A 57671-nucleotide genomic window follows, 5' to 3' on the forward strand; every position below is an offset into this window, starting at 1 on the left:
AGCCAGACGGTGTCCGCCAATTTTTATAGTTTAAAAACCGTTGTTCAGGCAATCCCACCCAACAATCCAAAAGTTCTTGTCCGTTTTCCTTTGGCGCAATCAAAGCTTTTTCACGATTATCTGCAAGCCAACGAGAAATATTGGTGACTTCTGCTTCAGTCATCGGTACGAGTTGATAAGCTTTTCTTGCATCTGGGTAGGAGTGGCTCGCAGGACCGTATTCTATTGGTTGTTTGTTTTGATCTAGGATGACATAACTACCATCTTCAAAAATTAAAGCGTAACTCTTTTCTTCATCCTTCATCGCCAACTGTTCCACAGCGCTTAACCGTTTCTTGATACCATCTAGATTCCATTCGATTGATTGTTCAAATACAGTTTTCAAGAACGAATCACCTCCGTCTTTTTTATTATAAGTGAAATAAGGAGAAAAACAAATCAGATAGACTAGTTCTGCTGTGACTACGGCAAGACCCCAACAAGTGCTTCTTTCCTCTTTCTATTTGTTTATTCGCTGTTTTTATATGATAATAGGAACATTAGATAAAAAGGAGCGATAACCGAATGAACAAAGAACTTATAAAGCAAGACTTTTTTGAAGCTGTGAATGAAGAATGGCTAAAAACAGCCATGATCCCCGCTGATAAACCAGCCACTGGCGGTTTCCAGGACTTAGTTGACGGTATCGATGATCTTTTGATGACAGATGTTGATCATATGCTGGCTGAACCTGATAAAGTCCAATCAGATATGATGCGTCACTTTCTTCATTTTTATCAATTAGCTAATGATTATGATCGAAGAAACCAGTTAGCTGCTAAACCGTTGCTTCCTTTAATTGAACGAATTGAAAAAATCGAATCTTTTGAAGACTTGAACCAACAATTTCCTACTTGGACATTGGATAGTTTACCTTTACCATTTAGCTTAGATGTCGATGCGGATATGAAAAATGCACAAACAAACGCATTATTTGCTTATCCCCCTTCATTATTTTTACCTGACAAAACTTACTATACTGCAGAACATCCAAATGGTGCGCAACTATTAGGCGTTTTCTTTGATATGATGGTCCAACTCGTTGAATTAACCGGAAAAGAAAAAAGCCAAGCAGAGGCAATCGTTGAACAAGCTATCCAATTTGATCGATTGGTTGCGCCTCATGTTAAAAGTGCGGAAGAAAAAGCGGATTACAGCAAAATGTACAATCCCCGGTCATTTGACACCTTCATCCACTATACCGATAAACTGGATCTGGAAAAGTTGACAGTGGGATTGATTGGTACCACACCGGATAAAGTAATCGTGACGGATCCTGTTTATTTTGAACAGTTAGGCGAACTACTAACCACAGAACATTTTCAATTGATCAAAAGCTGGATGATCGTCCGAACGATTCGTTCGTTGAGTAGTTATCTATCAGAAGACTTTAGACAAATCAGCGGAATCTTCTCACGGACACTCTCAGGCACAGATGAAGCCATGCCGCAGAAAAAAGCTGCCTATTACTTAGCTTCAGGTCAATTTGACCAAGTCGTTGGCGATTATTATGGCAAAAAATACTTTGGTGAAGCGGCCAAAAAAGATGTTGAGCATATGATCGAAAAAATGATCTCTGTCTATAAAGATCGTTTAGAAAAAAACAACTGGTTAAGCGATACTACTCGAAAAAAAGCGATCATCAAATTAGATAAACTAGGAGTTCAGGTCGGCTATCCAGACCAAATCCCTGCGTTATATACGAAGTACCACACAGTGACACAAGAAGAAGGCGGAACCTTGCTTTCCAACGCTTTAGCCTTCAGCAAAATCGAATTGAAAGAACGTTTTGGTCGCTGGAATCAACCTGTTGATCGGACGGAATGGGAAATGAGTGCTGATACAGTCAACGCCTATTACCACCCTTTCAGAAATGTCATTGTTTTTCCAGCTGCTATTTTACAAGCACCATTTTATAGTTTAGAACAATCAAGTTCAGCAAACTACGGTGGGATCGGCGCTGTCATCGCCCATGAAATCTCTCATGCCTTCGATAATAATGGTGCCTTATTCGATGAATATGGTAATTTAAATAACTGGTGGACGGAAGAAGATCTAGCGCACTTCCAAGAAAAAGCCCAAGCAATGATCGAAGAATTTGATGGCTTATCATTTGCTGATGGTACTGTTAATGGTAAGCTTACTGTTTCAGAAAATATCGCAGATGCGGGCGGTCTAAGTTGTGCTTTAGAAGCAGCAAAAAACGAAGCAGATCACTCACTAGCAGACTTTTTCGTCAGCTGGGCGACGATTTGGCGGACAAAAGCAAAAAAAGAATACCAACAATTGTTGTTACAAATCGACGTTCATGCCCCTGCTAAATTACGTGCCAATATCCAACCCCAAAACTTGATGGAATTTTATGAAACATTTGCGATCACTGAAAAAGACGCGATGTATCTTCCACCTGAAAAACGAGTGCATATCTGGTAATACAGTTAAAAAACGCTCCAATGGCATAAGAAAATTTTTTGAAACAACCTCTCATATAAAAAAATTGACTTATTTCAAGGAGCGGTTGTTTGAACACTATTTTTCTCTTTACGAGGGACTGAGACAAAAGTTGTCTCAGTCTTTTCTAGTATCTCTAAAAACGGATAAACGGCGTTCAAGAAGCAACTCCTCAACAATAAGCGATGATTTTCTAAAATATGAGGAGCTATTTTAAAAAATCCTCTCTTATTCGCTCGGAGCTAAACGCTTCTTTCACAGCCTCTTGCTAAACGGTGTTCAAACATCAGCTCCTTGAAATAAGCCTGAATTTTTCAAAACATGAGGAGCTGTTTCAAAAAATTCTTTCTTATTGTCATCAGAGCTACCCGATGTTTTCACGACCTCTGATTCACGGTGTTCAAAGAGCTGACCTTCGGCGATAAGTCAAAAAATCTCAAAACATGGGAAGCTGTTTCGAGATTTCCATCCTTAATGCTCCTGCGATTACTCGTCGCAGTTTTTACTTGGTGAGCGCTCAGGTCAAAACACTCTTTTCACGACCTCTTGTTCACGGTGAGACAAAAGTAGCATCTACGGAAAATTTGCCGAAATTTACCAAAAATTTGAGAAGCACCAAGTAGGTAACAATCAACATCAAAAACTAGTTTTTGTGTTTCTTGTCAATTTTCGGAAATTCCTTCTTATTTCTTGATGCTGAACACTTTTGTCTCAACCTCTCTTAATATTATCATTTACTTTTCTACCAAGCTCATTTTGACTACCCACAAACCAACTCCACTTAATAAAGAAAAATAAATCCTTCCATCTTCCTTCACTGTTCTCTACTGTTATCTACCCTTTCCGACCATAAATAGTCATAAAACTGCATCATTTCATTTACCTCTTTATTTTCGTTAACCTTTGTAATAAAATTAGTTAACGAAAGTAAAGAGGTGTTTTTATGGAAAATCTATTCGAACCTTGTGTTCCGCTAACAAAAACAACATGTCTGGAGATACTAAAAGACAAAACTAATTTATGGGGGTATTATGCACAAGCCCTTCAGCTCAAAACAAACAAATCACAAAATATCATCCGTCTGAATACATTGCTGAATGCTAAGAGCGGCTTGTGTAGAGAAGATTGTGGTTATTGTGCGCAATCAAAAAAAAGTTCTGCAACGATTGAAACATATGGATTATTACCCAAAAAAGAAATCATTCGTAAAGCGTTGATTGCTAAAAAGAATCATTCCAGTGTGTTTTGCATTGCGTTAAGCGGAACACGCCCATCAAAAAAAGAAATCCACATTTTAGGTGAGGCAATTCAAACGATCAAAAGCATAATGTCGATTGAGATTTGTTTATCCATTGGCTTAGTTACTGAGGAACAAATTGATTATTTAAAATCGTGTGGAGTAGATCGGTTGAATCATAATCTTAATACTAGTCGAGATAATTACCCAAACATCACAACAACCCATTCCTATGATGATCGGTTAGAAACATTAAACAAACTTCGTCAGCACAAAATGAATATTTGCTCTGGTTTTATTTGTGGCATGGGAGAAACAGATGAACAATTAGTCGATCTGGCTTTTGACTTAAAAGATCAAGAGCCTTATTCCGTTCCAGTCAATTTTTTACTTCCAATTGCTGGAACAATGTTTGAGGAACACAATGAATTAACCCCTATGAAATGTTTAAAAATCTTAACCATGCTGAGGTTACTATTCCCTACTACAGAACTTAGGGTAAGTGCCGGAAGAGAGTTTCATTTAGGAGAACTCCAGCCATTTGCTTTATTGATCGTGGATTCTATTTTTTTAGGCAACTATTTGACAGAGAAAGGAGCACCTATTTCTGAAGATCAAAAAATGCTTGATCGTTTAGGTTTAGTTGTGGCTGGTGTCTGTGATGAAGAATAATTATATTATATGCGGGATTCATACCGATTGTGGAAAATCAGTGATCAGTGTCTTACTCTATGAATATTTACGTGATCTGACAAATCAGGAACCGTTACTCGTGAAACCGATCCAAACAGGACCGTTTCCTGATACAGATTTTTATCAAGCATGCCATATTGAGAAACAAAATATTGTTCATTTCTATTCAATGTCATTAGAAGCTTCTCCACATATCGCTAGCAGAAAAGAGCATCAATGGATCGATCTACTTGTCTTGAAGGAAAAAGCAAATGTTGTCTTGAAAAAAAATCGACCCACGATTTTTGAATTAGCAGGGGGTCTGCTTTCTCCCATTAATGACTCGCAAACCATGTTAGACATGATCAAACTTTTGCAATTACCGGTTATTCTCGTTTCGGATAATTATTTAGGTGCAATCAATCATACGTTGCTAACGACTAGTTTATTACAAAGCGAAAACATTCCAATAGCAGGTCTGGTTTTTAATTCAAGTAAAGCAAATGAAAAGAATGACATGGAAGATTTAAGCCAATGGATGACAGATAAGACAGGAATCACACAAATTGGCAAATTACCCTATTTAGAGGATTTAACTCATTGGTTAAAATCGAGAACAAAAAAAAGAGAACTTAGTAAGGAGTGGCATTTAAATGTATACAAATAGGCGAGATATCACCATGATGGCGATGATGATGGCATTATTGATCATCACAGCAAAACTAGTGATTCCGTTACCACTATTCGATTATTTATCTTTACAAATTATAACGATTTATCTGATTTATCCTTTATTAGGAACAAAATACGGGCTCATTGTCACATTCAGTTATTTGATCCTAGGGCTCATTGGATTACCGATTTTCGCTAGTGGCGGAGGTATTTTTTATATTTTTAAACCTAGTTTTGGCTTTCTACTATCTTTTGCAACTTTCCCACTGATTCAAGCTACACTGTCAAAATTGTTCTGGCGCAGAAAATGGCTCCCATTAAAAAAAATCCTGATCATTAACTATTCAGGATTACTTTATCTCTATTTAATCGGTCTGTTGTATAAATGCTTGATTTTATTCTTTTACCTTAAAGAAACGAATGTTCTTTACAGTGTGCTAGCAGTTTCCACATTGATTGATTTAAGTTGCGATATCTTACTTGTGTTCGTAGCTAGTTTGCTTACCTATAAGTTATTGCCACTCATTCATAAGCACAAACTAGCAAACCAACTCTTTATCTCCTAATAAAAGCCGCTATTTCAGCGATTGGAAAAGAATCGAACCATCGGCTTAAAATGGATACTGATTGATTGACTTAAAAAATCTTACAAAATTATGAAAGAAAATAAACCGAAGAAGAGGTTGAGACAACTTTGTCCCAGTCCCCCTTCGGTTTATTTTTCCGTATTGACTTACTCTATCATACGACAGAATGTACAACAGAACGATCTGGTTACTTCATGAACCAGTTAGGCCCACAAATCATTAACAAGCTTATTATATATTTACTTGATCAACGTTGCCCCGAGGACTGTTTCAAAATGACGTAGTGCCCAGTCATGACCGACTGGATCAAAGCTAGCTACAGCATCTTCAAAAATAAACAGTTGATAGCCTAAATTATATGCATCAACAGCTGTGTGCAACACACAAATGTCCGTACATACGCCAGTCAAATAGAGTTCAGTGATCCCCCGCTCACGGAGCCGAATATCTAGATCTGTTCCACTAAAAGCAGAGTAATGCCGCTTATCAATCCAATAGACATTGGCTTGTTCTTGGGCGTTTTCGTAAACAGCTTGTAGCGAACCATAAAGGGCACGACCATTGGTGCCAATCACGTTATGCGGAGGAAATAGTTTATTTTCAGGATGGAAGTTATCCGATGGGTCATGCGCATCAATCGCAAACACCACAAAGTCTCCCTCTTCGATAAACTTTTTCGTGTGAGTCGTCACTGCTTGTTCAATCACTTGCCCAGCTTTACCTGTCGTTAATTTCCCGGCATCTGCCACAAAATCATACGTGTAATCAATCGAGATCAATGCTTTCATTAATGGGCTCCTTATACAAGATGTTTGACAAATTCGATTACCATCTCAGCAGAACGTTTCCCTGCATCTTCAATAAACTCATCAAAGGTTTGTGTCGCTGCATGATCAGCAGTATCACTCATCGCACGAACGATCAAGAAAGGAATATTGAACTGACGAGCCGTTTGTCCAACAGCCGCTCCTTCCATTTCACAAGCCAACGCATCTGGAAAGTTTGTTAAAATCTCTTCTACTTTTTTGGAAGAATCAACAAACGTATCTCCAGTAACGATCAAGCCTTCTTTCACATTCAGATCTATCGCTTTGGCTGCTCTTGCCATCTCTGTGCGAAGATACGTACTTGCTTCATAATAAAGCGGCATCCCTGGTATTTGTCCTGGCTTATAGCCAAATCCGGTTGCATCTGCATCGAAATAAGCTACTTTATCAGAGATTACGATATCGCCTACTTGTAGCCCTTGTCCGATACCACCCGCTGAACCTGTATTGATGACCATATTTACACCATATTGTTGGATCAATAAACTAGTAGTGACTGATGCCAAAACTTTACCGATCCCTGAACGAACCACAATTACTTCATGTCTTCCTAAAGAGCCTGAAATGAACAATGCTCCTGCTCGTTCCCATGACAAGGGTTCACTTAGCTTTTCTCTTAAAATTTTGATTTCTTCTTCCATTGCACCGATAATACCGATTTTCATAGCTTTTTCCTTCTTTCTAAATAAATGCGACCGCAAAAAATACGACACACAATAATAGAATAACAATAATCAAGGATTTCATCAAAAATGAATTCCACTTCGTCGTTTTTTCACGTTCACCGATTCTTGTTTTTGTGATAGGTTTGTTCCGTTTTTGTTCCTTTCGATAAAAACTAGCAATTTTCTTTTCTTCTTGCTGATAAGCAGCCTCTTCTTTTCTTTGCCGTTTTAATGACTCTTGGGCTTGCGTCTGCTGTCGTTTACGTAATTCACTTCTCGTAATCAGCGGTCCTTTGGCCATCAGCCGATCCCTCTACTTTCCTTTAATCAATAGCTCCCAATATTGGATCGCATACATGGTTTTCGCATCACAGATAAGTTGATCATCTATTGCTTGTTTAGCTTCTGCGAAAGTCAGTGCATATAATTCAAGCACCTCATCTTCATCTTGAGCCAACGGATTCTCTACTTTCTGTAAATCAATCGCATGATAAATATGCATGATCTCATTTGCAAATCCTGGTGAAAGATACATAGATGAAACTTGTTTGAGCTTTCCTGCCCGATACCCAGTCTCTTCTTCCAGTTCTCTTGCAGCGGTACGTTCCGGTGTTTGGCTTTCTTCTGGATCGATTTTCCCAGCAGGGATCTCCAAAATCACTTTTTCTAATGGTTTCCGAAACTGTTTCACTAATAATAAACGATTCTGATCATCAAATGCGATGATCCCTACACCACCCGGATGAAACACTAATTCACGTTTGGCAAGTTTTCCATCTGGCAGGCGGACGTCATCTACTGCAACATCGATGATCGCTCCGTGATAGATTTCTTTTCGTTCGATCGTTTTTTCTTCAAATTGCTCATATTCAAGCATCTTTCTCCCACTTTCTTTGTAATAATACCCGCTTTTCGTTTACTTTTCAATTTTTCTAGAGTTTTCTTTTAGTTTACCATAACTAAACCTTAGAAATTCTCTAAATCTACAAAATCCTCCTTTAGTCCCATACTCTTTCTTAGGTTGAGTGTGCTAAAATAAGGGTGGAAATGAGAACAACGCTTCATTACTTAAAATGGATGGAATATATATGGAGGGCTTATTATGCGAAAATTAAATTGGCGATGGATCTTAGGTCTATTGTTGGTGTTTCTTTTGATTCGTCAAGGTCACTTTTCTTTAGTAACAGTCATTTTGATTATCGGCGCAGCTTTAGTGATTTGGGGAATCTTTGGCTCTGGCAAGAAAAAATCAGCAAAAAATGAAATGCCCGATTTATCTGATGAACTTGAATCACATTATACAAAAAGCGGGATGACACCTAGTGAGATTACTTTCTTTAGACAGACAATGAATCAAACGAAAGTCGAAATTGAACAATTGCAACAAAACATGCAACAAACAGCCAAACTAAAAGCTGTCGATCTTCGTCACGATACAGTGAAGGCGGCCAAAGCACTCTTCAAAGCATTGGTGAAAGAGCCCAACCGATTACACGAAGCAAGTCAATTTCTTTATACTCACTTACCAAACTTAGTCGATTTGACCAATAAATATATTGAGATCAACGACCATGAAATCAAAAACAAACAGACTTATGAAAAGCTCGAAGAAAGTTCACAAATCATTGATCAACTAGCACATCTGATTGCTCAAGACTATCAACAATTTGTCTCTGAAGATTTAGATGATCTAGATGTAGAAATATCAGTTGCGAAACAAAGCTTAAAACGAGAGAATCTATCTGATGATAACAATCAATCTCAATGATCGGTTAATAGAATCATAAAGGAGTGTTTTGTTTCTTAGACACTCCTTTTGCTTATCCTTTCTTTTGTTTATCCTTTATAATAGATGAATAAGATGAACAACTGTTTTTTTACAAAAATGATAACATTGAACCTATCGCATCACATTGAACCACGAGGAGGAGTTTTAAATGGATAATAAACCTAAAGAGGTAACACCTGTAAATGACACGTTAGATGATTTGTTAAATAATCCGTTCTCTACCCCAACAGATAAATTAACCCAAACACAACAGTCAGAAATCAATGCTTTGCAAGAACAACAAACCGCTGCACGCTTGATTGATAAACTACCTGCTGAACGACAAGAGCAAGCCAAAGAGCTAGCAGCTAAAATTGATGTTTCAGATGCGCAGTCGGTGATCAGCTACGGTTCTGCTGCTCAAACGAAGTTAAGTGAATTTTCACAATCCATGTTAAATCATGTACAGGCACAAGATATTGGTCCTGTCGGAGATTCATTGACTGAATTGATGTATCGTCTGCAAGAAGCAAATCCTGATGAATTACGAGCTGGCGAAGGCAATATTTTCCAACGGATGTTTGGCAAAGTAAAACAATCAATCTATGAAGTGACTGCAAAATATCAAAAGATCGGTGCCCAAATCGATAAAATCTCTGTTAAATTAGAAAAAGAAAAAGACGGGCTTTTAAAAGATAATTTGATGCTCGAACAACTCTATCAAAAAAACAAAGATTATTTTGATGCACTGAATATTTATATCGCAGCTGGCGAATTGAAGATGGAAGAACTTCAAACAACGATCATTCCTAAAGCAATGAAAAAAGCCGAAGAAACAGGCGATCAAATGGATGTTCAAATTGCAAATGATTATACTCAATTTCTAGATCGTTTAGACAAACGAACACATGATTTACGTTTGGCAAGACAAATCACTATCCAGCAAGCACCACAGATCCGTTTAATCCAAAATACTAACCAAGCGTTAGCAGAAAAAATCCAAGCATCAATCGCAACAGCGATCCCTCTATGGAAAAACCAAGTAGTGATCGCCTTGACGTTACTTCGCCAAAAAGATGCGGTAACTGCCCAACGTCAAGTTTCTGAGACAACTAATGACCTTTTGAAGAAAAATTCAGAAATGTTGAAAATCTCTGCTATTGAAACAGCAAAAGAAAATGAACGTGGGATCGTTGATATTGAAACCTTACAAACAACTCAAAATGATTTGATCGAAACGATCCAAGAAACATTACGCATCCAAAAAGAAGGAAAAGAAAAACGTCGTCATGCAGAAGTCGAACTTGGTCATATGGAAGACGACTTGAAACAAAAATTACTCGATTTAACACAATAAGACTATTTTGCATGGATCAATCAAAAAAGGCTCTATACTTTTTGATGTTGGTGAAATTCGCCAACATCTTTTTTATGCTTTAAAAGGATAGAAAAGACACCTCGAAATCCTTCAAAATGAATTTGGCTAACCAATTCATCGAAGGACTCAAGATGTCTTACACTCGTCTTATCAAATTACGCTATAGGTTCTAAACCTAGGTCGTTTGAAAAGAACGAATCATCAATTTTGTTGATTCATTTTACTATGTTGGTACCCATAACCAAAGTAAATCACTAACCCAATCGCCATCACGATACCGAAGACGATCCATGTGACTGGTTGTAAACGAAGCATCAATACCAAGCATGTACCGATAGATATGATCGGTAATATCGGTACAAATGGCACTTTAAATTCACCGGCTTTTGGTTTACCAAACATTTTTCTTAGTTTAAGTAATCCTAAGCTGACTAACATCAAATAGGTCAACGCCATGATGTTTGTTAGTTCAGCGAGAATATTCAATGGGAAGAAACCAGCGAAAAATAAAGCCGCTACCCCAGCTACAAAAGTCGCCTTTCTAGGCGTCCGATGCTTTTCATCGATCTCTGTCATAAATTTAGGTAAAAGACCGTCTTTACTTACAGCAAACAATAACCGAGCTAGCGAATACATCATAGAAATCGTTACGGTCAAGAGCGTCAAAATGGCACCGACTGCAATCACAGCTCCGATTGTTCCATGACCAACGTAACGCATCGCAAAGGCAACTGGGTCACTGACCCCTAATTCAGTAAACGGAACAATCCCCGTTAAAATCAAGGTAACTACGATGTATAAAGCTGTGGCAATCAAGATCGAACCAATGATTCCTCGAGGAACGTCTTTTTGTGGCTCTTTCACTTCTTCGGCTGCCATTGCAACTGAATCAAATCCCAAGAAAGCGAAGAAGACTAGAGCTGCTCCATCTAAAACGCCTGAAAAACCAAATGGTGTAAATGGTTGCCAGTTTTCAGGTTTTACAAAGAAAATCCCTACAACGATAAATAATGCAATAATACCGAATTTCACAAAAACCATGATATTATTCAATCTTAATGCTTTTTTGGCTTCTAAAGAAACGATGTATGTCACAAATATGACAACGAACACTGCGATCAAATCGACATAGGTGCCATTGTCAGGATTATAACCACTGGTCAAGGCTTGTGGTAAATGGACTCCAAATCCTTCCAAGAACCCTTGAACATAACCAGACCAGCCGGAAGCAACCGACGAAACTGCTAATAGAAATTCGCCAATCAACAACCAACCTGTTAACCAGGCGGCAAATTCACCAAAAACAACATAAAGATACGCATACGGGCCACCAATGACTGGCACACGTGAGGCAAACTCAGCAAAGCTTAACCCCGATAAAATGACAACGATTGCAGCTAAAACGAATGAAAGTGACAGTGCTGGACCCGCATTTTGATTGGCCGCAACCCCTGTCACTACAAATATTCCTGTGCCGATAATTGCGCCAATTCCAAGCATAATTAAATCGGACGTTTTCAGATCTTTCTTCATCCCACTTGTGTGGTTGAGATTGATTTCTTTCTTACGAAACAAATCCATGGCAGTACCTCCCTATTTTAGGTTGGAAAACGGCCATTAAGCCGTTTTCATATACCCTAAAATGATACCACCTAAAATGACTAAAAGGCAACCGACAATAACGTAAACAAGTTCTTTTTTCGTTTTCTTTTCTCCCAAAATGAAAATACCACCTAAAGTTGAGATGATAATCCCCATCTGTGATAATGAAAATCCAACAGCTAAACCAAGTGATTTAACAGTTAAGAGCATGCACACGTTCCCAATTCCCCATAGCAAACCACAAATCATGTTCTTCCAAACAAATTGATCCACTTTCACTTTACGAAAGGCAAAGAAACTTGCACCTAAGATCATTCCGATACTTTGAGGTAAGATGATTGACATCGCATCCAAGTCAGCCCAGTTCACAATGATCGTATAAACACCATAACCAATCGTTGAATAGATCAATGCTCTAAACCCTTTACCAAAATCAAGCATTTTATTGTCAGTATCAACTTTTCCTTCATCATCTTGGCGAGCTGTTAAATAGGCACCGCTAACAAGAAGTGCTAAAGCTAGGATACCGTATACATAATCTTTCGTTTGTGTCCATTCATGAAAGAAAACGGCTCCCGCAATCGTATTCAAAATTAATTGAAAACCAGTCGATAAAGGCAAACCAACAGAAACGCCCATAAATTTCATTCCATGGAACTGTCCGTTTTGACCAACACTCCAAGCTAACCCAGAGAGGAATCCAATCAAGAAAATCCATGGTGTGATTGTTGGGCTAACGATGAAAAAGACAACTAATGAAAAGATAAATGCACCAATCGTCATCCCTAATGTCTGTTGATTGGCATCGCCACCAATTTTCCCGCTTACTAAACCAATACTTCCCCATGCTACCATAGGGATTAATGCTATTAAAATTTCCATAACTAATCTCCTTTTATTTCACATGATATGAAACTTATCAGCGAAAACGTTCACAACACAAGAAGTTTTTTTCGATTCTAACTATTTTCTAACGTTTCTCATTATAGAAATTTAAGATTGGGAAAAACAGGGTCATCGTTGTTCCCTCTCCTACAATTGATTCAGCAAGTAGTTGGATCCCAAGTTTTTCAGCTAAGGATTTAGCCAAATAAAGCCCTAAACCAGTAGAATGTGTTTTACTCAATCGTCCATTAGAACCTGTGAATCCTTTGTCAAAAATCCGCGACAAGTCTTCTTTAGGAATACCGATGCCCGAGTCTTTGATGGCTAAAGAGATCCCTTGTTGGTTCTTTTCGATCGAAATGATGATTTCTCGATGGTCAGGTGTATATTTAATCGCATTGCTCAAAATTTGTTTGAATATAAAAGCTACCCACTTGGCATCTGTTAAAACTCTTTGATCTTCTCCAATAATCTCATACCGAAGATTTTTTTGAATAAAGTAATTCGCCTGACTGCGGATCACTGGCTGAATGATGCTTTTTAATTCATACTCTTGGATTAAATAATCTCTCGAAAAACTATCCAACCGTGCATAATAAAGAACTTGTTCTACATATTCATCGATTTTAGCTAGTTCGTTTTCTAGTAGGGTATATTTTTGATCATCAATATCGAATTCAATCGAACGCACCAAGAGTTCAGAGGCTGCTAAAGGCACCTTGATTTCATGGACCCACGAATCAATGTAATCTTTTTGATCCTGTTGGTTACTAATCGCCTCTTGCATGACTTCTTGGTGCTCACGGATCAATTGATTGATATAATCTTCGACTAATTTTTCTTCTTCTGTATGACCGCCACTCAAATAACTTTGCAGCGGAGATATTTGTTTGAGATCGGCAAGTTTTTCCCACCAATGACGTTTACTTAAATAACGGACAAGTAAATAAAAAAACAAAAATACGGCTTGAATAAGCGCCAGATAGCCAACCATCGTCCAGTCGACTAAAATATTAGGTGCTAACCACATGACAAAAATCGTTAGCAAGACAAAAAAGAGCCAGCCTAAGAGCAACGACCATTGATCCTTTAAGTATTTAAAGAAATTCATTATTTATTTTCATCCTTTCAGGGAACAATATAGCCCTGCCCGACTTTTGTTTCGATATATCCTTTGATCCCTGCTTGTTCGATTTTCCGACGTAAACGATTGATATTGACTGTCAATGTATTGTCATCAACAAACCGCTCATCATCCCATAATGCTCTCAATAACTTTTCTCTGCTAAGGATTTTCCCATGTTGCTTCATCAAGATAAATAATAATCGGTATTCGTTCTTACTTAAATCGATGATTTCACCGTTGATTTCCATACTCCCATTATCAACATTCAACGTGATCCCATTATGACTCATGACTTCACTCGACAGTTCCCCATAATTGTATGAACGTCGCAATAAAGCATTGATTTTGGCAATCAGCACATCAATTTGAAAAGGCTTGGTGACAAAATCATCTGCGCCCATATTCATCGCCATGATCATATCCATATTGGTATTTCGACTGGAGATGAAAATAATCGGCACTTTGGAGACTTCTCGAATTTTTTGACACCAGTAGTAGCCATCAAAGACCGGAAGATTGATATCTAATAAAACAAGTTGAGGTTCTTCTTTTTCAAAGTCTGCAAATACTTGATTAAAATCAGAGGTACCGAACGTTTCAAACTGCCACTTTTCCAGTTCTTCCATGATGAGTTGGCGGATGATTTCTTCATCTTCTACAACCATAATTTTTGCCATCTTGTTGTCCTCCTACTTCTTTCTTGCTATAACCATAACAAAGAAGGCCGAACGTGACAAGTAACCATATTTTCGACTATTTCTCTCTCCATACGCCTTACATCTGAAACGATGGGTTTATTCCTCAATATTTAGTCAGGTAGTTGATTCTTTCATCGCAAATTTTTTGACTATTCTTAAACTTTTGAAGGGCTTTTTATTTCTTTCCGTCCAAAAAACAAAAAAGTTTGTAAATAAAGCAATGAACTTCCTCCGACTAAAACCACATAAATAGGTCCCAGTAAGAATAAAAAAAGCAGTAGTAGCAGGGTTCCCCCTAAATGTAAGAGAGCGTTTTTCCATTGATAAAAAAATAAAATAAAAGCAGCAAAAAGAGAGACTTCGTTTGCTCTCTCTAGTTGGAGCAACATACGGTAGCTAACCATCACGATACTTAAAAAAAGGATACTTAACGAAGCATACATCAATATCAATCCCCATGCTCCGCCCCAGTAAAGAAAAATACGACTATCAATCAGTAAAAGCAATAAATAGAAACTGACTATGAGGTCTTGCTTACGATAGGTCAAAAAATTATGACGAAGTTCTTGCCAAAACAACGTATGGATCTTTTTCTCTTCGTTTTTGTGGTAGTGATAAATGGTAGACATAACCGTACGACTAGCACTGCCGATTGTCAACAGCGGTAAGCTAGTTAATAGCCATAAGAATTGCAAAATAAGCAATGACGGAATCCATTCAATGACTGTCAAAAAATGCTGATTGATTTTTTCACTATGAATTTTATTCATTTAGCCTTTTGACCCTCCTGTCAAATCCATTCCTTCAATAAAGTAACGTTGCGCAAAGAAGAACATCAAAATCGTTGGGATCAAAACAAGTGTGGCTCCTGCCATCAAATAATTCCATTGAGTCGTCGCCTGATTTTGGAAAACTTGCAACCCAATCTGTAAAGTATACTTCTCTTGATCTTGGATGTATAATAACGGCCCTAAAAAATCGTTCCAAGCCGCATTGAATGAATTGATCGCAATCGTGATTAACGCTGGTTTAGTCAGCGGCAGCATCAGACGGCTCCAAATATAGAAATGATTTGCTCCATCGATTTCTGCCGCTTCAATTAATTCATCATTGATGGATAAATAAAATTGACGCATCAAAAATATATTAAATGCATTGCCGAAAAATGATGGAACGATCAATGGTAAATAAGTTCCTACCCAGCCTATTTTTGAGAATAGAACATATTGGGGGATCATGGTCACAAAACCTGGAATCATCATCGTAGAAAGGACTAAAGCAAACATTAGCTTTTTTCCTGGAAAATCTAATTTCGCAAACCCATAAGCAATGAAGGAATTCGAGAGAACATTGCCAAATACCACTAAGACTGTGATCAATAAAGTATTCCTTGCATAACGCCAGAAGGGGAAAGCAGTAATTGTATCCAGATAGTTTTGCCAAACAATTTTTTCTGGAAAAAAAGTTGGAGGATAACGTACGATCTCTTCCATTGGTTTTAAAGAAGTAAATACCATCCACAATAATGGTGTGATCAATACGATCCCGATAGCAGTCATGAGGAGATAACTAACGATTTTTTTGGTTTGGCGATTAACACTTGTTCTTTTGAAATATTCCATCATTTGCCATCACCTCCAGAGTAATAGACCCATCTAGGTGCCAGTTTCAAATTAATAAAAGTCAATACTAACACGATCAAAAATAGGATCATTGACATCGCCATTGCGTACCCCATGTCGAATGCGACAAAAGCTTTATTCCACATGTGAAGATTATAAAATAGTAAAGAGTTAGCTGGTCCACCTGTTCCATTTTTAGTCATCACATAAGCCTCTTGAAAAATTTGAAAAGAACCAATCGTTGAAGTAATCACATCGTAAAAGATAATCGGTGTGATCAATGGCAACGTGATATTTTTAAATTTCCCCCATACGCCAGCACCATCAATCGCTGCTGATTCGTATAAAGAGCGTGGAACGTTTTGCAAAGTCGCTAAATAAAGCAACATTGCTCCGCCAGAACTCCAGATTTTCATTAAAATCAAAGCTGGCTTTGTCCAGTTAGGATCAAACAACCAGGCTGGTCCAGAAATATTGAACCAACCTAGAAACGTATTGATCAACCCGGCAGAAGGTGAAAGCAGTTGCATCCATAAAATATAAACAGCAACACCAGATAGGACTGCAGGTAAATAAAACATCGTTCGGAAAATACTGATACCTCTGATCTTTTGATTTAAAATCGTTGCTAGAAATACGCTAAACATTGTGGTTAAAGGAACATTGAATAGGACGAAATACACTGTATTGTATAATGATTTCCAAAAAAGATCATCGTGTAGAAACATCCGTCTAAAATTAGCTAATCCAATGAAATTCATTTTAGAAGTCAAATTATAATCAGTGAAACTTCCGATAACAGAAAAAAGCATGGGCCCTAACATAAAGACGACAAAGCCAATAATAAAAGGCGAGATAAATAAATAGGCCCATCTTGCCTCTTTTTTCTTTCGGATTGATAAACGCTTCATTTTCTTGCCTCCTTTTTTCTTTCAATTAGTCAACAGTTGATTAGTTATTTTGTTTTACTAGATTCTCCACCGCTTTTTGAGCATCAGCTAAACCTTCTTTTGGTGTTTTTGTTCCTAAGAGAATTTGATCGATTTGTTCGTTCACTAGTGTCGTATAATCTGGTGCTGCTAATGGGACAGGTGTAATGACCGTATTTTTGAAATTCTCATCAGCCATTTGATAGATCATTCGTCCCTTGTCACTTAGCTGTTCATTCTTCACTAAGTTCTCATTGGCTGTTTTACTTGCCATAATATCAAAACTCTTTTCGCCAAATTTTTCTTGAACTTCTGGTGAAGAAAGATACTTGATAAAGTCATAAGAAGCTTCTGGATCTTTTGCCCCATAAGGTACTTCGAGTACAAAGCCTCCGCCCCATGACCAATGACCAGAACCTTTTTCTTTTTCTGGAAGCGGAATGACACCAAAATCAAAATCTTCTGGAGCATTTTCCATCAAGCTCGAATAATAATTGATATTTTGGGCACGCATTGCGACTAAACCTGAGATGAATGGATCAGAAACACCTGAGCCAAATTCTGCCTCTAATTTATTGATCGTATCTTTCCCATAATAGTCTTGCCAATCTTGGATCCACTCTAATGCTTCAACTTTATTCTTCGTATCGATTTTGATTTTGTCGTCTTGATCAAACCAGCTTGTCCCATTATCTGCATTTAATGCCCAGACATCTGCCCCTAAATTCCATAAAGGATAAAATCCAATTCGTGTGAATTCTTTTTTATCTTTTTTATCCAATTGATGGGCGGTTTTTTCTAATTCATCCCATGTAGTTGGTAAATCTTTTTCAGCGATTCCTGCTTCTTTAAATAATTTTTTATTATAAAAAATAACTTGAGTATCTGTGTTGAACGGAATCGCATAGGGATCACCTTTGTACTCCACTGTATCCCACAATTGTGGATAAAAATCTTTTGAGGTCTCTTCATCTACATATTTAGATAAGTTTGTGGCCTGTTGCGCTTCAGCTCTTTGAGCAACTGAATTGATATCTTGAACAATCACGTCTGGTGCATTCCCCGCTGTAATCGCTGACAATGATTTGGTCCAAATATCCCCCCACGGTTGGTATTTATAATTTACTTGGATCTTATCTTGTGATTGATTGTAATCGTCAATGATCTCTTCGATCACTTCTTTACGTGCTCCTGATCCCCAAAATGACCAGAAATCAATAGTTTTCTTCCCGTCACTTGTTTTTTCAGATGAACTAGCTGCGTTTGACTTTGCACTACTTGAACCACAACCTCCCAACAAAAATAATGCTGTACTTGCCAGCACCCCAGTAACTAACAACTTTTTCATTTTATCCCTCCGTTTTTTAATAAAAAGGTTATCTTTTGTCATTTGCAACCGATAACATTTTAATATAACGATATCATTTTAATCAGAAAATAACAATTTATTAGGCGTGTCTACTCATATATCAGATTAAATCTACCACTATATTTTTTCTAAGCATTTCCTTTGTGTTTTCTCATTTTAAAGTGCAGAATGTAAATGTATTAATAAAAGATTAGGAGGAATTTTTGATGTTCAGACACCAAAAGGAATTACAGTTTGAAGCAAAACCAGATCGTCCGAATCCGTTAATCGCAAAATATTTACAAGAGCTTATCGGTGGACAATACGGAGAAATGAGTGTGGCAATGCAATACTTGTTTCAAGGTTGGAGCTGCCGAGGAGAAGAAAAATATAAAGACATGTTAATGGATATCGCAACAGAAGAACTTGGACATGTCGAAATGTTGGCAACGATGGTCGCACGCTTATTAGAAGATGCGCCAGTTGAAGACCAAGAAGAAGCAATGAAAAAAGATCCTACGATCGGTGCAATCATCTCTGGTATGAATCCTCAACATGCAATTGTCGCTGGCTTAGGACCACGCCCTGCTGATAGTGTTGGCAACCCTTGGAGTGGCGGTTATATCGTTGCAAGTGGAAACTTGTTAGCTGATTTCCGTGCCAATCTAAATGCTGAATCTCAGGGACGGTTACAAGTCGCTCGTATCTATGAAATGATCGATGACCGTGGCGTCAAAGACTTATTAGCAGTCTTACTTGCAAGAGATAGTTATCATCAAAACTTATGGGCAAGTGCCGTGAAAGAATTGGAAGAAAACGAAGGATCCATTCTTGTACCAAGTACGTTCAATCGTGAAAACGAACGAAAAGATATCGCCTATGACTTTTATAATTTCTCAGAAGGTGATGAAAGTAGTAAAGGCTCTTGGGCAAGTGGCGAAGCCTTAGATGGTGAAGGCGAATACCAATGGTTAGCAGAACCAAAAATTGAAGGTGATAAACCAAAATTACAACGGGTTACACCAAAAATGTATGGGACACCGCCAAGTAAAAAATAAAACATGCAAAAGTAGTTGTGTCCAACATCCTTTGGGACCTTGCCACTCAACAGAATAAAAATAAGAATGATCGACCTGCAAGCCTTTGCTATCCTACTAAAGACAGTAGAAATGCTTGCTGGTCGATCATTTTTTAGCTTCTATTGGCATTTATAAGCCAAGAATAGTTTGAGACTCGTCACCATCATTTTTAGGACCGATAGAAAATTCTACCGGTCCTGTTTTTTATAAAAAAAGTAGTTATCTAAAGGTACTTACTTCTTCCTTAGATAGAAAAATCGTTTAAACTGTCACTACCTCAACATCAATATTTCCTCTTGTCGCTTTTGAATAAGGGCAGTAATCATGGGCATCTTCCGCTAATTGCTTGGCTTGTTCCTCGCTCACATCGTCAACATGTACTTCTAAGACCACACCGATTTTATAACCACCCTCATCAAGTGTGTAAAGTGAAACCCGTGCTTTAACTGTGGAGTCTACGGACAAATTAGCTTCTTTGATCATATGTTGCAGTGCACCATTGAAACATGAGGCATAGCCCGCAGCAAATAGTTGTTCCGGATTTGTTCCTTCAGCATGGATGCCTGGAGGAGTGATCTTCATTTGCATCGAACCATTTGGTGCTGCTACTTCGCCTTCTCGTCCACCATGATTGATCATCGCTGTTTCGTATAATTTTTTCATTGTACTGCTCCTTTCGATATGACACTTCGTCTATTACCAGTGTAAGCATATCTAGCGATTTGTTCAAAAATTCTGCTCCTAAATTCATACTGCAACGATTGAGGACTGCTTGATTAACATGAGCATTTTAGTTTATTTTCTCATGAAAGTTACTTATTCAAAAACAAGGATGCCATCTTCAATGATTTTTCCAAAAAAGAGAAAAATACCACTCGTAAATAATAAAGTCATGTTTGTTCCCAAATAAATAGCTAATTTCTCTACACAATTTTTGATATGATTGATTCTAAGATAAAGAAAAACTAAAAAATTAACACCATAAACTAATACAGTCAAAAAAATTACTATGTTCGCAACCATTTTTACTTTTCATTTCCCTTCGCTTCCTTAGTATCCACTATCAGTGGTTCAACATTTGAGTATTTCTTTAAATGTTCCGCAAGTAGCTGTAAAACGTGTTGATTTTTTCCAACTTCATCATTTTCGATCTGGAGCACCAGTAATGGCTCATGCAAACTTGCTCGTAATAAAAACCAGCCATTCCCATATGGTTCTTTTAGATCATAACGTATTCCTTCTTCATTTTCCGGATGAAATACCAGTCCCTCTTCGTTCAATTCGTTCGCTAGCCCTTGAATAATTGTTGCCCCTTGTTTTTTCGGATCCTCTCCACTAAGCCTTAACCTAATTTCTTGTACTTCTTGTGGCTGTTTTAAGTCGTGGATAATCTCTTCCAACGTTTGTTCTGTTTGTTTCAGTTCTGGCAAAAGCATCAAAATTTTTGCAATGACATAGGCACCATCATCTAAAAAATAATTTTCCTTGAATGCTGCATGTCCACTTGTTTCAATCGCTAACGGAACATCGATCCCTTCTTTATTGCATGCAATTGCACGATTGATGACATTACGATAACCTGAAATGTAACGATCTTGTCTGCCACCTTTTTCTTCAATAAACGTTTCTAGGTGATTAGACGTTGGTGAATTAGTTACGATCGTCGCTCCAGGGTATTCTTTTAACACGATCGTACTTAATAAGGCGATCAAATTGTTACGATTGATCACTTGACCACTTGCACTGACTACTGCCGAACGGTCAACATCCGTATCAAAGATCACTCCTAAATCGGCTTGACTTTCTAAAACAGCTTGCTTGATACTTGCCATGGCTTCAGCATTATCTGGATTCGGGATATGGTTCGGAAAATGACCATCGGGGTCTAAAAACTGCGAACCTGCCGTATCTGCTCCTAATCGTTGTAGTACTTTTTCAGCAAAAAAACCACCGGAGCCATTTCCTGCATCTACGATGATCCGCCAGCCAGCTAACGGTTTTGTGTCAGACATTCCTTTCTTTCTAATACCATTTTTGATTTTTTGAACTAAGTCTTCTGCATAAGGTGTTAACAGATCAGCTTTTTGGACTGTCCCCTTATGATTGGTTTTATTTGGTGTTGTTTCTGATAAAATAAATGCGATATCTTCTTTTTCTGCGCCGCCATTAGCTGTAAAAAACTTCATGCCGTTAAAGTAAAACGGCAAATGACTAGCTGTTAGCATCACACTTGCATCACACTGGAATTGAGAAAACTGAGTAGCCATAAACATCGCCGGTGTCGTAGCTAACTCAAAATCAAGAACATTTATGCCTTGTTCGATTAATCCGTCAATCAGCGCTTTTTCTAACGTTGGACCACTGATTCGACTATCCCGCCCCACTCCTACCGTTAATTTACCTTCTTGATATTTGCGTGGGTGATCCCTTTTTAACCAATTAACCAAGCCACAACTTATTTTTTGGATTTCAGCTGGTGTCAAATTAGCTGAATGTGTTTCCGTCGTCATGGCAATCCCTCGAATATCAGATCCGTTTTGTAGCGCTTTCAACAAAAACATAAATCATTCTCCCTTCTTTTATTCCCTCATTCTTTCTAATTTTTCTGCAAAATCTTGTGCTTCTTCTTCCGAACGGCAAATCACAATGAATGTATCCACTCCAGCAATCGTTGCAACAACTTCTGGATAAGCGACTTCATCTAGCCAATTGGTTACGACATCCGCCCCATCTTTTTCTGTTAGCACCACGATCATAAATTGAACAACTTGTATTTTCAAAACTTCTCTTTTAACAGCTGCTTGTAGTCGTTCTTCATGTAACGTTTCAGCAGGCTGACTGAATAGATTGTAACGAACTTGCTTATTTTCATCCGTAGACTTCACTAACTTCAGCTCACGGATATCACGCGAAATAGTTGCTTGAGTGGCTGTCACCCCTGCGTCTTGAAGACAAAGCAATAGTTCTTCTTGTGTGCTGATTGGTTTTTCTGTGATGATCTGACGAATCAATGCTTGTCGTTGGATTTTTTTCATAGCGGACACCTCTTGTCTTTGATTATAGCAAAAAAATAATCGTTTTTCTGCCTTTTTTGGTATTTTTTACTTTTATTTTTTTAGTTGATTTTTTGGCGCAATCTTGACACGCAAAATCGTTCTCAGTTTTTCTGGGTTGGCTCTGCGCGGATCACCTAAATAAATTTCTTTATGTTCTTTAGCTATCCGTTGATACCCCTGCTCTTCGATAAACGTTGTTAATTTTTCAAAGGTTTGTGGCTCATCCTCATATGGTCCCACATGAAGCATCTGAGCGACTAATCCTTCATCCATGCTACTAAATACTACTTGGTCGAACAAATCATTGGGAATTTTGTCCGCTACACGTAGTAGAGCCTCATGTGCAACTTCTTTCGTCACAAATTCAGGTTGTTTGATCATGATCTGATAAGCAAAATGACTCTTCTTCATTACTTTTTCTTGCAAATAAGCTTCTTGTAATCCCCAATGTCCTTCTAATGGATAAACAGTGTAGGGAAGATAGTTAGGAATCTGCCAATTTTTCTTTGGGGCCATTCGGATCGCATAACTAACAGCATATAAAGCTGCCACTCGTCGCTGAAAATCGTCTTCATTTGGATCCCCTACTCCTTTTATGCTAAAAAAATTCTGTGGGGATAACGTTAAGATCTGTGGCTTTTTTTTACTACTATAACCTGGTTCCGTTTTTTTCCAATCAATCGTAGCCATTTTTTCCTCCTGCGATGATTTATTCTCTACTATCATAACTCTTTTCAAAAGACTTGGCTAACCTGGTTGACACTTTTTTTACCTCTATGCTAGAATAAGCGATGGAAATAAATCGTACAGATAACACGTATATTACGTGTCGAGAGAGAGGCGGTTTCTATTTTTATAATAGAAATCACTCTCTTTTTTTACGAAATTTTTTGAGGTGAGGATATGACAAAACAAAAACAATTACTCTTAGTACCTGCAGTCATCGCAACCGGCATGATGTCTTTTGCGGGAGTGTTGATCGAAACAGCAATGAACGTCACATTTCCAACGTTGATCAACCAGTTTCAATTAACGACTGCACAAGTTCAATGGGTGACAACGATTTACCTGCTGATGATCTCGATCATCGTGCCATTATCAACTTATTTAACACGAAATTTCAGCCTTAGAAGTCTCTTTTTACTTTCAAACCTGCTTTTTTTAGCAGGAATCATTGTTGACTTCTTTTCTCCGACTTTCTTCATTTTATTACTTGGTCGGCTTTTACAAGGGGCAGCTACCGGGATTGCTTTACCACTAATGTTCCATATTATTTTGACCTTTGCGCCTATGAACCGCCGCGGAGCGATGATGGGGGTGGGAACACTGACCACAGCAATTGCTCCGGCTATCGGGCCAACATATGGGGGAATCTTAACTTCAAATTTCACTTGGAATCATATCTTTCTTTTCTTGATTCCTATTTTGATTCTTTCTCTTGGCATCGGCTTAGTTGCTATTCCTTCAATGCCCGTTCAAAAAAGTGGACGTTTGGATGTGTTGAGTGTATTTAGTTTGTGTTTATTATTTAGCGGTAGCTTAACGTTTTTGAGTATGCTAGGACAACCGCTTAGTTGGTTTGCGTTACTAATAGCGATTATTGGTGGGATCCTTTTTTATCAACGAACAAAAAAAGCCGATTATCCATTGATCCAACTAACCATTTTTTCTAATAAAACATTTCGTTTATTCTTATTTAGCTTTTTAATCTACCAGTTCTTATTGCTAGGCGTTTCTTTTGTCTTACCAAATTTTGTTCAGATTGTTCAAGGAAACAGCCCTTTCATCGCTGGAATCGCCATGTTGCCAGGAGCTACGATTGGCGCTGTATTATCGCCTTTTTCTGGAAAACTGCTTGATCAACACGGTCCCAAAAAACCGATTTTTGCCGGATTACTCCTTGCTCTTGTTGGTTGGTCCGCACTAGTCTTTCTTCTAGGACATGTTTCATTGCTATTGTTGATTACTTGCCACGTGATCTATATGATAGGGATTGGTTTGTCTTATAGCAATATGATGACCACTGGGATGAATGCTTTAACGGATGACTATCAAAGTGATGGCAATGCTGTTTTTAACACCTTACAACAATTTTCTGGTGCCGTTGCTACTTCATTAGTGGCAATCATTATCAACCTTATTCAAGCGCATGCTGATTTGAGCTATAAAGTCGCCACGACATTCGGTTCACAAGTTGCTTTAGGTGTATTACTTCTTCTATTAGTTATCAGCTTTATCTTATTTATTCGTTATAGTTTAACTACAAAACATTCATGATTGATTGAAACGGCAGTCGTTTGCAACTGCCGTTTTTTTGTGCAAAAATACAATTTGTAAGTAAAGGAGGAATCAAACATGGAAAAAATCGCCATTATCGGTGGTGGAATCATCGGTATGACATTAGCCAATTATGTAGATACCACAAAATACAGCATCACCTTATTTGACTATGGAATCGGTCAGGCAACCAAAGCAAGTGCGGGAATCATTTCTCCATGGTTATCCAAAAGAAGAAATAAAACATGGTATCGTTTAGCCAAAGACGGTGCGGCATTTTTCCCAAAATTAGTGCAAGATTTCGCACTTGATCCGACCATTTATGCTCGTTCCGGTACACTCTTGCTTCGACAAAAAGAACAATTAGCAGAATTACTTGATCTTGCAGAAGAACGAAAAAAAGAGGCACCTGAGATCGGAGAAATCCATTTATTAAAAGCGGATCAAACAGCTGATTTACTTCCTTTATTAAAACCGACCCCCTCTTTATTCATCACTGGTGGTGGCCGTTTAGACGGAAAAGCTTACCTTCATTATTTAACGGCACGCTTGAAAAGGGCTGGTGTAACAGTAATAAACGATAAGATTCGCCTACAAAAAAGGAATGATGATTGGCTGATCCTCGGAGAATTTGGTGAAGAACCGTTTGACCGGGTCATTTTGACTCCTGGACCTTCCTTGAAGCCTTTATTGGAACCATTAGGCTATCAGGTCGATCTTCGTCCTCAAAAAGGGCAGTTGATCGCTTTTACTACTCATCAGCTCCAAAGCCAAAAATGGCCTGTTGCCATGCTAGATGGAGAAGCAGACCTCATTCCCTTCAATGACGGAAAAATCTTATTGGGCGCTACACATGAAAATGAACAAGGATGGGATCTGACTCCTACTAATGAAGCATTTTTACAGTTGACTGAACAGACAAAAGCTTTTTTTGTACAACCAGAAAAATTACTTTCACAGCCTTATCAGTTACAAGTAGGAACGAGGGCATATACGTCTGATTTTGCTCCGTTTTTTGGTCCTTTATTCGATGAACCAAATCTGATCGTCGCAAGTGGACTCGGTTCTTCTGGTTTGACGACTGGTCCTTATATCGGTTATCTCTTAGCTGAATTTATAAATACTGGTACGTGGCATGGAACGGACTATCAAAAAGATCTCCATAACTACATCAAGAAAACCTAAGATGAACAAAGAGATAACTATTTCATTCATCTTTATTTTTCGTCATTACTGTCTCATCCCTAAACAGCAAAAAAACCAAGAAATCGAATGACACGATTTCTTGGTTTTGTCTTTTTATTAGTATTCAATAATCGACTTAGTACCAGCCGTTTGCTAACCAGAATGCTTGAGCAGCATCCCATGAGCCATAACGTGATGATACATATTGATCAGCTACGCGTTCTTGGTTTGCAGCAGAATAGTCACCATTTAAGTATGATGCATCTAATTGGTAACGTCCGATGTAACGGCCGTTAGTTGCTGTGTAAGAACCGCCTGATTCTTTATTCGCAATCCATTCTTTTGCAGAACTTGAATTGCTTGGAGCTGTTGCTGTTTGAGCAGCTGGAGCAGCAGGTGTTACTTCAACTGTTTTAACTGGAGCAACATATGTATGTTCTTCCGTTACTGTTTCAGTTGTTTTTGGTGCTTCGACTGTTTTTGCTGAAGCATCACTTGAAGTCGGGATCGTTAATTCTTCGCCAACATAGATGCGGTTGATGTCTTTGATACCATTTTTTTCAGCGATTGCATCGATCAATGAGTTATCTCCAACAAATTTTTGTGAGATTTTTGATAGTGAATCACCTGATTTAATTGTATAGACTTCGTCAGCATGAGCAGTTGTTCCTACAAACATTGCAGTTGCACCAGCAGCAAAAGTTGTTCCTAAAACGATCTTCTTAATTGAATTCATGTTTATCTCCTTTTTTTTCCATGTATTTATCAACGTCATTAACTTTATCATCTAGAAATATTTCATAGGTAAAAGAAATATGACATTTAATGACAAAATATCCTAATTTTTAACATTTGTAACATAACTCTGGACAAAAAAGTACGACTAAAGTCCTAGAACCCTTATCTCATAAGAAAGAAACCGTTTTTTAACATTTTCTTATAAAGTTTAGAAAATCTTATATTTTGTAATATTTCTAGTATTTTTTTTTAACTTTTTTGATTTTTTTATTTAATTTATCCTTTTTTTTAGTAATTATGTGTCAAAACGACAAAAAATTGAGTAATTATTACAACCTTTACTAAAAAATTTTAGGATAAATTTTTTAATATTTTTGAAATTTCTGGTATTTCTAGATTTTTTGCTAAAAAAACCGATAGTATTCTATTTTTTGAACTGCTTCAATTACAAACAAGTCGAACATTCAGTGGATTATACTACTCTAAGTATTGAAATTTTCTAATACAGATTCTTTTTATTATTTAGTTATGATCCATTATTTTACTTTAATCAATAAAAAGACTAGAACAAACTAACTGTCCTAGTCTCTTTGTCGTACTACGCTTGTTTTAACATAATACTCTATTTTTTTCTTATTATAGAAGTGAAAGGAATCTTGTACATAAAATTTTCTCTTATTCGCTCGGAGCTGACCGCTTCTTTCATGTCCTCTTTTTTCGCTTTGTTTTCTTGGCTAACATTTCTTGCGCTTCTATAATTTCTGTAATCACTTCTTGGTCTTCTTCGCGTTGTTTCATTTGCTCTAAAGTTTCCAACCATTTTTCTGGTTCTTTTCTACCTAAACGCCCAATCGACCAAGCAGCGGTTGCTCGAATAACCGGTCGAACATCACTTAAACAGCTTTCGATCTCAGGTAAAGCCGAAGTATCCCCAAGGTTTGCTAAAGCAATCAAAGCGTTTCTTTGCAATGGTTTTTTCCCTCGCCATGAACCAGCTAAATGCCCAAACTGTTGTTTAAACTCTTTATTTGATAAAGAAAGCATTGGTTTTAATTTCGGATAGACTTCTTCTACTTTTGGTTCCATTTCTTCATGGAAATGGAAATCTTTCCCTTGATTATAAGGACAGACTAACTGACAGATATCGCACCCGTAAATGACATTTCGCATTTTTTTCCGATACTCATTTGGCATTAGCCCTTTGGTTTGGGTCTGATAAGATAAACATCTTTGTGCATTCATCCTGCCATCGCCTAACAAAGCTTTTGTCGGACAAGCTGTCACACAACGAGTACAATCACCACAGCCAAAAACACCTGGTTCATCAGGTTCAAATACGATATTGGTGACGATTTCTCCAAGATACACGAATGAACCGTATTCTTCTGTGATCAGCAACCCATTTCGACCAATAAATCCTAGTCCTGCTCTTTGTGCAACAGCCACATCTACTAATTCTCCAGTATCCACTTGTGGGGCAAACCGCCAAGCTTCTTCTTGTTGCCAGACACTTGCTCTGCTTTGGATAAAAGTAATCAATTGATTGAGACGGTCACGTAAAATATCATGGTAATCGATTCCCCAAGATGCCCGCGCAAATTGTCCTCTTTTTTCATCTTTTGGGACCTCTTCATGGATCTTGGTTGGATAAGCTAAAGCAATAGCGATAATCGATTGTGGGCGATCAAAAGTTTTTTCTAAATATAAACGTTCTTCAATCACTGGATGTTCAAATCCCGAAGTATGTCCAGCGGCTTTTTGTTCTTCTAAAGACTCTTTTAAATAATCAAAGGGTTCTGCCGTCGTAAATCCGATTTTATCAATACCTAAACGTTTGCTTTCTTCAATGATTTCTTCTTTTAAGGTTTTTGTCATCTTTTCCACCTATTCAAATAATTGCTAGCGACTATAAATTCCGTAATAAAGCCGATCTCTTTTTAGCTGGACAAATTGGATCTGTTGATCTGCGATCTTTCGTTCTTCCATCCATCTTTTTCTAGTAGCAAAGATTTCCCAATAGTTGAGAGACAACCATTTTCTTTGGTTATCTAGCGCTTGAAAAAAGTTGAGCGATACTGGCTTAGTATGCAACAATTCATGCAATCGAACCTGTTCTACTGCGGAAAAAGTGGATAAATCTCTGGAATATAATGTTTCTTCGTAGAGATTCTTTTGCTGCGAGTAGGTAAATGTTTGTGGAATATCTCCTGGGCGGGCAATCAAAACCAAACGATTATAGAATGTATTCATTAGTTTACTATTTGCAATAAACGAACTTTTATAATAAGCCGATTGAATTTTTTCAATGACCCCTTCTGTCCCCATTGTGGAAAATAATGCTGGCCATGCCTTGATATTGATTTCATTATTTTGTTTCACTAATACTCCTGGAATAAATCCAACAGAAGAAATCGAGACAAAATAACCAATTCCAGTCTGTTCATCTAATGGCTGAAATTCATCAAAAAGCCATTTCCCCGGATAACGTTCTTCTACATCCGATTCACTTGGACTTGCTATGAATAATTTAGCCATTTCTGTTTCAAGAAATTGAAGGTCTTGATCTTTATCAGAGCTATCCTGTTGTTCGATCACTTTAAGGATTTCTTCTTTGATTAGTTGTTTATCTTTACGCGTAAAATTCATAGCTTTACCTTCCTTTCTTATCTTTAACTATAACGGAAAACAACAAAAAAAGGTATCCGAAACTAACAAAAAGCAGACGTTTTTTTTATTTTTTTACTTGCAAAATAAGTGAGCCTTCGCTTGATTTCCTGTCCACATAAATCAGGGTAAATGAATCCTCCTGCTTCTTGTTTTTTTAATCTTGATTTTTAGCATAAATAAGCCGAAGAAATCAAAATCTAATGAACTGATTTTGATTTCTTCGGCTGGCTATTTAGCACGCATTCTTTTCTAGTTTTTTTGAATGAAAGTTATTTTGTACCATTTATTTTTCTTGAGTCAACCCATCATGGATCGTTCGGATATTCCAGTCCATCATCTTATAATAAGAATCTCCTGGTTTGCCTTCCTTATCGATAGAGTCTGTATATAATCGATCATAGATAGCTACTCCCGTTTCTTTCGCTACACGTTCCATGCTTCTAGGATCAACACTTGTTTCGACAAACAAAGCGGGTACTGCAGAGTCTCTTACTTGATTGATGATTCGTTTCATTTGTTCAGGAGTTCCTTGACTTTCTGTATTGATTTCCCAGATATAACTTGCTGGGATTCCATAAGCTTTGGAAAAATATTTGAAAGCTCCTTCACTCGTTACTAATAATCTTTTATCTTCAGGAATTGTTTGAAAGTTTGTTTTAGCTTTTTCATCCAATTCGCTCAACTTTTCAATATATTTTTTTGCGTTTTCTTCATAGACTGCTTTATTTTCAGCATCTTTTTCTGAAAAAATACGGGTAATTTCTTCCACATACTTCATCCCATTCGATAAATCTAACCAGGCATGAGGGTCAGCTTTACTCTTGGAAGTCCCACCTGATAAATAAATGGGTGTTACTTTTTTACTCACTGCAAAATAATCTTTCTCTTCTTTTTTATGTGTGGTTTCCATTAAATTTGTAAACCAGCCATTACCAGTTTCTAGATTTAGCCCATTATATAAAATCACATCGGCATCACTCGCTTTTTTGATGTCTTCTGGTAACACTTCATATTCATGAGGATCTGTTCCTACAGGCACGATACTATGAACAGCTACATGTTCCTTTCCTACTTCTTTTGCCATATCCGCTAAGATAGAGTTGGTTGCTACAACATTCAATGTTTCTTTAGTCGTTTCTTTATTAGCTTCCTGCTTTTCTTGACTGCCACAGCCCACTAACAAAAAGAAACTTGCGAACATTACCCAAAAAATCCGATAGTTATTGGTTTTCATCTCATTACTCCTTTTTTCAAATGATTTGTTTTACATGATCATTCTTTTTACTCGCTTTTTATGACCCGTTTATGAGCAAAAAAGATTCCCTTAGAAGGTGAAAAGCAAAATGCCAACAGAAAGAATAGCGCGCAAGCTAAAACGATGGTTGCACCGGAAGGCCAGTTATAGCTATAACTAAAAAATACCCCTAAGATTGCACTTAATACACCAACTGTTGATGAAATAGCAATCATTTTCACTAAACTATTCGTTAATAGATAAGCTGTAGCAGCTGGTGTGATCAACATCGCAATCACCAAGATCGTCCCTACTGTCTGTAAACTAACCACTGCGACTAACGTCAGGAAAAACATGAGCAAATAGTGGATCAAGGTAATATTTAGCCCATAAGCTTTAGCCATCATCGGATCAAAAGAAGTAATTTTGAGTTCTTTATAGAAAATGAACACAAACAATAACACAATACCGCTAACGATCGCCGTCATCTGCAGGTCGCTTTCTCTCACCGCTAACACATTTCCAAATAATATATGGTAAAGATCCGTAGCACTTTGGGCAAAAGAAATCAAAATGACTCCTAATGCAAAGAATGAACTAAAGACGATACCGATTGCTGTATCATTTTTTAATCGACTTCGTTGGGTGACAAAACCAATGAGCCCTGCCGTCAGCATGCCGAAGACCGTTGCACCTAAAATATAACTAAAGCCAAACATGTAGGAAATTGCTACTCCTGGTAAGACCGCATGTGAAATAGCATCTCCCATCAACGACATCCCTCGTAAGATGATAAAAGATCCGATCACCCCGGAAGCCAAACCAACGAGCATTGATGTGAACAATGCATATTGTAAAAACTGGTAGTTCATCATTCCTTCAATAAACGATTGGATCATTTTTCTTTTGCTCCTTTCACTAATTGCCCGATCACTTCACCATAAGCAATCTTCAGATTTTCTGAAGTAAATGTAGTTGCAACAGGTCCGGCAGCGATCAATTGCTGATTCAATAAAATCACTTCATCAAAATATTCTGTTACTTTGTGCAAGTCGTGATGAACAATGATGATCGTTTTACCTGCTGCTTTTAATTCTTTCAATATTGAAAAAATTTTTTTCTCACTTACGGCATCAATCCCTACAAATGGCTCATCAAGAAAAATCCATTCTGCTTGTTGCGCCAATGCGCGGGCAATAAAAACACGTTGTAACTGTCCACCCGACAATTCGCTTATTTGTCGCTTCCCATACGAAGCCATACCGACTTTTTCTAATGCTTGCTGTGCTCGTTCTTTTTCTTTTTTTCCCGGACGTTGTCCCAACCTTAATGATGGATAAGTCCCCAATAAGACCACACCTAACACATCAATTGGAAAAGAGAGATCCAATTCATTTCGTTGTTCAACATAAGCGATTTTTTTACGTGCTTCTTTTAGCAATGAACCGCCAAAAGAAATTTCTCCAGATACTTTGGGAATCAAAGCCAGTATAGCTTTCATAAAAGTTGATTTCCCCGCACCATTTGGACCGATGATCCCAGTGATTTTTTTGGGTTGGATCATTACATCAACTTCGTTTAGCGCTAACTTCCCTTGATAAGCAACGGTTAATTGCTGGATATTAATGATCGCTTCTGACACATTCTCCACTCCTTTTTAGGTTTACCTAACTTTTTATTTAACTATAGTTTAACTAAAGACGAAAGCATTTTCAAGTATCCCGCATGATTTTTTTTACAAGAAAGGCTCGCAATTTGTGAGAACTTTCTGTAAAATCACATCAAGAGTTTTAAAAGCAAATTGTCTTTATTGACCATTTATTTGTTATTAATGTCTATCATTTATTCGTATTTGCTTGTTTTACTCAAAAATGAAAGGAGTTTTAGTATGGAAGAAGAAAAATTAACTCGAAGCCTTAGTGCCCGTCACATTCAGATGATTGCACTAGGAGGAACGATCGGCGTAGGATTGTTTATGGGTGCTTCCTCAACCATTCGTTGGACAGGTCCCTCAGTAATGGTTGCCTATGCTGTCGCAGGTCTCTTTCTTTATTTGATCATGCGAGCACTTGGCGAAATGCTCTATATCGATCCTTCAACGGGTTCTTTTGCGAATTATGCTAGTAATTATCTTCATCCTGTCGCTGGTTATTTAACTGCTTGGAGTAACATCTTTCAGTTTATTGTTGTCGGGATCAGTGAAGTCATTGCAGTCGGTGAATATATGAATTATTGGTGGCCTCATCTGCCAACAATCATTCCTGGGATTGTCGTCATCCTCTTTTTGATGCTTGCCAACTTAGCTTCTGTTAAAGCTTTTGGTGAACTAGAATTTTGGTTTTCAATGATTAAAGTCGGCACGATCGTTTTGATGATTCTGGTAGGGCTAGGTGTCATCTTATTTGGCTTAGGAAATCAAGGCCAAGCAGTCGGGATCTCTAATCTTTGGAAAAACGGCGGTTTCTTTACCGGCGGAGTAAAAGGTTTCTTTTTTGCGCTATCCATTGTTGTTGCATCTTATCAAGGAATCGAGCTGATCGGAATGGCCGCTGGAGAAGCTGCAAATCCGAAAAAAACGATCGTTGAAGCTGTTCAATCAACTATTGGACGAATCTTGATTTTTTACATTGGTGCTATTTTTATTATCGTAAGTATCTATCCATGGAATCAATTAGGCACAATAGGTTCCCCATTTGTTCAAACATTTTCTAAAATCGGGATCACATTTGCTGCCGGATTGATCAATTTCGTCGTCTTGACGGCTGCCTTATCTGGGTGTAATTCGGGTATTTTCAGTGCCAGTCGAATGATCTACACCTTAGCAATCAATGGAAAAATGTCGAGGAAATTTTTAAAACTAACCCGTCATGGCGTACCTTTTTATCCAGTCGTAGCGATTTCTAGCGGGATATTGATTGGCCTAGTTTTAAATTACCTGTTACCTTTGTTTGTGAATCATGCAGAAAATATTTTCGTTTTTGTCTATAGTTCCAGTATTTTACCAGGGATGGTTCCTTGGGTAGTTATCTTACTTAGTGAGATCCAATTTAAAAAACAACACCCAGAAGAAATGAGAGATCATCCATTTAAAATGCCATTATCACCTTATACCAATTATCTTACTTTATTATTTTTAGCCATTGTCTTGATTTTTATGTTTATCAATCAAGAAACAAGAATTCCATTGATTATTGGTCTCGTGTTTTTGTGCTACATGACGATTCATTATTTTCTACGTGAACGAAGACTGAAAAGTCGCTAATCTTCATCAAAAAAGCAGGGCTCCCCATCAAATGGGTCCCTGCTTTTTTTACTCTTTTTTAGTTAAATGCACAAATAGCGTTTTTTATTGTTTGAAACAAATAGAAATTTTTCTATACTAAATCTAAAGTTCCTTGGAATTTAAATTCCATTTGTGGTGGTGGTCCCCAATTTGCTACTCTTTTGTCTCCTGTCCAATAAACATACCCTTGATACTTTCGACCACTTACATATTCAACATACCAATATTTACTTTGTGCAGGTTTCCCACTCCAAGTCGATCCTACTTTCATCCAAACTTGGGCTGAAAAGATTGGACTAACTCTCACTAAATGATTAGATTTAGTAATTTCTAAAATATTATCATTGTTCTCAACTACATATACATCTGTTGCAATTTCACTTTCCGTTTCATCTAGGTATATAAATAAATGATCCGTCGTTGTATTTTATTCTGCTGCAACTGGAAGAGCTAATCCAACTAAACAAAATATAAAAATAAGTGGAATTCCTAATCCAAAACTCTTCATCCTAATTGCCTCCCATTTTTAATAATCATTTTTTAATCTCATGATTAGAAGATAACTAATTGAATAAAATACAATAAAAAGTAGACCTGAAAGAAATATATCATTAAAAAATGATAAAAAATTCAGTGTTCCATCAATCAATGCCTTTATTGTGCCGACAATTATATAGCCTATAAAAGCTGATAATATATTTAAAACTTCATGCTGATTTTTCTTCATACATAAACACTTCCTAAAAAATAATATCTACTCAGATATCATTGTAAATAATAGTATTGATATACAAATCCTCTTACTACAAAAACTCTACCATGTTTAAAATTACCACCAGTTATAACACCTGATATCCCACCTATGGCGGAACCCCAACCAGCGCCTAGGAGTAAACTGCCTAGAGCTCCTATAATTGCTCCAATACCGGCTTTACTTATATTATTCAACCAAGTTTTACTAGTATATATATCAACATTCTCCTTTCTAGCTTGTCCATGCCACACAATCTTAGTGACACCATTACTTCTTGGTGTGAGCTGCTTTTTAGAAAGAAAAGAAGAATCCAATCCTTTCATTTCAAGAAACGCTTTTAAATTATTGTCTGTTATCGTTACGATTGTGCTGTCCTCTTCTACTTGAACATCGAAATAATCCGAATTTTCTTTATAAAACTCGATTGGATCCGACCTATTATCTACTATTCCACTTGCATAAACATTAGTTCCAAAAGTAACTAGTGGAGTTAATCCCAACAACAAACTAGCTATGCAACAAATAAAATTACTTTTTTTAAACACGACTATCATCTTCTTGTTATTTTTACAAAATCATTTTATAACGAAAACGCTTTCTAATCAAGCGTTTTTTCCGTTTTTTCATTAATTTTCCTATATGTTCAACTTCGTGGAAATTTAAGCGAAGCAATTAGATAAATGATTTTCAACATACTTAAAATAAGCAAGACAAATGATTGATATACGCATTGATAGAAGTTCATTGTAATAGCTAACCACTTAGTCGTTTTTTTGAAAGCTAAGAGGCGCTAGACGGACTTTTTTCAATGTTTACGACTTTCTAAAATTAAGAAAATTTCTCATCGAATAATGCTCCCAATGATTTCTGTGTCAATGGCTTACTCCAAACTACGATATACGTAAACAAACCATTTCAATTCAAAAAAATAAGCTAGTGTCCAATCAATTAATTGGTCGCTAGCTTATTTTTGCTGATCAAGGCATCTTGTCAGTGGCTTAATTCAATTTCAATACTTCTCCAGGACTGAAGAAATAGCTGTCCATCGTCATCCCATTCAATGATAAAAGCTTATCAACTGGTATCCCTGTACGTTCCGCAATCTGGTTGGGACCTTCTCCTTGTTGAACGACAGTAGTAGCAGCTTGTTCATTTGAAGTAGCGCTTGCTGTCTGTCCTTCGGTTCCTTGGGTAGCTTGGGTAGCTTGACTGGAAGATTGTGTCGTTGAGTCAGTCGTCTGAGAAACACTAGTTTCCGTTTCACTAGTTGTTTGACTGCTTGACGTTTCTGCTTGTACCGAAGCACTTGTTCGGAGATAGATATCAGAAATTTTAGCTACTTGTTCCGTATAATCGGCTGAAAGTTGGTTGATCCAATTTGCAAGATCTACGCCTTCTTTGGTTGGTGCTGCTTGATACGTAGCTTGTAATTTGCTGATCCCTTCATCGGAAATAGCTTGTAGCGCTCGAGCCTTTTGATTAGCAATCGCAGACAACCCCATCACACCGTTTTGATTGTTCTGAATCTCAGCTTGGTATTCTTCGATCAAACGAGGCGTTTGTTCTTCCAATTTCTTTGTATAATCTGTCATAATCGTTTGTAACTGATCCGTCAGTGTGCCTGTTTTCGATTCTTGAGTCGAACTTGCAGTTTCTTTATTTTTTGGTTTCGTTGTGGAAGAGGCTTTTTTTGTGGTTGTTTCGCTTGTTTTTGCGACCGAACTTTCTGCACTCGAACTATTCTTCCCATGGAAATAAAGAGCTGTAACAGCACCTATAAGGACCAAGCAAACGGCAACAGCCGAACCAATTTTGATCAATCGGCGTTGCGTTTCTTTTTTCTGTTGTTGTCTACGAGCCATTCGGACATTGACTCTTTGCTCGTTTTCTTCGTTCATTTCTTTCACCACCCATTAGTATATAAAATAGCGTTCTCAATCCTACTTTAATCCCATTGTAGCAAATAATCATCATTCTGAACATTTTAAACTGTGTTATTTATAAACAAAACTCACCATTTTTGATGATTCCAGGATTCTCCATCGATTTCTCCTTGTAATTGGACTTTTCGTTCTGAAATTTCCAGTAAAAGTTTTTTTGTTTCATGCAACACAGCTTTTGTTTCATAATCTACCGATGTACTTAATTCTTCCAATTGTCGTACAAACCATTCTTCCGCCATTTTATTGCTCCTTTAATTCTTGTAAGATAAATGTGAGGTCTTCAATCTCTTCTTTTTCATTCTCTAAATAGTCGATTAAGAATGCTTGCTTAGTCTGATCTAGTTGTTGTAAAGAATGATTGCTGCTTAGTCGCTCAATAAACCAGTTTATTCGCTGGATCAAGGTCGGTTTGCCTACTAATGTCAGGTATTGTTGATACGCCACTAAACGCTCCCAACGCATTTCTTCTGTTTGATACATGAATTGCGCCATCACAAATGGAGGTAAAAAAGTCATTTCAAACTTGTGGGCAATCCGCTGATACGGTCTTAAAAATTCAGAAATGGTATATTCTTCTTTCCCGCCTGCTTGATATTCTTTTTCAGAAACGCCAGTTGTTACGACAATCCCTAATTCTTTGCCTTTAAGAAATTCGTCAGCATGTTCCAATACAGTGTCCTCCCATAGTTTTAAATGAGCTGGCGCACTATACCAATACAAAGGGAATTGGAAGATGATCCGGTCATGTGTTTTTAATAATTCAAGTTCTGTATCACGATCAATCGTCCAATCTGGGTAATGTTTTTCCAAATGATGCCAAGTAACCGTTAAATTTTCAGTTGCTTCTTTGAAAAACTGTTGGTTCAATGATGTCTCAATCGTAGGATGACTAACGATAATCAAAGTTCTCATTTCTTGACTCCTCTTCATTCTTGCTATTTCCTAGTTTAGCACAGAACACAAAATGTCATTAGTCTCCTGCCTTATGGTTAGGTAGACCAGGAAACAATCTCTTGTTCTTCTAATTCTTTCTTCAAAGCACCTAATGAAAGGTTTTTGGACGCTTCATTTTTCATCCGTTTCCGATAATTTGTTGCTGTTTCTCCAGTTGTCTTTTTGAACATTCGGCTAAATACAACTAAACTATTAAAACCAACTTGATAAGCGATACTCTCTACTGAATCATCAGTCAACGATAATAAAAATGCTGCTCGGTTGATTCGCACGCCAATCAAATATTCTTTGATACTCGTTCCTAATTGATTTTTAAAGACTCTTGATAGATGACTCCGGTTGACTGACAGTTGTCGAGCAATTTCCTCTACTGTTAAATTTTCTGGATAGTGTTCTTCAATATACTTCACTGTCTCGATTGCTAGTGGCGAAGAAACCTTTTGATTTCCCAAACCGATTTTCCCACCATCTTTTAGTAATACAGATAAAAAGCGATAAGTCAAAGCCGTCAATTCTAATTCATCTGCTAAACCGTCTTGTGAATAATGAAGACAGTCCAAAATAATATCTATATATGCCGAAATACCTGCAGAAACCATTGTATACTGATCTTCTTTGAATAAGGAACGTTCAATGATCTCTTTCGCTAATGGCCCACCAAAAGACAACCAACAGTAGACCCAAGGCTCTTCACCATCTGCTAAATAAAAAGTAGAATCCCCTGGCCGGATCAAAAACAGATCCCCTTTTTGCAATTGATATTGCTGTTCTTTCACATGGTAAGTCCCTTTACCTTCCATCACGACATGTAACACATAATCTTGTCTGATTGCTGGACCGAAAGAATGATATGGCAAAGTTTTTGAAAATCCACAAAAGTCAAAATAACACCCTTTAGCTAATTCTTGACGTTCTTTTTTTAAAAATATTGCTTGCTCCATCGCTCTCACTCCTTTGTTTTTACTTTACTCTTCTTGTTCTACAACGTGCAACAAAAAGTTAAATATTAGTCACAAAAATATATTCATCAGGAAGCGTTTTCTTGATAAAGTCAATAGTAGAAAAAGAACTTTATTTATTTATTGTAACCGGTTAACTTTTTATTGTATATTTAACAAAGAAGGGATTAGATACTATGAAGAACAAAATGATACAACGGGTTTCTTATGCTTTAGGCGCATTCGGTCATGATACTTTTTATGTTACTCTCAGCACTTATTTTATGGTTTTTGTAACAAGCGAGATGTTTGCAGGTACAGATAAAGCAACTACTGCTCGAATGATCGCTACGGTGACCAGTTTAGTCGTTGGTATTCGTTTAATTGAAATCGTTTTCGATCCATTGATTGGCGGGATTATTGATAATACTCGAACAAAATATGGAAAATTTAAACCATGGCTGGTCATTGGTGGTTTAGTTAGTTCATTCCTTTTGATTTTTCTTTTTACTAATTTCTTTGGCCTTGCTACTCACAATACAACTTTGTTTATCATCCTTTTTACCATTGTTTTTGTATTATTAGATAGTTTTTATTCATTTAAAGATATTGCTTTTTGGTCAATGATTCCAGCTTTAAGTACTGAAACCAAAGAAAGAGAAAAATTCGCGACTTTTGCTCGATTCGGTTCTTCCTTAGGAGCCAACGGGACTACTTTAGTCGTCGTACCAATCGTCACATTTTTCACTTATTTAGTTACTGCTCATCATGTTGAAGGCGCTTCAGGTTGGTTCTGGTTCGGTGTGATTACCGCTGTGATCTCTGGAGGAACTGCAATTATTACAGCTTTAGGAACAAAAGAAGTCGACACGGCGATTCGTCAACAAAATGAAAAAGCAAGTATCAAAGATGTCTTTAAAGCAATTGCCCAAAATGACCAATTAATGTGGTTAGCACTTTCTTACATTGCTTATGCTATTGCCAATGTAGCAACAACTGCCGTTTTATTCTACTTTTTCAAATATGTCTTAGGTCAACCAACTCAATTCTGGATTGTCGGTTTAGTAGCAGCTTTACTTGGACTAGTCGCTGTGCCTTTATTCCCTGCTTTGACACGATTGATTTCTAGACGCTATGTCTATATCGGCGGTATTGCGATGATGATCAGTTCTTACTTCTTCTTCTCTATCGCAGGCACCAGCTTACCGATCGTGATCGTTGGACTTGTTTTATTTTACTTCCCACAACAGTTGATCTTTTTATCTGCCTTGATGACGATCACTGATTCTGTAGAATATGGACAATGGAAAAATGGGATTCGTAACGAAGCTGTGACTTTATCGATTCGCCCACTGCTCGATAAAATTGCAGGTGCTTTATCTAATGGAATCGTTGGGTTTGTCGCAATCGCAGCTGGTATGACTGGAAATGCTTCTGCTGCTGATATTACCAATCATGGAATCATGACTTTTAAAGCGTATGCATTTTATGTTCCTGCAGCATTGATGTTCTTTTCTGCCATCATTTTTGCTTGGAAGATCACTTTGACAGAGAAAAAACATGCGCAAATCGTCAAAGAACTAGAAAATAAATTAGCTTCACATGAAGAACTCGCATCTGAATTAGAAGATGACTTTATCATTCCACAACATTAAGAAAGGAATTATATTATGACGATTACAGAAAAAGACTTTGGTCAGGGGTACCATTTGATCACATTATCCAATACTCACGGACTTAAATTAGCCGTCACTGACTTAGGTGCACGGATCGTTCAGCTAACTGCTAATGATCGGGAATTAATTTTAGGGTTTGACTCCGCACAAGAATATTTGACAAAAGATGCTTATATCGGAGCAACGATCGGACGAACAGCAGGTAGGATTGAAAAAGGCCAATTTTCTTTGAATGATCAAACCTATCAATTGAGTGTCGATCCTCAGACAGGGCATTCACTTCATGGAGGTACACCAGGATTTGAACAGAAAAAATGGACGTATCAACTAAGTGAAACAGACAAAGAAAGCTCAGTCACATTTACTACTACCAGTCCCGACGGAGAACATGGTTTTCCTGGAAATCTATCCGTAGAAGTTTGTTATACTTTGACAGAAGACAACATTTGGCGTGTTAGAACGCAAGCAATCAGTGATCAGGATACGCTTTTCAATCCGACCAACCACGTGTATTTCAATTTAAGTGGCGATGTAGAGGAATCAATTGATCAACATACACTTTGGCTAGACAGTGAGTCTTTCGCTCCATTACGACCTGATAGTATACCAACTGGCGAAAAAGCGAGTGTTGCTCAAACACCTTTTGATTTTCAAACACCTCAAAAATTAGCCACCGTCTTTACTAGTCAATTTGAACAAAAACAACTTGTTGATGGGATCGATCATCCTTTCTTTTTAAATAACCCAGGTATGAATCATGTATCGGCTTATTTATTAAGTCCCGATGAACAAATCAAAGTAAGCATCATGACCGATTCACCTAGTGTTGTGATCTTCACTGCTAACTTTGGGCAAGATACCCCAGAAATGCATGGAAAGAAACTAGCCAACCACGGTGGTATCACGTTTGAGACTCAAATCGCTCCCGGAGCAGAACAGTATCCAGCTTTTGGAAATATTCATTTAGCAGCACACACACCATTTGAAACAACTACAGAATTTAAAATCGACACAAGAGAGGATATCTAACTATGGAAATCAAACGCAGTTTAAATACAAAATTCGCAGAAATCTTTGGACCTAAAAAAACCACACAATATTTTTCTCCAGGCAGAATCAACTTGATTGGTGAACATACAGATTATAATGGTGGTCATGTTTTCCCTGCCTCCATCACTTATGGCACACAAGGAGTTGCCGCACCTCGTGAGGATAATAAAGTATTGGTCTACTCAACAAACTTTGAAGACGACGGTGTCATCAGCTTTACTTTAGACCAACTTGATTACGACAAACAAGCAGGATGGGCAAACTATGTCAAAGGTATGATCGTTAAACTAAACGAAGCAGGCTACCCAATTGGACATGGTTTTGAACTCTTAGTTGAAGGGACGATCCCGAACGGTGCAGGACTTTCAAGTAGCGCTTCCTTAGAATTGTTAGTCGGTGTTGCCTTAGAAGACTTATTCCATTTATCCATTGATCGACTTGAATTAGTTCAAATTGGTAAAAAAGTAGAAAATGAATTTATCGGTGTCAACTCGGGGATCATGGACCAATTTGCGATTGGCTTTGGCGAATTAGACAAAGCTATTCTACTTGATACAAATACGTTAAAATATGAAATGGTTCCAGTAAAATTAGATGGCTATGCAGTAGTAATCATGAATACAAATAAACGTCGTGAATTAGCTGATTCTAAATATAATGAACGACGTAGTGAATGTGAAGAAGCACTAAAACGTCTCCAACAAAAATTAGCTATTCAAGCATTAGGTGATTTAGACGAAGAAACATTTGAAGCAAACATTGATTTGATTGGTGATGACACATTGATTCGTCGTGCTCGTCATGCAGTTACTGAAAACCAACGAACATTAGAAGCTAAAGCTGAACTGGTACAAGGAAACTTGGCTGCTTTTGGTCAATTATTAAATGCTTCACACGATTCGTTGAGACATGATTATGAAGTAACTGGTATCGAGCTTGATACATTAGTCGATGCAGCTCAAAAACAAGAAGGTGTCCTAGGCGCCCGTATGACAGGAGCTGGCTTCGGTGGCTGTGCGATCGCATTAGTCAAAGAAGAAAATATCCCTAACTTTAAAAACAAGGTCTATGATGAATACTTAGACGTCGTTGGCTACGCCCCAGAATTTTATGTGGCACACATCGGCAATGGTACTACAAAGATTATGGAAGAAAGTGTTTCAGCTTAATCCAATGAAAGAAATGTAAGGTAGTTCAACGTTACGTTTCAAAAGAATAAAGCAAAATTATGATCGTCACTTTTCAAAAAAAACAAATAATCATGAAATGCTACCTGAAAATAAGTGTCAAAATAAAGACTGACCGCCAAAAGTTCATTTAAACAACTTTTGGCGGTCGGTCTTTTTGCAGCTAATTTTCTCACCATATCCATTTCAATAAAACATCTACTATTATTGAAATAAATACGCATGATCCGTTTGATCTTCGATTCGTTTTTGCCATTCAGGATCATGTTTTGGTACAGTGGCTATTTCTTTAAATTTGTATGGTCCTAATTCAAAAAACTGTTGAAGGATCTGACTCACTTGCTCAAATAAAGCTGGACGCTCCATCCTATTTTTGACGGTCAGTTGCTGATCAGCTGTACAAAAAGTCACATTTCCTAATTCTTCAGAAACATTGATCGTCTTGCCCGCTCTACTCAACTGGCGAACTTCTCCTAACATTTCATAGATGTCCTCACCTTCATATCCTTCTAGTAGTGCTAGACTGTCAACTAACGAACTCACAGTCAAATCAGCAATGATTGCTGTTTTCGTTCCTAATTGCAACGAATAGATCGCAGCATCTACGATACCACAGGCATTACAACCACCTTCTGTTAACTCACTTTTTCTAGTGATTTGTACTTCCATCATTTCTGGCTCACCTTCTTCCTATTATAGCTCTGTTTTTTATTCTTCGCGTTCTTTGCTCTTCTTTTCTTCATTTCCAAGCGAGCAGCTTCTCGCAGACAACGTACATGACAATTGACATAAGTTAACACTACTTCATCTGACTCTTGTTCAAATCCCCAAAAAGACATATTCATCCTTCCATTTCTTTTTTGAATGTGTATGGTACAAAAATATTGTGCAACTTCTCTGACAATAAGAAAAATTTTGGCTTATTTCATAGAGTTGACACTTGAATACCATCTATGTATTTTTAGAAGTATTGATAGGCATCTCCAACATCTATCAGACAAATTATTTTCTATAGCATAAGAAAAAATAAAATTTACGTCAATATGAACAAGCAACTATAAAAAAATAAAATGCTCTTATTTATTTTAATTATGAGGTAAATAACTAAAACCCACAGAAATCCACATAGGACTTTTGTGGGTTTCAGCTATTTAGATCAGATAAAAGAAACAGAAGCTATCTGTTGATAATCAACGCATTCTTGTCTCGAACACTTATGACAATTTTTCAACTAGTTCCTCTAATTCATTTAATCGTTGTTCAAACTTAGTCATAGCTGATTCGATATAATCAGCTTTTGTCATGTCGACGCCTGCTTTTTTCATGACTTCAACTGGGTAATCACTATTTCCTGATTTCAAATAAGTAAGGTATTTTTCTAGAGCATCTGGCTCTTGACCCCAAATTTTCTGCGCCAAAGCAGAGGCAGCTGAAAAGCCTGTTGCATATTGATAAACATAATAATTATAGTAGAAATGTGGGATACGAGACCATTCATATTTGATTTCCGGATCTTTTTCTACCGCTGATCCATAATATTTGGCATTCAATTCCCCATAACTGTCGCTTAGATATTCACTAGTCAAAGGTACACCTTTGGCATCTTCTTCATGCATGAAATGCTCAAATTCTGCAAATTGTGTTTGTCTGAAAATCGTTCCTTTGAATCCATCAAGATAATGATTCAAGACATATGCACGAACACGTGGATCTTGTTCAGTTTCAAGCAAGTATTCTGTCAAAATATTTTCATTAGTTGTTGAAGCAATCTCTGCTAAGAAAATAGAATAATCACCGTAAACAAACGGTTGATTTGAACGAGTAAAGTAACTATGCACACTATGTCCCATTTCATGTACGAGCGTAAATAATTGATCCAACGTATCATGCCAGTTCATTAAAATATAAGGATTGGTATCATAGCTTCCTGAAGAATAAGCACCACTTCGTTTCCCTTTATTTTCGACCACATCGATCCAACGGTCAGCAAAAGCTTTTTCTACCACTGACAGATATTCTTCCCCCATTGGTGCCAAAGCTTCCAAAGCTTTCTGTTTCGCTTCTTCGTAAGTGAACTTGATAGGAGCTTCTCCTAATACTGGTGTATATAGATCATACATATGCAGTTTTTCTACATTTAAAAGACGTTTGCGTAATTCCATATAGCGATGCAATAGCGGAAGATTTTTATTGACTACTTCAATCAATGTATCATAAACACTTTCTGGGATATGATTATTGCTCAAAGAAGCTTCTCTAGCAGAATGATAATGGCGAATTTTTGCTTTGTAATTGTGCCCTTTGATATGGGTACTCAATGTTGAAGCAAACGTATTTTTAAATTGATCATAGACACGATAAAGCCCTTTGAATGCAGCTTCTCTAACTGTACGATCTGTGCTTTCCATCAATTGACCATAGACACCATGAGAAAGCTGGATTTTTTTCCCATCTTCTCCCACGATCGTAGGAAACTCTAGATCGGCATTGTTTAAAACAGCAAAAGTATCACTGGAAGCGCCAAAAATTTCTCCTGCTCCAGCTAGTAATGATTCTTGTTCTGCAGATAATATATGCGCACGATTATCCACCATTTGTTTTACGTAATGACGATACAGTTCTAACTTCGGCTCTTGCTCAAAATACTGCCAAATCTGCTCATCCGAAAGTTGAAGGACTTCTGGTTCATACCAAGAGACTGCTTCACTTACTTTAGAAAATAAACTTCCTGCTCTCGCATATAACGCTTGATAAGTCGTATTTGCTGTATCTTGGTCATTTTTTAAATGAGCATAGACATAAATGAGTTCCACTTTTCGGTAAACATCTAAAACAAATTCAAGCGCATTCAGAAATTCTGTCGCACCCTTTGCTAATGTTCCTTTATATTGATCGGAATTTTTTAATTCTTCTGTTAATTCTTGGTATTTTTCATCAAATTCTTGATCGCTAGAAAAGATTTTGGTGAGATCCCAAGTTAGTTCTTCAGGCAATTCTTCTCGTTTTGGTAATTGGGTCGTTTCACTCATTTAATACACTCCTTTATTGTTTTCACTCTTTTTTTCTAATTCATATTGAAAATAGAAAAATGAATAAGCCTACTAAAATCAGCTACTCTTAATTAGTGTATCATAATTTATTTCTGTTTGACATCAAGAATATCTCCTCACACTCCTGGTAAAGTAATCGGAAAATCTTTTTCTTATCAGCCATTGGATAAAGCCAAGTTGTTTTATTTGGTTCAATTTTTTGGAGCCAATTGAGATACTTCCATCGTTGGCTTCTGCCTGCTTGTTCACTGATGATTTCTTCAAATAAAAGACGATAAAAGAAAACTTTTTCTTGAAAATAAAAAAAAATCGACTTTCTGCGTACATCCACGGAGATAAATAAAGTAAATGTTTTTTTCTAAGATAGAATTGTTTTTGTAAATGAACGTATTTAGACTGACGATAGTATAACTTTTTTTGTAACCATTTTTGACAGCCAACATTAGTAAAAACTTTTTGCCGATTTTGATTCTCCCACTGTTTTTCTAATAGACTTACAGGAGATTCACTAAAGAAAGGCCAGCTGATTGTTTCATAGGTTACTGTTCCAGAAAATAATTCTGCCAAATGATAAAACAAATATAATCTTTTTTCCAGCCAATCGATTTTCCATAAATGAGTACCCATGGTGTCATTGTACATACAAAAGTACTTTTCTCTCATTTTTAAACGATCATTTTTGAAAAAAGCAGAACCTAAGATCCACCAAACACGATAGTTTTTGCTTAGATATCCTTTTGTTCGTTCTTTCATCCGTTCATAAGCGAGTACTGAACACTGAATTTCTATGGCTAGATCCCCGCAAAGGATATCTGGTCTTTGTCGAAGGGCTGGTAAATAGGCTTCTAAGACAGGCGGATGAGTAACAAATTGTCTACATCACTCAAAAAAATATTTTTTGAGTTGGAGATGCTCTGTTGTTTCTTTCTCACTAAAACCAAAACAATCCTGTAAATTTTTGTGAGCAAAATGTGCTGTTTTTTGCTGCCCAGTTTTTAATATCACTGGTTCCTTACAAGCTGGGCAGAAAAGACTTTGCCGTTTCGTACATGTTGTAGCCAGAAATCTTTTTCCATGTTTATCGATTGCAACCATCATAAATTAGCTGCCCCCCTTCTAAAAGAAAATACGTCAAAAAAAAGAACCTGATCATTTTCATTGATCAGATTCTTCAAATTGTTTCTTTGATTATTTGCTGCTTAAGCAAAATAAAATTTGGTACGTTCCAAAGCATTTCGTTCCATAAGTAATTGCGCATATTCGTTCAATGTTTCAATGGTCCGATCGCTTCTTTCTGCAAACTCTAAAATTCGAGCTACTTCATTAGCGACATCTGTTTGGTTTAAATCTTCCATCCAAAAATGTACGGCTAAATAGTAGATACCATCTAGTAAATACAAATCTGTCCAGGCTGATTCCAACTCGACATCATTGGCTAGTTGAATCATTTGTTCAAAGTCTTCAAAAGCAAAAATCGCTTGGTGTTCTGTTTCATCGGAAATGCGTTCAGTCGTTTCTTCTTCATTATTTAAGATTTGTTGCTGGATAAATTCAGTTACATCATCAGAATCTAAAGAGTCTTCGTCTTCTTGGAACATTTCTTCATTCGGTAAGTTTTTACTAATAAAAAGTTCTAAACCGTCTCCTTTAGGAAGCACTTGAAATGTAACAGCTTCGCTACTGCGGAACTCATCTTCAATATCAACTTCTTCTAAAATACTGTAGAAAAAATTTTCGATCTCTCTATGGTTACCAAGCAAGTCTAAAAATGAGACGCCTCGCTCTTCTAAATCTTCATGACCGATCATTACTCGGATCGTATTTTCATTAATATGTTCCATTTCCATCTGGCTACACCTCACTTTGCCACAACTATCAATATAACTTCATTGTAGCGAAATAAGCTTAAATGTAAAGAAAAAAAATTACCATTTAAAATCAAAATAAGTTTTTAATTTAACCTTGACATCATTTTTTTCACTTAGCTAAACGTAAAAAAGAGCTTAGGACAAAAAGCCACTCCTAATGCGAGAACGAATAAACGGCATTCAAAAAGTAATCCTTAACAATAAATCGAATTTTTGATACCAAGTATTTTGGTCTTCTCAAATCTTGCTATCAGCTAAAGAATAAAATTCATTTACATGTTACATCTAGTTATATGTACTTTCTATTCCGGTAAAAAAAAACTTAGAAAAACTACAAAAATAGTTTTTCTAAGTTAACGTTTATTTTCTATAATCCAGCCATTAATTGTGCTTGACGCAATTCCAATTGACGTACATCACGTGGTAAGAAACGACGGATTTCATCTTCATTGAAACCAACTTGTAGGCGTTTGTCATCGATCATAATCGGACGACGCAACAATCCAGGGTTATTTTGAACGAGTTCTAACAGTTCTTGCAATGGTAAATCATCAAGATCCATGTTTAGTTTTTGGAAAACTTTTGAACGTGTTGAAATAATTTCTTCTGTGCCATCTTCAGTCATTTGTAAGATTGCCTTTAATTCTGAACTATTTAATGGTTCAGAAAAGATATTTCGTTCAACAAATGGAATTTGATGTTCTTGTAACCACGCACGGGCCTTTCTACAGGAAGTACAACTTGGGGAAGTATATAGTGTTAACAACGTGCACCACTCCTTTTCATGACTAATGTCACTTTTTTGTAACAGAAGATCATTATAATCTTCCATCTGTTTCTATTATACATAATCAACTTTTAAATAGCTAGCTTTTTTCATAATATTTTATCAAAAAAATGAAAGTTATCTAAGATTTATATTCCGTAAAACCAACGCTTTACGTTTAGTTAGCAATTAAAAAATGAGAGTTTTCAAATTTAATTCAAATATAACCTGCCATTGAAACAGGCTTTAAAGTTGTACTATTATTTTATTACTCGTCCCACAAAAAAACGGTTTCTTTGAAAAAATTATGTTTTTTATTTCTGTCTGCTTTACTTTGTTTGCTATTACAACAGTCCTTTTAATTGAACCTAACCCTTATTTTGTCCGCTAATTAAGCACCCTTTTATATTACAATGGTTATAAAATGAAAATCACTACAAAACGCCTTATCGTCATCATTAAGTGTTATTTTATATTTTGATCATTTTCGTTTTTCTGTATTAAAAAAAACATTCTTTATCGAGTAAAATAGGATTATTCTATTAAAATTAGTCAGAATTTCGTTTCATTGAGGATTAATTTATTCATCAGATAATCAAATGATATTCAATTTTACTATTTTAGTGAAAAAAACTGAAACTTAAAAAGCTTATTCTGTCAAGAAAAGAGAAATATAGTAATAAAAACCTTTATTTAACAACGTTTTAACCGGTATTTTTCTGATACAATAGTCGAGGATTTATGAAAAAAATGATGAAAACCGAAAGGCGTGTAGAATTTGATTAAGTCAGTTGTTTTTGACGTTGATGATACGATGTACGATCAACAACAGCCATTTAGAAATGCGGTAAAAAAAGTAGTGCCGCTTGTTTCAGATATAGATATGGGACCATTATATCTCCGGTTCCGTCATCACAGTGATGAAAATTTCCCTAAAGTGATGGCAGGAAAATGGACCTTGGAGTATATGCGTGCACATCGAATCAGCCAATCACTAAAAGACTTAGATTATCCACATATTACTGAAGAAGAAGGTCTTTATTTCCAACAAGTTTATGAAGAAGAATTAGATAATATCTGTCTTCATGAGGAAGTAAAGAAAACATTGGACTTCTTGACTGAAATGAATATCCCTCTCGGAATCATTACCAATGGTCCCACCGATCATCAAACCAAAAAATTGAATCAACTTCAATTAGCAAACTGGATTCCTTCACAGCATATGATCGTTTCGCAAGCAACAGGATTTCAGAAACCAGAAAAAGAGATTTTTCAACTTGCTGAAGAACGTTTCAATCTAACTGCAGAAGAAACTCTATATGTAGGCGATAACTACGACAATGACGTATTAGGTGCTAAAAGAGCTGGTTGGCAAGCGCTTTGGTTTAACCATCGTGAACGAAAAGTTGATGGTCCATTGAACTGTGACATCGAAATCACCTCATTTGATCAATTATTAGAAACGATGAAAGTAATTTTCAGCTAAAGCATCCATGCACAGCTCCTAGCAAAACAAATAACTAAAAAACTCTCGAAACATAATCTTGTTTCGAGAGTTTTTTATTATTGAGTCTTAAGATTTAATTATTTTTTGTTTCAAAATTTTTAGTCTTCCAGGTCTCCGACACTCAGAATCATCCGGATATCATCTTCCGTTAATTTGGTTAATTGGTCTTCATTTCCTTGGATGACTTTTTGGAATAACTCTCTTTTTTCTTGTTGTAACGAATCCATCCGCTCTTCAATCGTTCCTTCTGCAATCATGCGCCAAACTTCGACCACATTTTTTTGTCCGATACGGTGCGCACGTCCTGCCGCTTGTTCTTCAATGGCTGGATTCCACCATAAATCATACAGAATTACCGTGTCTGCTCCCGTTAAGTTGAGTCCGGTTCCGCCAGCTTTCAATGAAATCAAAAAGACATCTCGTTCTCCTTCATTGAATGCATCTACCATCGTTAAACGATCTTGCGGTTTGGTGCTTCCTCTTAAGTAAAAAGTAGAAATTCCTAATTCTGCTAGTTCTTCTTGTAAGATGGTCAACATACCTGTAAATTGAGAAAACAACAGAACCCGCCGATTGTTTTCTTTGGCTGCGACCAGTAGATCTTTGACTTGTTCTAGCTTTCCTGAGCCACCTTCATAATCCTCCAAGAATAATCTTGGATCACAGCAAATTTGGCGTAATCGTGTCAAACCAGCTAGAATACCGATACGATTCTTTTTAAAAGCTTCTGAGTCCATAGTAGAAATCTCTTCTCGCATCTGACGTAAATAAGCCAAGTACACGGTTTTTTGCTCTTCTGTCAATGCAGAATAAAGATTCATCTCGGTTTTTTCTGGCAGGTCGCTTAACACGGTTTGCTTATCCCTTCGTAACACAAACGGACGAATCATTCGGGCAATTTCTTCAGGTGCCAGCTCTCTAAAGCGGGTCTTATTCGGGAAAAATCCCGGCATAATCGTTGCAAAGAGCGACCATAGTTCTTCCAAATTATTCTCAATTGGCGTCCCGCTTAAGGCAAAACGTTGCGGTACGCTTAATTCTCGTAGCGCTTGAGCTGTTTTGGTACTACTATTTTTAACCATCTGAGCCTCATCAAGGATCAAATAATTAATCGCATGTTTTTGATAATCTGCTAAATCTTGTCTTAAACTAGCATAAGAAGTGACTCTGATATCTGCCTTACGAGCTAATAGTTCTTCTCGTTCCTTTTTATTCCCGTTGATTACTTGGATGCTCAAAGAAGGAGCAAATTTTTTCACTTCTGCTTGCCAGTTATAGATCAAACTAGCAGGAGCGACGATCAAAGCAGAGAGTTCGCCTTTTTCTTCTTTTTCTGAAAGCAAATAGGCAATTGTCTGAAGGGTTTTTCCTAGACCCATTTCATCTGCTAAAATTCCGCCAAACTGGTAATTTCCCAGCATTTTCAACCATCGAAATCCTTGTTTTTGGTAATCACGCAATTCAGCTTGTAGACCTGCTGGCAAAGATACTTGATATTGTTCAGGTTGTATTAGATCTTGGATCATTTTTTGATAGGAGTCACCAAAAGTTGCTGAACTTCCTGCTAACTTATCTTGAATGATCAATCCTTGGTTTTTAGGCACATGGATCGTTCCAGATTCTGAACGGATCGATTCACGGAATTGTTGCAAGATTTGACTTGTTTGCTGAAACTCTTCGGAATCAAAGGACAATACTTGCCCATTTTCTAACGTATAGAAAGCATCATTTCGCAACAAACTTTGTAAGACCTGATTGATTTCTTGTTCCTCAATCCCAGTCACATCAAAACGAATATCTAACCATGAACTGGTTTCTTCCACTTCGATCTTCGGTTGATGTCGATGTGCATCTAAATACAATTCCCGAAGTTTTTTCCCAAGGCGGACCTCACCAAACTGACGAAAAACGGCTAACTCCGTACGGAAAAAAGTATACAACTCTTCTCCTGTCGGTAATAAACGTTCATAGCCTGTATCATTTCGTTGGTAGCGATACATTTTGAACAAGTCTAATACGCGTTGTTCTTGGGCTTTGTCTCTTAATACTTCAGAAGCATTTTCAGCAATAACTTCATGTTTTTTATCTGTTGAAAAAACGACTTCATCATAGACAAAATCAACACGAGCCTGGATCTTGCCTTTCGATTTTCTAAAGAAGAAAATAAATTCTACTGGCACGTCAGCAACTTCTGCTTTCACTTCATCCGCTATGCTCACTTGACCAATTTCAGATAGCAATGGAATGATTTCTTTGAATAATGAGGATAGTTCTTGCTTAAGAAACAATACTTCTGGTTTCTCAAATCTTCTCATAAGCTGTTTCCAAGTTAAATAGACTGCTTGTTGACGTTTTGTTAATGAATAAAAAGTTCCTTGGATCATTCCCCATTGATAATGAGTAAAGAACAACTCAAAGTCATTCAGTGCGCTTAATTGATAGGCCTCTTCTTTTTTTGTTACCTCAAATTCTAAGGAAGGCTCATTATCAGAAAATCGAACCCCTTGATAATTCACTTCTCCGATCTTCATTTGGAGTTTTGTCGTTTGGTTCATTTGTTCTAACAATGTTTTTGCTTGTTCGATCGGTAATAACAAATAACGTTTATCTAATTTCCCTTTAACTTGTAGGCCGTTTGCACCTAAAAGAAGTTGCGTTTGGGCACACTCAGCTAACGTTTTTAAGATTACTTGATCTTCTCCTTGAAAAGCTCGTTGATCTAGATGGAACTGGTATTGTTTATTCACAGTGTAACGTTCATTTTCCATATAGGAATGTAAAAAATCAAAAATGTTTTTAACGATATACGTTTTCTTTGGCTGATCTAAATAGCCAATCCGCAAATAAACGGCTAAAATAGCTAATTCCGGATGATAATGATTGGTCTCAATCGTTTCTACTTGATATTCCACAATCAATGGTTGCGTCCGTGGTGAATTTTTTTTGACAGTTAGTCTTGAAAAACCTTTCGTTAAAATTTCACCTTCGCTACTTTTTTTGACTGGTTCTAACGCAGGTTGATCTGCCTTGATTATTCGTGAAAGATTCTTAGAGCGCAAGTACAGTTCGACTGCCACTGTATGCTTACAATAATGATGTTCTTCCCAATAAGGGCATTGGCAGAAATCGACTTCTTTGGCTGTCCCATCTAAATCGACCATATACAATTCACTGCCTAAGACTTCCGCATGCCAAACTTTTTCTTCTTGGTCAGGGACAACCGATAATACCCGTCCTTCTTGCAGATATTGACGTCCTCTTGCAATGACTTTTTCTGGAATGCTCCATTTCATCAGTTAATCCCCCTCTTATCCAAGATGATAGCGTACTTTACTTTGTCCGCTACCTTCTGTTTCGATTCTGATTTGTTGTACTACTCGTTCTTTTAATTCTCTCACATGGCTGATGATCCCGATCATACGACCTTCACTTTCAATTGTTTCTAATGCTTCAATCGCCATTTCAAGTGCTTCTTCATCTAACGATCCAAATCCTTCATCAATGAATAACGCTTCGATCAACACACCACCGGCTTGTGTCTGGATCACTTCAGCTAAAGCCAACGCTAAGGATAAAGCTGCAATAAAACTTTCGCCACCAGATAGCGTATGAGCCCCACGTGTCAGACCTGCTTCATCATCATAGATATTGATCTCCAACCCTGTTTTCCCACGGTAACTTCCCACTTCATCTGCAAGCTCAAATTGGTAACGATTTTTCGTCAGACGTTGCAATCGCACATTTGCCACTTGTAGTACTTCTTGTAAATACACTTGTAGTACGTATCTTTCCAAGCTGGTTTTTCTAGGGTTTTCCCCATTCATCGTTTGCGATAATTGTTGTAGTTGGATCAATTCATCTAATTGTTCTTGACTCGCTTGATAAATCGAAGAAAATTCTTCGATGATTTGCTGATTCTGCTGTTCTTGCTCTTGCAAGTGATAACAATGTTCCTGTTGTGTTTGAACCGCAGCTTTTAGCTCATCTAGTTGTTGCTCCAATTGTTCTAAATCAGGAAGTGTTTCAGCTAAAGCAACATGGTTCAACTGGCTTAAGCGGTCTTCAACGATTAATCGTTCTTTCTCATATGCGTTGACCAGTTGACTCTTCTCTTGGTATTCAACTGTTTGTTTAGCAAATGCCAATACCTCATCTGCTTCTTTAAAGTAAGCTTGCTCTTTTATTTTTGCTGAAATTTGCTCTTGGATACGCTGAATTTTATTTTCAATTTTTGCCTGTTGCTCATGAATATTAGCCATTTGCGCTTTTAACAAACTGATTTCTTGAGAAAAACGAAGTTCTTTTGTTTTTTCTTCTGCTAACCATTGGGCTTTCATCGCAACATTTTCTTCTAATTGGTTGACATCCTCAATCAAAGTCTGAGTATTTTGTCCTTCTAACTGTTTCGTCAAGGTAACAAGCTCCCCTTGTACTTGTTGGAGCTCTTCTTTGTTTTGGCTGATTTGTTCGGTGATCTTCTTTCGCTGATCTTCGATAAGACTTAAACGTTCAGTTAGTGTTTGAGTAGCGATTTTTGCCTGTGTGATGGCCTCTGCACGCGAATCTAAATCATGCTGGATTTTTCCTAAGGATACAAGAGGATCATCTGCTATGGCAAATTTAAACGACTGCTGGATCAAATGTTGTAATCGTTCTTTGCTTTTTTGGATCTCTACTTGTTTTTCTGTTCCGAAGTTTTCCAAGTCAGCTATTTTTTGTTCTATTTGTGCTTTTTCTGCTTCACTACGCCCTATTTCTTGATTGATTTGTTCAAGGTTTGTTTCTGCCTCGGCTAAATTTGCTTCCAGTTGGACAAATTCTTCTTGATTAGGCAATACATGCTCATTTTGTTGTTTAGGATGATCCGTTGACCCACAAACTGGACAAGGTTGCCCCGGTAATAATAGCAATTGCAACTTCGCAATTTGTTGGCTTGCCCATTGACTCTTTAAAAGATCAACTTGATTATTTTGTTTGCTTAACATTACTTGTTGAGCTTGGAGTTTTGTAATCAGTTCGGACAACTTGGTTTGATTCATCTTTAACTGTTCTGTATTCTGGTTATTTTCTGTAAGGATAGTTTGGTACTTTTCTTGCTCATGCCGAAGTTGTTCGTAACACAATTGATCACTGTGCAAGCGATCTTGGTCAAGCAGCAGTTCTGCTAGTCTTTGTTCTTCTTCTTTTAACTGGACTTGTTCTTGAAGAATTTTTTGTTCTTTTTCTTCTGCTTTTTTCTTAGCCTTTTGTAATTCTTCGCTTTCATTTTGCTTTTTTTGCCATTCTTCCGCAATTGGGATTAATGACTTCATGACTTGTAATCGATTCGCTGCATGTTCCATTTCTTGTTGGGCATTTTTTCTTTCAGGTTCATCTTTATGCCACTGTGCATACGCTTGTTCTTGTTGCACGAATGTTTCAGAACAAGTCTGTTCTTTATCAATCAGTTCTGCTTGTTCTTTCTGGTATTCTTGACTTCGTGTCAACGTATCGACAAGTCGTTCAGCAAATTCATAATGAGTGATCCATTGTTTTATTTCATTGATTTCACTTTCTTGCTGGATCAATTCTGCATGTTTTTGCTCTAATTTTTGCTTTTCTTCCTGACGTGTTTGCAATGTTTGCGAATGATAATAGGTATCTTCTAATTGCTTTTGTTGTTCTTGTAAATGAACCAGTTTATTTTTTTCTTGGAGAAGTCTTTCTTGTAATGTTGTTTGCTCTGCCTGCCAATAAGTGAATAACGCATCGAAACTTAAGGTTTCAGGAACCGTTCCTGTGTCCAAAGGGATAAACCGTTTTTGCAGCAAACTCAATTCTTGCTCAAGATGATCTAAATTTTTTTGATGTTCTTTGGCTTTTTCTTTCAATTGTTCATTAAGTTGTTGGAAAAACTGCGTGCCAAACAAATTACGTAAGACAATTTCTTTCTCACTACTTGATGAAATTAAAAAATTACGAAATTCTCCTTGAGGTAGTAAAACGATCTGAGAAAACTGTTTCGCATCCAGATTCATTAATTCTTTGATTAATTGATCCACTTCACTACGTTTCGTGTATTGGCGCATTTCTTTGCCCGCTTCATCAAAGATCGTCAAAGAAACTTTTGCTGCTTGCTTTCGATTGCCTTCACCTTTACGTTTGGCCAAGAATTGTTCTGGCTTACGTTCAATCTCATAATTCAGCCGCTGATGCTCAAATGAAAAAAAGACACACGTTTCTTCTTCAGGCGTAGCAAAAAGAGACCGCATTTCTTTACCAGTCCTGATTCTGCCAGAAGTTTCACCAAACAATGCATAAGTCATTCCATCAAAAAGAGTCGTTTTTCCTGCACCTGTTTTTCCAGTAATCAAAAATAGTGGTGCTTCGGTCAATTTCGCAAAATCAATTGTCTCGTCAATAAAAGGACCAAAATTTTTTAGTCGTAATTTCTTGGGTTTCATTACTGATCATTCCTGTCCGTGAGTTCTTGTAGCGTTTCTTTTAACCAGATTTCCTGCTTGTTCGTCAACTGTTCCTTGGTCATTTCTTTGAAAAAGCCTTGTGCGATCTTATGTGGATCCTTTGTCATCATCTTTTTTTGTTTTCCCTGTTTCAGTTCTACTCGACCGTTTGAACGTTCCACACCAAGTATCCGTGGATAGATTTTTCTTAATTGATTCATCATGTTAGGGATAATCGTTCGATCTTCCAAATAAATTTGGAGATAATTTTCACGATTGATCGTCTGATAAAAATCTGGATTCAACAGCTCTTTAAAACTTGCTGTTATTTCTTCAATATCATATAACGGGGTCAGTTCTCGAAAATTCAAAGAGACGTCCTCTTCTAAATCTACGATCCAAACACCTTTTTTTTGATTGATTTCTGACAATGAAAATTTTAAAGGCGACCCACTGTAACGGGCATTTTTTTGATTCAATGCTGCTTGATTGTGGAGGTGTCCTAATGCGACATAATCAAATGGTTCAAGTAAATCTCCTGGAACAGCATCTAATCCGCCTACTTCAATTTTGGTTTCTGAATCTGATTTCATACTCCCGGTCACAAAAAAGTGACTCACTAACACTTGTTTTTTCGTTGAGTCAAACTGCGTTTTCATTTTCTCAATGACTTTTTCCATTGCTTGTTGAATGGTGCGTATTTGCTCATCTTCAAAATATATCCTCGCTGAGATTGGTTCAAAATAAGGCAAAAGGAAAAATTGCGTATCATTGAATATGATTGGTTGAAAGGCTTCTGCCAATCTAGTTTGTAAATAATAATCGGACTGACTGAACCAAGGTGTTCCTGTCGAAAGTCGAATACCGCTATCATGATTTCCGGATATCGCAAAAATCGGAAATCCTTCCCTTAGATTCCATTCGACCATCAATTGATTGAACACTTCAATGGCATCCACAGACGGAACACTTCGATCATAAAGATCTCCCGCAATCACGATTGCATCAACATTTTCTTCTTTTGCAATTGCTAAGATCTGGGTTAAAACATGCTCTTGTTCCTTGATTCGATCGTATCCTTGTAGTTTTTTTCCAATATGCCAATCAGCTGTATGTAAAAAACGCATCTCATCACCTCAAAAAATGTCCTTCTAATTATTATAACACTTCCCCTCATTACATGATACCTAGGATCATTACGGACTAAAACAAATAGGCAATGAAAAAAAGTTGCTGATTCCGTATAAACATAGATAGGCCCATGCTTAGAAAGAATCACAACTTTTATCATTACCTTGCACTTTGATTTTTATTGAAAAAGAATCATTTACTTTTTATTTTTGATTTCATATTTAAAGTCAGGATTGACTTCTTTGTCTAGTTGATCGAAAGCGGCTTGTGTTCTACGTTCGATTTCTGCCATTCCTTCTTTGTCTGTTTTTTTGATATCAGACAAATCGATTGGTTCACCAAAACGTACAACCACCCGTTTTCGCTTGAATAAGTCACC

The 57671-nt window shown here is 37.1% G+C and carries 53 protein-coding genes and 1 pseudogene (2 of these 54 running past the window's edge); 14 read left to right on the forward strand and 40 right to left on the reverse strand.

Features of this window, described 5'->3' with window-relative positions:
* Positions 1–385 carry the 5' portion of a dihydrolipoamide dehydrogenase gene (locus tag AB3H93_RS08415; protein WP_178305715.1) on the reverse strand. Its footprint begins 464 nt before the window's first position, so 385 of the gene's 849 nt are visible here — the first part of the coding sequence; it begins with the start codon at positions 383–385; the stop codon falls past the left edge of the window.
* A gap of 179 nt (positions 386–564) precedes the next feature.
* Between AB3H93_RS08415 and AB3H93_RS08420 the strand changes: the two genes are divergently transcribed.
* The 4 genes from AB3H93_RS08420 (at position 565) to AB3H93_RS08435 (ending at position 5637) form a co-directional block, all read left to right on the forward strand.
* A complete protein-coding gene (locus AB3H93_RS08420; RefSeq protein WP_368020431.1) occupies positions 565–2472 on the forward strand; it encodes a M13 family metallopeptidase in 1908 nt (635 codons plus the stop codon).
* Between the two features lie 961 nt (positions 2473–3433).
* Entirely contained in the window at positions 3434–4399 is a 966-nt protein-coding gene (gene bioB / locus AB3H93_RS08425) for a biotin synthase BioB (RefSeq protein WP_368020432.1), read from the forward strand.
* Complete coding sequence (bioD, locus tag AB3H93_RS08430) at positions 4389–5066, forward strand: dethiobiotin synthase (protein WP_034699883.1); 678 nt, start codon at positions 4389–4391, stop codon at positions 5064–5066. The genes bioB and bioD overlap by 11 nt, the downstream gene beginning before the upstream one ends.
* On the forward strand, positions 5053–5637 hold the full coding sequence (locus tag AB3H93_RS08435) for a biotin transporter BioY (protein ID WP_010737130.1): 585 nt from the start codon (positions 5053–5055) through the stop codon (positions 5635–5637). Before bioD ends, AB3H93_RS08435 begins: the two co-directional genes overlap by 14 nt.
* A gap of 260 nt (positions 5638–5897) precedes the next feature.
* On the opposite strand, the gene AB3H93_RS08440 is transcribed toward AB3H93_RS08435, so the two are convergent.
* Genes AB3H93_RS08440 through AB3H93_RS08455 form a run of 4 tightly spaced genes read right to left on the reverse strand, consistent with a single transcriptional unit; the run spans position 5898 to position 8027 of the window.
* The gene (locus tag AB3H93_RS08440; protein WP_368020433.1) at positions 5898–6446 is read right to left on the reverse strand and encodes a cysteine hydrolase family protein; all 549 of its coding nucleotides are present in this window, start codon (positions 6444–6446) and stop codon (positions 5898–5900) included.
* 11 nt (positions 6447–6457) lie between these two features.
* Positions 6458–7150 (reverse strand): 5'-methylthioadenosine/adenosylhomocysteine nucleosidase, encoded by a 693-nt coding sequence (locus AB3H93_RS08445; protein ID WP_368020434.1) that lies wholly within the window; start codon positions 7148–7150, stop codon positions 6458–6460.
* Between the two features lie 16 nt (positions 7151–7166).
* Positions 7167–7451 (reverse strand): cell wall synthase accessory phosphoprotein MacP, encoded by a 285-nt coding sequence (gene macP / locus AB3H93_RS08450; protein ID WP_096708750.1) that lies wholly within the window; start codon positions 7449–7451, stop codon positions 7167–7169.
* Positions 7452–7463: 12 nt separating this feature from the next.
* A complete protein-coding gene (locus AB3H93_RS08455) occupies positions 7464–8027 on the reverse strand; it encodes an NUDIX hydrolase (RefSeq protein WP_368020435.1) in 564 nt (187 codons plus the stop codon).
* Between the two features lie 225 nt (positions 8028–8252).
* Between AB3H93_RS08455 and AB3H93_RS08460 the strand changes: the two genes are divergently transcribed.
* Together AB3H93_RS08460 and AB3H93_RS08465 are read left to right on the forward strand one after the other, a co-directional pair.
* Entirely contained in the window at positions 8253–8918 is a 666-nt protein-coding gene (locus AB3H93_RS08460; RefSeq protein WP_010737126.1) for a 5-bromo-4-chloroindolyl phosphate hydrolysis family protein, read from the forward strand.
* Between the two features lie 169 nt (positions 8919–9087).
* On the forward strand, positions 9088–10275 hold the full coding sequence (locus tag AB3H93_RS08465) for a toxic anion resistance protein (RefSeq protein WP_010720829.1): 1188 nt from the start codon (positions 9088–9090) through the stop codon (positions 10273–10275).
* Positions 10276–10497: 222 nt separating this feature from the next.
* On the opposite strand, the gene AB3H93_RS08470 is transcribed toward AB3H93_RS08465, so the two are convergent.
* The 8 genes from AB3H93_RS08470 to AB3H93_RS08505 form a co-directional block, all read right to left on the reverse strand.
* Positions 10498–11877: an APC family permease gene (locus tag AB3H93_RS08470; protein ID WP_010720830.1), complete on the reverse strand. Its 1380-nt coding sequence runs from the start codon at positions 11875–11877 to the stop codon at positions 10498–10500.
* 36 nt (positions 11878–11913) lie between these two features.
* Positions 11914–12780 (reverse strand): GRP family sugar transporter, encoded by an 867-nt coding sequence (locus AB3H93_RS08475; RefSeq protein WP_368020436.1) that lies wholly within the window; start codon positions 12778–12780, stop codon positions 11914–11916.
* Between the two features lie 88 nt (positions 12781–12868).
* Complete coding sequence (locus AB3H93_RS08480; protein ID WP_010720832.1) at positions 12869–13894, reverse strand: HAMP domain-containing sensor histidine kinase; 1026 nt, start codon at positions 13892–13894, stop codon at positions 12869–12871.
* A 17-nt stretch (positions 13895–13911) separates the two neighbouring features.
* Positions 13912–14586, reverse strand: coding sequence for a response regulator transcription factor (locus tag AB3H93_RS08485; protein ID WP_010720833.1), 675 nt, complete (start codon positions 14584–14586; stop codon positions 13912–13914).
* A gap of 176 nt (positions 14587–14762) precedes the next feature.
* Positions 14763–15377 (reverse strand): DUF624 domain-containing protein, encoded by a 615-nt coding sequence (locus AB3H93_RS08490; protein WP_368020437.1) that lies wholly within the window; start codon positions 15375–15377, stop codon positions 14763–14765.
* Entirely contained in the window at positions 15378–16232 is an 855-nt protein-coding gene (locus tag AB3H93_RS08495; protein ID WP_053766292.1) for a carbohydrate ABC transporter permease, read from the reverse strand.
* Positions 16229–17140: a carbohydrate ABC transporter permease gene (locus AB3H93_RS08500; protein WP_010737122.1), complete on the reverse strand. Its 912-nt coding sequence runs from the start codon at positions 17138–17140 to the stop codon at positions 16229–16231. Before AB3H93_RS08500 ends, AB3H93_RS08495 begins: the two co-directional genes overlap by 4 nt.
* Positions 17141–17180: 40 nt before the next feature.
* Positions 17181–18506, reverse strand: a complete 1326-nt coding sequence (locus AB3H93_RS08505; protein ID WP_053766290.1) for an ABC transporter substrate-binding protein — start codon at positions 18504–18506, stop codon at positions 17181–17183.
* A gap of 227 nt (positions 18507–18733) precedes the next feature.
* On the opposite strand from AB3H93_RS08505, the gene AB3H93_RS08510 reads away from it, so the two are divergent.
* The gene (locus AB3H93_RS08510; RefSeq protein WP_010720838.1) at positions 18734–19564 is read left to right on the forward strand and encodes a manganese catalase family protein; all 831 of its coding nucleotides are present in this window, start codon (positions 18734–18736) and stop codon (positions 19562–19564) included.
* Between the two features lie 282 nt (positions 19565–19846).
* On the opposite strand, the gene AB3H93_RS08515 is transcribed toward AB3H93_RS08510, so the two are convergent.
* From AB3H93_RS08515 to AB3H93_RS08535, 5 genes are all read right to left on the reverse strand, one after another.
* Positions 19847–20248: an organic hydroperoxide resistance protein gene (locus AB3H93_RS08515; protein WP_010720840.1), complete on the reverse strand. Its 402-nt coding sequence runs from the start codon at positions 20246–20248 to the stop codon at positions 19847–19849.
* A gap of 153 nt (positions 20249–20401) precedes the next feature.
* Positions 20402–20608 (reverse strand): hypothetical protein, encoded by a 207-nt coding sequence (locus AB3H93_RS08520; protein ID WP_010720841.1) that lies wholly within the window; start codon positions 20606–20608, stop codon positions 20402–20404.
* A gap of 2 nt (positions 20609–20610) precedes the next feature.
* Entirely contained in the window at positions 20611–22146 is a 1536-nt protein-coding gene (locus tag AB3H93_RS08525) for a phosphomannomutase/phosphoglucomutase (protein WP_368020438.1), read from the reverse strand.
* 18 nt (positions 22147–22164) lie between these two features.
* Positions 22165–22620: an arginine repressor gene (locus tag AB3H93_RS08530; RefSeq protein ID WP_010737119.1), complete on the reverse strand. Its 456-nt coding sequence runs from the start codon at positions 22618–22620 to the stop codon at positions 22165–22167.
* 72 nt (positions 22621–22692) lie between these two features.
* Entirely contained in the window at positions 22693–23331 is a 639-nt protein-coding gene (locus AB3H93_RS08535) for a GyrI-like domain-containing protein (protein ID WP_010720844.1), read from the reverse strand.
* A gap of 213 nt (positions 23332–23544) precedes the next feature.
* Between AB3H93_RS08535 and AB3H93_RS08540 the strand changes: the two genes are divergently transcribed.
* Both AB3H93_RS08540 and AB3H93_RS08545 read left to right on the forward strand, forming a co-directional pair.
* Complete coding sequence (locus AB3H93_RS08540) at positions 23545–24918, forward strand: MFS transporter (protein ID WP_010737117.1); 1374 nt, start codon at positions 23545–23547, stop codon at positions 24916–24918.
* A 78-nt stretch (positions 24919–24996) separates the two neighbouring features.
* Positions 24997–26103: an NAD(P)/FAD-dependent oxidoreductase gene (locus AB3H93_RS08545; protein ID WP_368020439.1), complete on the forward strand. Its 1107-nt coding sequence runs from the start codon at positions 24997–24999 to the stop codon at positions 26101–26103.
* Positions 26104–26239: 136 nt separating this feature from the next.
* Here the strand turns inward: AB3H93_RS08545 and AB3H93_RS08550 are convergent, their stop codons facing one another.
* From AB3H93_RS08550 to AB3H93_RS08575, 6 genes are all read right to left on the reverse strand, one after another.
* A complete protein-coding gene (locus AB3H93_RS08550; RefSeq protein WP_010737115.1) occupies positions 26240–26839 on the reverse strand; it encodes a LysM peptidoglycan-binding domain-containing protein in 600 nt (199 codons plus the stop codon).
* 704 nt (positions 26840–27543) lie between these two features.
* Complete coding sequence (gene queG, locus AB3H93_RS08555) at positions 27544–28716, reverse strand: tRNA epoxyqueuosine(34) reductase QueG (protein ID WP_010720848.1); 1173 nt, start codon at positions 28714–28716, stop codon at positions 27544–27546.
* Positions 28717–28740: 24 nt separating this feature from the next.
* Complete coding sequence (locus AB3H93_RS08560) at positions 28741–29487, reverse strand: hypothetical protein (protein ID WP_010720849.1); 747 nt, start codon at positions 29485–29487, stop codon at positions 28741–28743.
* Positions 29488–29791: 304 nt separating this feature from the next.
* Positions 29792–30742, reverse strand: coding sequence for a metal ABC transporter substrate-binding protein (locus AB3H93_RS08565; protein ID WP_063627531.1), 951 nt, complete (start codon positions 30740–30742; stop codon positions 29792–29794).
* Positions 30743–30789: 47 nt separating this feature from the next.
* Complete coding sequence (locus AB3H93_RS08570; protein WP_010720851.1) at positions 30790–31641, reverse strand: metal ABC transporter permease; 852 nt, start codon at positions 31639–31641, stop codon at positions 30790–30792.
* Positions 31638–32384 (reverse strand): metal ABC transporter ATP-binding protein, encoded by a 747-nt coding sequence (locus tag AB3H93_RS08575; protein WP_010737112.1) that lies wholly within the window; start codon positions 32382–32384, stop codon positions 31638–31640. Before AB3H93_RS08575 ends, AB3H93_RS08570 begins: the two co-directional genes overlap by 4 nt.
* Before the next feature lie 246 nt (positions 32385–32630).
* Between AB3H93_RS08575 and AB3H93_RS08580 the strand changes: the two genes are divergently transcribed.
* Positions 32631–34004, forward strand: a complete 1374-nt coding sequence (locus tag AB3H93_RS08580; RefSeq protein ID WP_096709960.1) for an amino acid permease — start codon at positions 32631–32633, stop codon at positions 34002–34004.
* 112 nt (positions 34005–34116) lie between these two features.
* Here the strand turns inward: AB3H93_RS08580 and AB3H93_RS08585 are convergent, their stop codons facing one another.
* The 7 genes from AB3H93_RS08585 to AB3H93_RS08615 form a co-directional block, all read right to left on the reverse strand.
* Positions 34117–34296 carry a hypothetical protein gene (locus AB3H93_RS08585; RefSeq protein WP_368020440.1) on the reverse strand — a complete coding sequence of 60 codons (180 nt, stop codon included), beginning with the start codon at positions 34294–34296 and terminating at the stop codon, positions 34117–34119.
* 255 nt (positions 34297–34551) lie between these two features.
* Complete coding sequence (locus AB3H93_RS08590) at positions 34552–34752, reverse strand: hypothetical protein (RefSeq protein WP_368020441.1); 201 nt, start codon at positions 34750–34752, stop codon at positions 34552–34554.
* A gap of 38 nt (positions 34753–34790) precedes the next feature.
* The gene (locus AB3H93_RS08595; protein ID WP_368020442.1) at positions 34791–35324 is read right to left on the reverse strand and encodes a hypothetical protein; all 534 of its coding nucleotides are present in this window, start codon (positions 35322–35324) and stop codon (positions 34791–34793) included.
* Positions 35325–35777: 453 nt separating this feature from the next.
* The gene (locus AB3H93_RS08600; RefSeq protein ID WP_081128444.1) at positions 35778–36677 is read right to left on the reverse strand and encodes a LysM domain-containing protein; all 900 of its coding nucleotides are present in this window, start codon (positions 36675–36677) and stop codon (positions 35778–35780) included.
* Between the two features lie 113 nt (positions 36678–36790).
* Positions 36791–36961, reverse strand: a complete 171-nt coding sequence (locus AB3H93_RS08605) for a hypothetical protein (RefSeq protein ID WP_010720855.1) — start codon at positions 36959–36961, stop codon at positions 36791–36793.
* A gap of 1 nt (position 36962) precedes the next feature.
* On the reverse strand, positions 36963–37634 hold the full coding sequence (locus AB3H93_RS08610) for an NAD(P)H-dependent oxidoreductase (RefSeq protein WP_096708739.1): 672 nt from the start codon (positions 37632–37634) through the stop codon (positions 36963–36965).
* A gap of 77 nt (positions 37635–37711) precedes the next feature.
* Positions 37712–38617: an AraC family transcriptional regulator gene (locus AB3H93_RS08615; protein ID WP_034699918.1), complete on the reverse strand. Its 906-nt coding sequence runs from the start codon at positions 38615–38617 to the stop codon at positions 37712–37714.
* A gap of 194 nt (positions 38618–38811) precedes the next feature.
* Between AB3H93_RS08615 and AB3H93_RS08620 the strand changes: the two genes are divergently transcribed.
* The 3 genes from AB3H93_RS08620 to AB3H93_RS08630 are packed head-to-tail and all read left to right on the forward strand — an operon-like array spanning position 38812 to position 42509.
* A complete protein-coding gene (locus tag AB3H93_RS08620; protein WP_034699920.1) occupies positions 38812–40269 on the forward strand; it encodes a glycoside-pentoside-hexuronide (GPH):cation symporter in 1458 nt (485 codons plus the stop codon).
* A 15-nt stretch (positions 40270–40284) separates the two neighbouring features.
* The gene (locus tag AB3H93_RS08625; RefSeq protein ID WP_096708738.1) at positions 40285–41319 is read left to right on the forward strand and encodes an aldose epimerase family protein; all 1035 of its coding nucleotides are present in this window, start codon (positions 40285–40287) and stop codon (positions 41317–41319) included.
* 2 nt (positions 41320–41321) lie between these two features.
* Entirely contained in the window at positions 41322–42509 is a 1188-nt protein-coding gene (locus AB3H93_RS08630; protein ID WP_096708737.1) for a galactokinase, read from the forward strand.
* 222 nt (positions 42510–42731) lie between these two features.
* Here the strand turns inward: AB3H93_RS08630 and AB3H93_RS08635 are convergent, their stop codons facing one another.
* The 5 genes and pseudogenes from AB3H93_RS08635 to spxA all read right to left on the reverse strand — a co-directional run bounded on the left by AB3H93_RS08635 (position 42732) and on the right by spxA (position 48211).
* Positions 42732–43199 carry a DUF4809 family protein gene (locus AB3H93_RS08635; RefSeq protein WP_034867740.1) on the reverse strand — a complete coding sequence of 156 codons (468 nt, stop codon included), beginning with the start codon at positions 43197–43199 and terminating at the stop codon, positions 42732–42734.
* Between the two features lie 542 nt (positions 43200–43741).
* On the reverse strand, positions 43742–45556 hold the full coding sequence (gene pepF, locus AB3H93_RS08640) for an oligoendopeptidase F (protein ID WP_034699929.1): 1815 nt from the start codon (positions 45554–45556) through the stop codon (positions 43742–43744).
* 123 nt (positions 45557–45679) lie between these two features.
* A pseudogene (locus AB3H93_RS08645) lies at positions 45680–46675 on the reverse strand (competence protein CoiA).
* A gap of 101 nt (positions 46676–46776) precedes the next feature.
* A complete protein-coding gene (locus AB3H93_RS08650; RefSeq protein ID WP_368020443.1) occupies positions 46777–47424 on the reverse strand; it encodes an adaptor protein MecA in 648 nt (215 codons plus the stop codon).
* Between the two features lie 388 nt (positions 47425–47812).
* Positions 47813–48211: a transcriptional regulator SpxA gene (gene spxA, locus AB3H93_RS08655; RefSeq protein ID WP_002296384.1), complete on the reverse strand. Its 399-nt coding sequence runs from the start codon at positions 48209–48211 to the stop codon at positions 47813–47815.
* Between the two features lie 778 nt (positions 48212–48989).
* Between spxA and AB3H93_RS08660 the strand changes: the two genes are divergently transcribed.
* Positions 48990–49697 (forward strand): HAD family hydrolase, encoded by a 708-nt coding sequence (locus AB3H93_RS08660; RefSeq protein ID WP_010720866.1) that lies wholly within the window; start codon positions 48990–48992, stop codon positions 49695–49697.
* Between the two features lie 119 nt (positions 49698–49816).
* Here AB3H93_RS08660 and AB3H93_RS08665 read toward each other — a convergent pair whose 3' ends face one another.
* The 4 genes from AB3H93_RS08665 to AB3H93_RS08680 all read right to left on the reverse strand — a co-directional run.
* A complete protein-coding gene (locus tag AB3H93_RS08665) occupies positions 49817–53011 on the reverse strand; it encodes a DEAD/DEAH box helicase (protein WP_178287205.1) in 3195 nt (1064 codons plus the stop codon).
* A 15-nt stretch (positions 53012–53026) separates the two neighbouring features.
* Positions 53027–56161 (reverse strand): SbcC/MukB-like Walker B domain-containing protein, encoded by a 3135-nt coding sequence (locus AB3H93_RS08670; RefSeq protein ID WP_368020444.1) that lies wholly within the window; start codon positions 56159–56161, stop codon positions 53027–53029.
* The gene (locus AB3H93_RS08675) at positions 56161–57288 is read right to left on the reverse strand and encodes an exonuclease SbcCD subunit D (protein ID WP_368020445.1); all 1128 of its coding nucleotides are present in this window, start codon (positions 57286–57288) and stop codon (positions 56161–56163) included. Before AB3H93_RS08675 ends, AB3H93_RS08670 begins: the two co-directional genes overlap by 1 nt.
* Before the next feature lie 200 nt (positions 57289–57488).
* Positions 57489–57671: the 3' portion of a 1-acyl-sn-glycerol-3-phosphate acyltransferase gene (locus AB3H93_RS08680; protein WP_010720870.1), read on the reverse strand. Its footprint extends 444 nt past the window's final position; only the last 183 of its 627 coding nucleotides appear in the window; the start codon falls outside the window, past its right edge; the stop codon is at positions 57489–57491.

The sequence above is a fragment of the Enterococcus sp. C74 genome (assembly GCF_040887125.1).
Lineage (GTDB): Bacteria > Bacillota > Bacilli > Lactobacillales > Enterococcaceae > Enterococcus_B > Enterococcus_B hirae.

Coding starts and splice junctions, on each gene's coding strand:
- AB3H93_RS08525 (WP_368020438.1), bottom strand. CDS start 22,146: ATGTTTTTGTTGAAAGCGCTACAAAACGGATCTGATATTCGAGGGATT.
- AB3H93_RS08500 (WP_010737122.1), bottom strand. CDS start 17,140: ATGAAGCGTTTATCAATCCGAAAGAAAAAAGAGGCAAGATGGGCCTAT.
- AB3H93_RS08440 (WP_368020433.1), bottom strand. CDS start 6,446: ATGAAAGCATTGATCTCGATTGATTACACGTATGATTTTGTGGCAGAT.
- AB3H93_RS08470 (WP_010720830.1), bottom strand. CDS start 11,877: ATGGATTTGTTTCGTAAGAAAGAAATCAATCTCAACCACACAAGTGGG.
- AB3H93_RS08435 (WP_010737130.1), top strand. CDS start 5,053: ATGTATACAAATAGGCGAGATATCACCATGATGGCGATGATGATGGCA.
- AB3H93_RS08490 (WP_368020437.1), bottom strand. CDS start 15,377: ATGAATAAAATTCATAGTGAAAAAATCAATCAGCATTTTTTGACAGTC.
- AB3H93_RS08420 (WP_368020431.1), top strand. CDS start 565: ATGAACAAAGAACTTATAAAGCAAGACTTTTTTGAAGCTGTGAATGAA.
- AB3H93_RS08675 (WP_368020445.1), bottom strand. CDS start 57,288: ATGCGTTTTTTACATACAGCTGATTGGCATATTGGAAAAAAACTACAA.
- AB3H93_RS08650 (WP_368020443.1), bottom strand. CDS start 47,424: ATGGAAATGGAACATATTAATGAAAATACGATCCGAGTAATGATCGGT.
- AB3H93_RS08540 (WP_010737117.1), top strand. CDS start 23,545: ATGACAAAACAAAAACAATTACTCTTAGTACCTGCAGTCATCGCAACC.
- AB3H93_RS08460 (WP_010737126.1), top strand. CDS start 8,253: ATGCGAAAATTAAATTGGCGATGGATCTTAGGTCTATTGTTGGTGTTT.
- AB3H93_RS08505 (WP_053766290.1), bottom strand. CDS start 18,506: ATGAAAAAGTTGTTAGTTACTGGGGTGCTGGCAAGTACAGCATTATTT.
- AB3H93_RS08605 (WP_010720855.1), bottom strand. CDS start 36,961: ATGGCGGAAGAATGGTTTGTACGACAATTGGAAGAATTAAGTACATCG.
- AB3H93_RS08565 (WP_063627531.1), bottom strand. CDS start 30,742: ATGAAAACCAATAACTATCGGATTTTTTGGGTAATGTTCGCAAGTTTC.
- AB3H93_RS08625 (WP_096708738.1), top strand. CDS start 40,285: ATGACGATTACAGAAAAAGACTTTGGTCAGGGGTACCATTTGATCACA.
- AB3H93_RS08620 (WP_034699920.1), top strand. CDS start 38,812: ATGAAGAACAAAATGATACAACGGGTTTCTTATGCTTTAGGCGCATTC.
- AB3H93_RS08585 (WP_368020440.1), bottom strand. CDS start 34,296: ATGAAAGTAGGATCGACTTGGAGTGGGAAACCTGCACAAAGTAAATAT.
- AB3H93_RS08560 (WP_010720849.1), bottom strand. CDS start 29,487: ATGAATTTTACGCGTAAAGATAAACAACTAATCAAAGAAGAAATCCTT.
- AB3H93_RS08480 (WP_010720832.1), bottom strand. CDS start 13,894: ATGAATTTCTTTAAATACTTAAAGGATCAATGGTCGTTGCTCTTAGGC.
- AB3H93_RS08495 (WP_053766292.1), bottom strand. CDS start 16,232: ATGATGGAATATTTCAAAAGAACAAGTGTTAATCGCCAAACCAAAAAA.
- AB3H93_RS08515 (WP_010720840.1), bottom strand. CDS start 20,248: ATGAAAAAATTATACGAAACAGCGATGATCAATCATGGTGGACGAGAA.
- AB3H93_RS08670 (WP_368020444.1), bottom strand. CDS start 56,161: ATGAAACCCAAGAAATTACGACTAAAAAATTTTGGTCCTTTTATTGAC.
- queG (WP_010720848.1), bottom strand. CDS start 28,716: ATGACAAAAACCTTAAAAGAAGAAATCATTGAAGAAAGCAAACGTTTA.
- AB3H93_RS08530 (WP_010737119.1), bottom strand. CDS start 22,620: ATGAAAAAAATCCAACGACAAGCATTGATTCGTCAGATCATCACAGAA.
- AB3H93_RS08590 (WP_368020441.1), bottom strand. CDS start 34,752: ATGAAGAAAAATCAGCATGAAGTTTTAAATATATTATCAGCTTTTATA.
- AB3H93_RS08510 (WP_010720838.1), top strand. CDS start 18,734: ATGTTCAGACACCAAAAGGAATTACAGTTTGAAGCAAAACCAGATCGT.
- AB3H93_RS08485 (WP_010720833.1), bottom strand. CDS start 14,586: ATGGCAAAAATTATGGTTGTAGAAGATGAAGAAATCATCCGCCAACTC.
- AB3H93_RS08635 (WP_034867740.1), bottom strand. CDS start 43,199: ATGATGGAAGTACAAATCACTAGAAAAAGTGAGTTAACAGAAGGTGGT.
- AB3H93_RS08535 (WP_010720844.1), bottom strand. CDS start 23,331: ATGGCTACGATTGATTGGAAAAAAACGGAACCAGGTTATAGTAGTAAA.
- AB3H93_RS08475 (WP_368020436.1), bottom strand. CDS start 12,780: ATGGAAATTTTAATAGCATTAATCCCTATGGTAGCATGGGGAAGTATT.
- pepF (WP_034699929.1), bottom strand. CDS start 45,556: ATGAGTGAAACGACCCAATTACCAAAACGAGAAGAATTGCCTGAAGAA.
- AB3H93_RS08615 (WP_034699918.1), bottom strand. CDS start 38,617: ATGGAGCAAGCAATATTTTTAAAAAAAGAACGTCAAGAATTAGCTAAA.
- bioB (WP_368020432.1), top strand. CDS start 3,434: ATGGAAAATCTATTCGAACCTTGTGTTCCGCTAACAAAAACAACATGT.
- AB3H93_RS08570 (WP_010720851.1), bottom strand. CDS start 31,641: ATGATCCAATCGTTTATTGAAGGAATGATGAACTACCAGTTTTTACAA.
- AB3H93_RS08445 (WP_368020434.1), bottom strand. CDS start 7,150: ATGAAAATCGGTATTATCGGTGCAATGGAAGAAGAAATCAAAATTTTA.
- macP (WP_096708750.1), bottom strand. CDS start 7,451: ATGGCCAAAGGACCGCTGATTACGAGAAGTGAATTACGTAAACGACAG.
- bioD (WP_034699883.1), top strand. CDS start 4,389: ATGAAGAATAATTATATTATATGCGGGATTCATACCGATTGTGGAAAA.
- AB3H93_RS08520 (WP_010720841.1), bottom strand. CDS start 20,608: ATGGTTGCGAACATAGTAATTTTTTTGACTGTATTAGTTTATGGTGTT.
- AB3H93_RS08465 (WP_010720829.1), top strand. CDS start 9,088: ATGGATAATAAACCTAAAGAGGTAACACCTGTAAATGACACGTTAGAT.
- AB3H93_RS08545 (WP_368020439.1), top strand. CDS start 24,997: ATGGAAAAAATCGCCATTATCGGTGGTGGAATCATCGGTATGACATTA.
- AB3H93_RS08550 (WP_010737115.1), bottom strand. CDS start 26,839: ATGAATTCAATTAAGAAGATCGTTTTAGGAACAACTTTTGCTGCTGGT.
- AB3H93_RS08455 (WP_368020435.1), bottom strand. CDS start 8,027: ATGCTTGAATATGAGCAATTTGAAGAAAAAACGATCGAACGAAAAGAA.
- AB3H93_RS08600 (WP_081128444.1), bottom strand. CDS start 36,677: ATGAACGAAGAAAACGAGCAAAGAGTCAATGTCCGAATGGCTCGTAGA.
- AB3H93_RS08665 (WP_178287205.1), bottom strand. CDS start 53,011: ATGAAATGGAGCATTCCAGAAAAAGTCATTGCAAGAGGACGTCAATAT.
- AB3H93_RS08630 (WP_096708737.1), top strand. CDS start 41,322: ATGGAAATCAAACGCAGTTTAAATACAAAATTCGCAGAAATCTTTGGA.
- AB3H93_RS08580 (WP_096709960.1), top strand. CDS start 32,631: ATGGAAGAAGAAAAATTAACTCGAAGCCTTAGTGCCCGTCACATTCAG.
- AB3H93_RS08610 (WP_096708739.1), bottom strand. CDS start 37,634: ATGAGAACTTTGATTATCGTTAGTCATCCTACGATTGAGACATCATTG.